54 protein-coding genes (2 of these 54 running past the window's edge) are annotated in these 57,218 nt (G+C 57.1%); 26 read left to right on the forward strand and 28 right to left on the reverse strand.

The features are described from left to right. Positions 1 to 553: the beginning of a glycerate kinase gene (locus ACL2XO_RS18105; RefSeq protein WP_413743085.1), read on the reverse strand. The gene continues 587 nt to the left of window position 1, outside the view; the window shows 553 of its 1,140 coding nt (coding positions 1-553); the start codon lies at positions 551 to 553; its stop codon lies off the left edge, out of view. Between the two features lie 28 nt (positions 554 to 581). Continuing rightward, entirely contained in the window at positions 582 to 1,877 is a 1,296-nt protein-coding gene (locus ACL2XO_RS18110) for a GntP family permease (protein ID WP_132927631.1), read from the reverse strand. 494 nt (positions 1,878 to 2,371) lie between these two features. On the opposite strand from ACL2XO_RS18110, the gene ACL2XO_RS18115 reads away from it, so the two are divergent. From ACL2XO_RS18115 to ACL2XO_RS18130, 4 genes are read left to right on the forward strand one after another with little or no spacing between them, the layout of a single operon-like run. After that, entirely contained in the window at positions 2,372 to 3,097 is a 726-nt protein-coding gene (locus tag ACL2XO_RS18115; protein WP_207918027.1) for an amidohydrolase family protein, read from the forward strand. Then, entirely contained in the window at positions 3,097 to 4,134 is a 1,038-nt protein-coding gene (locus ACL2XO_RS18120) for a sugar-binding transcriptional regulator (protein ID WP_413741210.1), read from the forward strand. The genes ACL2XO_RS18115 and ACL2XO_RS18120 overlap by 1 nt, the downstream gene beginning before the upstream one ends. 10 nt (positions 4,135 to 4,144) lie before the next feature. Further along, positions 4,145 to 5,563 carry an MFS transporter gene (locus ACL2XO_RS18125; protein WP_413741211.1) on the forward strand — a complete coding sequence of 473 codons (1,419 nt, stop codon included), beginning with the start codon at positions 4,145 to 4,147 and terminating at the stop codon, positions 5,561 to 5,563. Next, positions 5,560 to 6,342: an N-acyl homoserine lactonase family protein gene (locus tag ACL2XO_RS18130; protein WP_413741212.1), complete on the forward strand. Its 783-nt coding sequence runs from the start codon at positions 5,560 to 5,562 to the stop codon at positions 6,340 to 6,342. The genes ACL2XO_RS18125 and ACL2XO_RS18130 overlap by 4 nt, the downstream gene beginning before the upstream one ends. 184 nt (positions 6,343 to 6,526) lie before the next feature. Here ACL2XO_RS18130 and ACL2XO_RS18135 read toward each other — a convergent pair whose 3' ends face one another. Next, on the reverse strand, positions 6,527 to 6,673 hold the full coding sequence (locus tag ACL2XO_RS18135) for a hypothetical protein (RefSeq protein WP_413741213.1): 147 nt from the start codon (positions 6,671 to 6,673) through the stop codon (positions 6,527 to 6,529). 310 nt (positions 6,674 to 6,983) lie between these two features. Between ACL2XO_RS18135 and ACL2XO_RS18140 the strand changes: the two genes are divergently transcribed. After that, positions 6,984 to 7,892, forward strand: a complete 909-nt coding sequence (locus ACL2XO_RS18140; RefSeq protein WP_203523328.1) for a Kdo hydroxylase family protein — start codon at positions 6,984 to 6,986, stop codon at positions 7,890 to 7,892. A gap of 82 nt (positions 7,893 to 7,974) precedes the next feature. Here ACL2XO_RS18140 and ACL2XO_RS18145 read toward each other — a convergent pair whose 3' ends face one another. The 4 genes from ACL2XO_RS18145 to ACL2XO_RS18160 all read right to left on the reverse strand — a co-directional run bounded on the left by ACL2XO_RS18145 (position 7,975) and on the right by ACL2XO_RS18160 (position 12,533). Beyond that, positions 7,975 to 9,969 (reverse strand): FUSC family protein, encoded by a 1,995-nt coding sequence (locus tag ACL2XO_RS18145; RefSeq protein WP_413741214.1) that lies wholly within the window; start codon positions 9,967 to 9,969, stop codon positions 7,975 to 7,977. After that, positions 9,969 to 10,835 (reverse strand): efflux RND transporter periplasmic adaptor subunit, encoded by an 867-nt coding sequence (locus ACL2XO_RS18150; RefSeq protein ID WP_413741215.1) that lies wholly within the window; start codon positions 10,833 to 10,835, stop codon positions 9,969 to 9,971. Before ACL2XO_RS18150 ends, ACL2XO_RS18145 begins: the two co-directional genes overlap by 1 nt. After that, positions 10,832 to 11,047 carry a DUF1656 domain-containing protein gene (locus ACL2XO_RS18155; protein ID WP_132927624.1) on the reverse strand — a complete coding sequence of 72 codons (216 nt, stop codon included), beginning with the start codon at positions 11,045 to 11,047 and terminating at the stop codon, positions 10,832 to 10,834. Before ACL2XO_RS18155 ends, ACL2XO_RS18150 begins: the two co-directional genes overlap by 4 nt. 223 nt (positions 11,048 to 11,270) lie before the next feature. Beyond that, positions 11,271 to 12,533 (reverse strand): PucR family transcriptional regulator, encoded by a 1,263-nt coding sequence (locus ACL2XO_RS18160; RefSeq protein ID WP_413741216.1) that lies wholly within the window; start codon positions 12,531 to 12,533, stop codon positions 11,271 to 11,273. A 265-nt stretch (positions 12,534 to 12,798) separates the two neighbouring features. On the opposite strand from ACL2XO_RS18160, the gene ACL2XO_RS18165 reads away from it, so the two are divergent. Further along, the gene (locus tag ACL2XO_RS18165) at positions 12,799 to 13,398 is read left to right on the forward strand and encodes an ATP-dependent Clp protease proteolytic subunit (protein WP_413724975.1); all 600 of its coding nucleotides are present in this window, start codon (positions 12,799 to 12,801) and stop codon (positions 13,396 to 13,398) included. A 147-nt stretch (positions 13,399 to 13,545) separates the two neighbouring features. Here the strand turns inward: ACL2XO_RS18165 and ACL2XO_RS18170 are convergent, their stop codons facing one another. The 11 genes from ACL2XO_RS18170 to ACL2XO_RS18220 form a co-directional block, all read right to left on the reverse strand. Beyond that, positions 13,546 to 15,138 (reverse strand): ABC transporter substrate-binding protein, encoded by a 1,593-nt coding sequence (locus tag ACL2XO_RS18170; RefSeq protein ID WP_413743086.1) that lies wholly within the window; start codon positions 15,136 to 15,138, stop codon positions 13,546 to 13,548. A 100-nt stretch (positions 15,139 to 15,238) separates the two neighbouring features. Next, complete coding sequence (locus ACL2XO_RS18175) at positions 15,239 to 15,910, reverse strand: GntR family transcriptional regulator (protein WP_132927621.1); 672 nt, start codon at positions 15,908 to 15,910, stop codon at positions 15,239 to 15,241. 84 nt (positions 15,911 to 15,994) lie between these two features. Continuing rightward, positions 15,995 to 16,768, reverse strand: a complete 774-nt coding sequence (locus ACL2XO_RS18180) for a carboxymuconolactone decarboxylase family protein (RefSeq protein WP_413741217.1) — start codon at positions 16,766 to 16,768, stop codon at positions 15,995 to 15,997. After that, a complete protein-coding gene (locus tag ACL2XO_RS18185) occupies positions 16,765 to 17,163 on the reverse strand; it encodes a cupin domain-containing protein (RefSeq protein ID WP_203523333.1) in 399 nt (132 codons plus the stop codon). The genes ACL2XO_RS18180 and ACL2XO_RS18185 overlap by 4 nt, the downstream gene beginning before the upstream one ends. Further along, entirely contained in the window at positions 17,160 to 18,083 is a 924-nt protein-coding gene (locus ACL2XO_RS18190; RefSeq protein WP_413741218.1) for an NAD(P)-dependent oxidoreductase, read from the reverse strand. The genes ACL2XO_RS18185 and ACL2XO_RS18190 overlap by 4 nt, the downstream gene beginning before the upstream one ends. Before the next feature lie 80 nt (positions 18,084 to 18,163). Beyond that, positions 18,164 to 19,510, reverse strand: a complete 1,347-nt coding sequence (locus ACL2XO_RS18195; protein WP_132927618.1) for an MFS transporter — start codon at positions 19,508 to 19,510, stop codon at positions 18,164 to 18,166. 117 nt (positions 19,511 to 19,627) lie between these two features. Beyond that, entirely contained in the window at positions 19,628 to 20,023 is a 396-nt protein-coding gene (locus ACL2XO_RS18200; protein ID WP_132927617.1) for a carboxymuconolactone decarboxylase family protein, read from the reverse strand. Between the two features lie 84 nt (positions 20,024 to 20,107). Further along, positions 20,108 to 21,538: an aldehyde dehydrogenase family protein gene (locus ACL2XO_RS18205; protein ID WP_413741219.1), complete on the reverse strand. Its 1,431-nt coding sequence runs from the start codon at positions 21,536 to 21,538 to the stop codon at positions 20,108 to 20,110. Continuing rightward, positions 21,535 to 22,422 (reverse strand): NAD(P)-dependent oxidoreductase, encoded by an 888-nt coding sequence (locus ACL2XO_RS18210; protein ID WP_132927615.1) that lies wholly within the window; start codon positions 22,420 to 22,422, stop codon positions 21,535 to 21,537. Before ACL2XO_RS18210 ends, ACL2XO_RS18205 begins: the two co-directional genes overlap by 4 nt. A gap of 47 nt (positions 22,423 to 22,469) precedes the next feature. Further along, positions 22,470 to 22,796 carry an NIPSNAP family protein gene (locus ACL2XO_RS18215; RefSeq protein WP_132927614.1) on the reverse strand — a complete coding sequence of 109 codons (327 nt, stop codon included), beginning with the start codon at positions 22,794 to 22,796 and terminating at the stop codon, positions 22,470 to 22,472. A gap of 152 nt (positions 22,797 to 22,948) precedes the next feature. Further along, positions 22,949 to 23,758, reverse strand: a complete 810-nt coding sequence (locus ACL2XO_RS18220; protein ID WP_132927613.1) for an N-acyl homoserine lactonase family protein — start codon at positions 23,756 to 23,758, stop codon at positions 22,949 to 22,951. A gap of 529 nt (positions 23,759 to 24,287) precedes the next feature. On the opposite strand from ACL2XO_RS18220, the gene pduA reads away from it, so the two are divergent. The 18 genes from pduA (at position 24,288) to ACL2XO_RS18310 (ending at position 42,520) form a co-directional block, all read left to right on the forward strand. Further along, positions 24,288 to 24,572, forward strand: coding sequence for a propanediol utilization microcompartment protein PduA (gene pduA, locus ACL2XO_RS18225; protein ID WP_132927612.1), 285 nt, complete (start codon positions 24,288 to 24,290; stop codon positions 24,570 to 24,572). Continuing rightward, the gene (gene pduB / locus ACL2XO_RS18230) at positions 24,569 to 25,384 is read left to right on the forward strand and encodes a propanediol utilization microcompartment protein PduB (protein WP_132927611.1); all 816 of its coding nucleotides are present in this window, start codon (positions 24,569 to 24,571) and stop codon (positions 25,382 to 25,384) included. Before pduA ends, pduB begins: the two co-directional genes overlap by 4 nt. 30 nt (positions 25,385 to 25,414) lie before the next feature. After that, a complete protein-coding gene (locus ACL2XO_RS18235; protein ID WP_413741220.1) occupies positions 25,415 to 27,961 on the forward strand; it encodes a glycyl radical protein in 2,547 nt (848 codons plus the stop codon). 113 nt (positions 27,962 to 28,074) lie between these two features. Then, complete coding sequence (locus ACL2XO_RS18240; RefSeq protein WP_413741221.1) at positions 28,075 to 28,995, forward strand: glycyl-radical enzyme activating protein; 921 nt, start codon at positions 28,075 to 28,077, stop codon at positions 28,993 to 28,995. Between the two features lie 52 nt (positions 28,996 to 29,047). Next, positions 29,048 to 29,875: an MIP/aquaporin family protein gene (locus tag ACL2XO_RS18245; protein ID WP_132927608.1), complete on the forward strand. Its 828-nt coding sequence runs from the start codon at positions 29,048 to 29,050 to the stop codon at positions 29,873 to 29,875. Between the two features lie 66 nt (positions 29,876 to 29,941). Next, the gene (locus ACL2XO_RS18250) at positions 29,942 to 30,232 is read left to right on the forward strand and encodes a BMC domain-containing protein (RefSeq protein WP_132927607.1); all 291 of its coding nucleotides are present in this window, start codon (positions 29,942 to 29,944) and stop codon (positions 30,230 to 30,232) included. Between the two features lie 28 nt (positions 30,233 to 30,260). Beyond that, positions 30,261 to 30,863 carry a BMC domain-containing protein gene (locus tag ACL2XO_RS18255; RefSeq protein WP_413741222.1) on the forward strand — a complete coding sequence of 201 codons (603 nt, stop codon included), beginning with the start codon at positions 30,261 to 30,263 and terminating at the stop codon, positions 30,861 to 30,863. A gap of 5 nt (positions 30,864 to 30,868) precedes the next feature. Further along, entirely contained in the window at positions 30,869 to 31,504 is a 636-nt protein-coding gene (locus ACL2XO_RS18260) for a phosphate propanoyltransferase (protein ID WP_413743087.1), read from the forward strand. A gap of 17 nt (positions 31,505 to 31,521) precedes the next feature. Continuing rightward, complete coding sequence (gene pduM / locus ACL2XO_RS18265) at positions 31,522 to 32,001, forward strand: microcompartment protein PduM (protein WP_413741223.1); 480 nt, start codon at positions 31,522 to 31,524, stop codon at positions 31,999 to 32,001. 4 nt (positions 32,002 to 32,005) lie between these two features. Next, positions 32,006 to 32,284, forward strand: coding sequence for a EutN/CcmL family microcompartment protein (locus tag ACL2XO_RS18270; RefSeq protein ID WP_132927604.1), 279 nt, complete (start codon positions 32,006 to 32,008; stop codon positions 32,282 to 32,284). 32 nt (positions 32,285 to 32,316) lie between these two features. Continuing rightward, on the forward strand, positions 32,317 to 32,481 hold the full coding sequence (locus ACL2XO_RS18275; protein WP_413741224.1) for a hypothetical protein: 165 nt from the start codon (positions 32,317 to 32,319) through the stop codon (positions 32,479 to 32,481). 71 nt (positions 32,482 to 32,552) lie between these two features. Beyond that, positions 32,553 to 33,944 carry an aldehyde dehydrogenase family protein gene (locus tag ACL2XO_RS18280; RefSeq protein WP_413741225.1) on the forward strand — a complete coding sequence of 464 codons (1,392 nt, stop codon included), beginning with the start codon at positions 32,553 to 32,555 and terminating at the stop codon, positions 33,942 to 33,944. A gap of 17 nt (positions 33,945 to 33,961) precedes the next feature. Further along, positions 33,962 to 35,074, forward strand: coding sequence for a 1-propanol dehydrogenase PduQ (locus tag ACL2XO_RS18285; RefSeq protein WP_413741226.1), 1,113 nt, complete (start codon positions 33,962 to 33,964; stop codon positions 35,072 to 35,074). 455 nt (positions 35,075 to 35,529) lie between these two features. Beyond that, positions 35,530 to 36,450, forward strand: coding sequence for a PocR ligand-binding domain-containing protein (locus tag ACL2XO_RS18290; protein ID WP_132927600.1), 921 nt, complete (start codon positions 35,530 to 35,532; stop codon positions 36,448 to 36,450). A gap of 113 nt (positions 36,451 to 36,563) precedes the next feature. After that, positions 36,564 to 38,612, forward strand: a complete 2,049-nt coding sequence (locus tag ACL2XO_RS18295; RefSeq protein ID WP_207918025.1) for an NAD(+) synthase — start codon at positions 36,564 to 36,566, stop codon at positions 38,610 to 38,612. 192 nt (positions 38,613 to 38,804) lie between these two features. Beyond that, a complete protein-coding gene (locus ACL2XO_RS18300) occupies positions 38,805 to 39,716 on the forward strand; it encodes a metallophosphoesterase (RefSeq protein ID WP_413741227.1) in 912 nt (303 codons plus the stop codon). 182 nt (positions 39,717 to 39,898) lie between these two features. Next, positions 39,899 to 41,176: a citrate synthase gene (locus ACL2XO_RS18305; protein ID WP_413741228.1), complete on the forward strand. Its 1,278-nt coding sequence runs from the start codon at positions 39,899 to 39,901 to the stop codon at positions 41,174 to 41,176. A gap of 153 nt (positions 41,177 to 41,329) precedes the next feature. Beyond that, positions 41,330 to 42,520 (forward strand): sugar transporter, encoded by a 1,191-nt coding sequence (locus ACL2XO_RS18310; RefSeq protein WP_279433173.1) that lies wholly within the window; start codon positions 41,330 to 41,332, stop codon positions 42,518 to 42,520. 586 nt (positions 42,521 to 43,106) lie between these two features. Here the strand turns inward: ACL2XO_RS18310 and ACL2XO_RS18315 are convergent. The 8 genes from ACL2XO_RS18315 to ACL2XO_RS18350 all read right to left on the reverse strand — a co-directional run bounded on the left by ACL2XO_RS18315 (position 43,107) and on the right by ACL2XO_RS18350 (position 51,933). Further along, a complete protein-coding gene (locus tag ACL2XO_RS18315; RefSeq protein WP_413724992.1) occupies positions 43,107 to 44,798 on the reverse strand; it encodes a putative bifunctional diguanylate cyclase/phosphodiesterase in 1,692 nt (563 codons plus the stop codon). Between the two features lie 60 nt (positions 44,799 to 44,858). After that, positions 44,859 to 45,779 (reverse strand): ABC transporter ATP-binding protein, encoded by a 921-nt coding sequence (locus ACL2XO_RS18320; RefSeq protein ID WP_413743088.1) that lies wholly within the window; start codon positions 45,777 to 45,779, stop codon positions 44,859 to 44,861. Between the two features lie 17 nt (positions 45,780 to 45,796). Further along, positions 45,797 to 46,813, reverse strand: coding sequence for an ABC transporter ATP-binding protein (locus ACL2XO_RS18325; RefSeq protein WP_413724993.1), 1,017 nt, complete (start codon positions 46,811 to 46,813; stop codon positions 45,797 to 45,799). Continuing rightward, a complete protein-coding gene (gene ddpC / locus ACL2XO_RS18330; protein ID WP_413741229.1) occupies positions 46,814 to 47,701 on the reverse strand; it encodes a D,D-dipeptide ABC transporter permease in 888 nt (295 codons plus the stop codon). It abuts the gene before it with no gap. Beyond that, positions 47,698 to 48,717: an ABC transporter permease gene (locus tag ACL2XO_RS18335; RefSeq protein ID WP_413724995.1), complete on the reverse strand. Its 1,020-nt coding sequence runs from the start codon at positions 48,715 to 48,717 to the stop codon at positions 47,698 to 47,700. The genes ddpC and ACL2XO_RS18335 overlap by 4 nt, the downstream gene beginning before the upstream one ends. A 53-nt stretch (positions 48,718 to 48,770) precedes the next feature. Beyond that, the gene (locus tag ACL2XO_RS18340; RefSeq protein ID WP_413724996.1) at positions 48,771 to 50,348 is read right to left on the reverse strand and encodes an ABC transporter substrate-binding protein; all 1,578 of its coding nucleotides are present in this window, start codon (positions 50,346 to 50,348) and stop codon (positions 48,771 to 48,773) included. A 44-nt stretch (positions 50,349 to 50,392) separates the two neighbouring features. After that, positions 50,393 to 50,965 carry a D-alanyl-D-alanine dipeptidase gene (ddpX, locus tag ACL2XO_RS18345; RefSeq protein ID WP_413726975.1) on the reverse strand — a complete coding sequence of 191 codons (573 nt, stop codon included), beginning with the start codon at positions 50,963 to 50,965 and terminating at the stop codon, positions 50,393 to 50,395. Positions 50,966 to 51,051: 86 nt separating this feature from the next. Beyond that, positions 51,052 to 51,933, reverse strand: a complete 882-nt coding sequence (locus ACL2XO_RS18350) for a MurR/RpiR family transcriptional regulator (RefSeq protein ID WP_413724997.1) — start codon at positions 51,931 to 51,933, stop codon at positions 51,052 to 51,054. Positions 51,934 to 52,303: 370 nt separating this feature from the next. On the opposite strand from ACL2XO_RS18350, the gene ACL2XO_RS18355 reads away from it, so the two are divergent. Then, a complete protein-coding gene (locus tag ACL2XO_RS18355; RefSeq protein ID WP_132927580.1) occupies positions 52,304 to 53,599 on the forward strand; it encodes an NCS2 family permease in 1,296 nt (431 codons plus the stop codon). 334 nt (positions 53,600 to 53,933) lie between these two features. Here the strand turns inward: ACL2XO_RS18355 and ACL2XO_RS18360 are convergent, their stop codons facing one another. Then, complete coding sequence (locus ACL2XO_RS18360; protein WP_413741230.1) at positions 53,934 to 54,572, reverse strand: DNA-3-methyladenine glycosylase family protein; 639 nt, start codon at positions 54,570 to 54,572, stop codon at positions 53,934 to 53,936. 160 nt (positions 54,573 to 54,732) lie between these two features. Between ACL2XO_RS18360 and ACL2XO_RS18365 the strand changes: the two genes are divergently transcribed. After that, positions 54,733 to 55,683, forward strand: a complete 951-nt coding sequence (locus tag ACL2XO_RS18365; RefSeq protein ID WP_413741231.1) for an L-lactate dehydrogenase — start codon at positions 54,733 to 54,735, stop codon at positions 55,681 to 55,683. A gap of 1,219 nt (positions 55,684 to 56,902) precedes the next feature. On the opposite strand, the gene ACL2XO_RS18370 is transcribed toward ACL2XO_RS18365, so the two are convergent. Continuing rightward, positions 56,903 to 57,218, reverse strand: partial view of a DUF496 family protein gene (locus ACL2XO_RS18370; RefSeq protein ID WP_243701544.1) — the 3' portion only. Its footprint extends 65 nt past the window's final position; only the last 316 of its 381 coding nucleotides appear in the window; its start codon lies beyond the right edge, outside the window; its stop codon occupies positions 56,903 to 56,905.

A 57,218-nucleotide genomic window follows, 5' to 3' on the forward strand; every position in this document is an offset into this window, starting at 1 on the left:
CCCCCACCGCCGGATCCAGCCCCGACATATCGATACTATGCAGCCGCCCCAGGGCGCCGCCGCCGAATGGCAAGGCCATCCCCTCCTCATCAAGGAACCTTACCCCCAGCGCTTGCGCCATACCGGCGCCGCCGTCATTGGTGGCGCTGCCGCCGATGCCGATGATGATGCGGCGAATCCCGCGCTGCAGGCAGGCTTTTATCAATTCTCCCGTGCCATAGGTCGTGGCGATGAGGGGATTACGGTTTTCCGCGTTGATATACTGGATGCCGCTGGCGGAAGCCATCTCAATCACCGCGGTTTTGCCATCTCCCAGCACGCCGTAACCCGCCTTGACCCGGCTTCCCAGCGGCCCGGTGACGTCCAGGTGAAAGATTTCCCCGCCGGTGGCGTCCACCAGCGACTGTACCGTCCCTTCTCCGCCGTCCGCCATGGGGACATGGACAAACTCGGCATCGGGGAAAACGGTTTTGAAACCTTGTTCCATCGCCACGCAAACCTGTTTGGCGGTCATGCTCTCTTTAAAGGAATCCGGCGCCAGGACGAATTTCATGTGGGTCATAATGCTTACCTTCATACAATTACAGAATAAAGCCATAAAGCAGCGTGGCGATAATGGTCATGGTGCCCCCCACCAGCGCTTCATAAGGAATCAGGCCGATACGTTGCCTGATGGACATAAACATGCTGTTGGCGGTGACGTGGAAATAATTGCCCTGCGGCAGGGAATCGATTACCGTGGCGCCGGTGTGCATCATGACCGCCGAGGCCAGCGCCGGAATCCCCATATGGATAAGGGTGGAGCCGAACGTGCCGGTGGCGAGAATAACGCCGGTGGAGGTTGATGCGGTGGCGGCGGCCATCAGGATGCCCGATATCGGGGCGAGGAAGGTGCCCGAGATGCCCGCCGCGTTTATCAGGGCAATCACCTGCTCGGAAAGAGTGGACGCGCCGATTAATCCGGCTATGGCGCCGGCGCCGATAAGTATCAGCACGGTAGCGGTCATTTTTTCAATGCCGGAGGTGGTGTATTGAATGATTTTCCCGCTTTGCCCCATGGCCACCATACCGACAATGCCCGCGATAGGCAGCACATACATCGCGTCAAGTTTGAATGCGCTTAATGCGCTGATATGCAAAATGGAACCCAGGGGGTTGATCATCAGCAATATCACCGCCACGGCGGGAGCGACGATGGATTTTCCCAGCGACGGACCGCTGACCTGCGCGCGGGTATCGGTATCGGCTTCCGCATCCGAGACCATTTGTCCTTTATGCTTAATCAGCGAAGCCAGCAATACGGTGACAATCAATCCGCCGATGGCCGGAATAAAACCGGCAATCATGACATCGCTTAAGCCAAGATGAAAACCATTGGCCGCCGCGATGGTATTAGGGTTGGGGGAAATAATATTGCCCGCTTTGCCGCCGCCGGATAATGCCAATAATAAAGCGGTTTTGGATAATCCCATCCGGTTGCCCACCGAAAGGGCAATGGGCGCCACAATCAGCACCGCCACGGGAATAAATACCCCTACGGCGGTAATAACCATGGTGGCAAGCGCCAAGGCAAAAATGGCTTTGCCTTCGCCCATCCGGCGGACTATTTCCCGGGCAATGGTATTTGCGGCGCCGGATTCCATCATGACCCCCGCCAGGATCCCTGCCGCCAATACCCTGATTACCGTGCCCATAATGCTTTGGGTGCCTGATATAAGCACGTTGATGGTTTGCTGTAAATCAGCGCCGCCGATAATGGCGCCGGCAATGGCGCCAAAAAACAGGGCATAGACGGGATTGATTTTTCTTAATATTAAAAATATGGCAATAAACAGACCCAATATGGCGCCATACCAAGCCAAATGCAAATCGTGCATGGGATTAAAACTCCAGTTTTAAATGTAAGGTTATTTAATTATGAAAAGTAGAGATAATTATTTTATTGAATGTAATTTCTTTGAAATTTCATTCATTGCTATTTCCTGCGTGAATCTGAAACCTGGCGATATTATCCGGTGGCCGCCGGTTTTTTAATATGTCGGGATGGATAAAAAACAGTCCGGGAAGGAATATTTATTGCGCCGCCTGTCCAGTAAAAGGTGATGCTTATCACAAAGCGTTCCGGGACAAAACCGACCTGTGACCTGCGGTGAACGACCGTCCGGTGAGTGAACCGGCATTATTGACATTACCCCCCAACTTGTCGTTTCGATCACAAATTTTTAACGTTCACGGACAATCCCATTGACGCGCAGGAGGGGATATGGCTAGCATTGGCCGAGTTTTGAATTATTGCTCAACGTATAAATAATTGCCCAAAACAGCGATATCCCTAGCGGGACACAGCTGTAGACCCTACAGGAGTGCAGTCATGACATTCATCATTGACGCCCATAATCATATCGGCCAACGGGCCGGCGCCGCTCAAAGCGGTCCGGAACTGGTGGCGAAAATGGATACCGCCGGCGTTCGGCATGCTGTTGTTTTCCCGTTTGTGGAAGGCAACTTTACCAACCAGGGGCCGAAAGAGGCCTATGAGGCTTGCCCCGACCGGATCATCCCCTATTGCGCTGTTAACCCCTGGCAGCCAGATGCGGTTGACGAGCTGCGGCGCTGCGTCAAAGGTTGGGGTTTCAAAGGTCTGAAGCTGCACCCCACGATTAACGGTTTCCATCTTAGCGACCCCAAACTGGTGAATCCGCTGTTTGAGGAGGCGGGAGATTTAGGCATTCCCATCATCGTTCACGGCGCCAGCGACCTTTATAACAGCCCGCCAGAATTCGCCGAGATGGCCCGCCGCTTCCCCCGGGTACGTTTGCTGATGGCGCATATGGGGTTTTTCTGGTCGGTAGATCAAGCCATCGCTTATGCGAAGGCGTTGCCCAACCTGTATCTGGAAACATCCCGCGTGCCGGTGTTTGAAATTGCCACTGCCATCAGAGAGCTCGGTCCCGGTAAGGTTATCTGGGGAACAGATTCCCCTTTCGTGGACTACGAATGGGAGTTTCGCAAGATGGAGCGCTGCACCACCGATCCGGCGGTTTACGATCTGCTGATGGGCGACACTTTAGCCGAAATACTCGGGTTGGCGCGCTGATGGCCAAAATCACGCCTCCCGGCGACAAGGGGAAAGCCGAAGAGAACTCCGCGCGGAAGCTCGACCAGGCGGCGCGCGCCGCTTGGCTCTATCATGCGAAAGGCCAGCGGCAGGATGAGGTGGCTCGTACGCTGAACGTATCGCGGCAAAATGTACAGCGTCTTATCGCCCTGGCCAGTACCGAGAATCTCATTCGTTTCCAACTGGTGCATCACCTGGCATCGGCTATCGAACTGGAAGAACGTCTGCGCAGCCGGTTCGGACTGGTGTATTGCGAGGTGGTGCCGAGCGTGGCGGATGAGGAGGGCAATGCCCTATCGGTGGCCACCGCGCTGGCTTACTACATCGAGAATATGCTGCAAGGAGATACGCCGGTCACCATTGGCATGGGCGGCTACCGGATCATGCGGCAGGTGGCGGCGCTGGTGACCCCCATGCAGCGGCCCATGCACCATTTCGTCGCGCTGATGGGCAATATGACGCGCCACGGACGTGCCAGCCATTACGATGTCATCATGGGACTGGCCGAACGGGTGGGCGCGGAATGCTATCCGCTGCCCATGCCGGTGGTCACCGGCTCGGTACAGGAGAAGAACGTCCTGCAGCAGCAGATGGCGTTCAAAACCTCCGCCTCGCTGGTGGATTCGGCGGATCTGCTGGTGAGCGGCGTGGGGTATATGGCGCCGGACGCCCCCTTGTACCGCGATGGATTCATTGTGCAAGAGGAACTTCAGCAGATGCTCGACGACGGCGCAGTGGGGGAAATTCTGGGCCACTGCTTCGACGCTTCCGGCCGGTTGCTGACCGGCGGACACCACGAACGCCTGACCTCTTTTGCGCCGCTCTCTCCCCCTCGGCGCCGGACCATGATCGCTCAAACCGGCTACAGGCGAGTTCCGGCCATCAAGGCGGCGTTCGGCGGCAAACTGGCGAATTGCCTGATTACCGATGAGGCCACGGCCAGGGCCTTGCTGGATGAACGGCCCGCCGGCGAAGGCCTGCCCCCCCCTTTCCACTTTACCGCGACCAGCGACTAGGAGTTTTGCCATGTCAACACCCAACATTTCTTCCACCGCCCGGTCCGCGCCGCAGCCGGCCAAACGGGCCGGTTTCTTAGGCCGCATTGGCGGGCGCTATTCATGGACCGCCATGATCTATCTATGGCTGATATACGCCATGAACACCAACATGCGGCAATGGATCCAGATCGTACAGCCCTCGCTGGTGGAGGAATTCAAGCTGACGCCGTCGGCCATCGGCTTCTATTCAGGGTTACTCACCATCGCGCTGGGCATCTCCGGCATCATATTGTCCCCCTGGCTGGATCGGGGCGGTCACGGCTGGGCGCGTAAATACCGGCACTTGCCCATCGTATTGGTCTACACGTTTTTTTCCATTCTGACCGGTATCGGCCCCCTGACATCGGTGTTCATGGCCGTATTCATCTTTCAGGTGATAAAAAACCTTGCCAGCGGCGTGGGCGAAGCCGCCGAGGTGACAACCGTGGCGGAATGGTGGCCCCTGGAGCGCCGCGGTTTTGCCCAGGGTCTCCACCATACGGGGTTCCCTTGGGGGTCGCTACTCGGCGGCCTGGCGATTTCGGTCATCTTGGGAACCTTCGGCAGCGATCGGTGGCGTTATGTGTTTTTGCTGTTGCCCTGGATCGTGCTGGTCTTCACCTTTCTGTTCTGGCGCTTTTCCAACCGTGAGAACTACGCGGGTTTTGTCCGGGATACGCTGGATCGGGGCCTCACGCCGCCGTTGCGTGAAGATGCTGACGGCGCGGCCATCCACGCGGCCCCAGGCGCGTTTTGGCGGGCGCTGGCCAACCCGAATATCCTCGTGTCGTCCCTGGCGTCCGGCTTGGCCAACTTCAGCTTGATGGCTTTGTCATTCTGGCTGCCGCTTTATCTGGCCTTCATCTCCCATTTCAGCTTCGCCAATGTTGCCTGGCTGTCGGTGCTGTTTACCATCACCGGCGGCGTGGGACAGGTCATGTGGGGCGCCATTTCTGATTGGCTCGGCAGAAAGTACAGCCTGATCCTGATGTTCCTGTGGCTGACGATGGGTTATGCACTGTTTTACTTTGCCGGAGTAAGCATTCCGGTGCTGGTGGCGGTGCAGCTACTGGCGGGCATGGCCACGCACGGTATTTATCCCGTGCTGTACGCCATGGCGTCGGACTCCTGCGAAGAGGGCACCGTCGCCATAGCCAACGGGCTTAACCTCGGGGGCCTGATTATCGGCGGCCTTGGCCCCATTGCCGTCGGGGCGATTATCGAGGCGGGCGGCGGATATGCCAGCGCCACGGGTTTCGAATTAAGTCTGTACGTGATAGCCGGTCCCATGGCCCTGGCGGCAGTCATGATCGCGTTATTCACCAGAGAGACCAGCGGCCGATTTCGTCATCACGATCGCGCCCTGGTCAGCGCTAAATCCTGCTTTAAAGGGAGACTCGGCAAATGAGCACATCCAAGACCGCAAAAAAACTATGGGCCCTGAACGGACCGACCCTCACCCACGATCGCGGGCTGCTGGTGCCAGGCGAAACCGGCGATATCACCTTCCCGGTACCGGCATTCCTTATTGAGCATGAACGGGGAATGATACTGTTCGATACCGGACTGGTACCGGCGGCGGCGAAAGACCCGGCGGGAGTCTATGGCAAGATGGCCGGTGAAGTCGGACTGGATTTCCGCCCGGAACAGTCCGTGGACCGGCAAATCCAGGCGCTGGGTTTTGCCCTGGACGATATCACCCATGTGGTAATGTCACATGCCCATTGGGATCACACCGGCGGCATGTACCTCTTCCCCAAGGCCCGATTTTTTATCGGCGCGGGCGAACTACCGTATGCGTTCTGGCCGTTCCCGGCCGCGCCGCTGTTCAGGCGCGAGGATATTGAACCCACCCGGGGCTTTCAGTGGTATGAGGTCTCCGGTGATTACGATCTGTTCGGCGACGGCAGTATCGTGCGCCTGCATATGCCCGGCCACACCCCGGGTAACGGCAGCCTGCTGGTGAGACTGGCCAACCAGACGATTATTCTAGCGGCGGACACCACTCATCTGCGGTCGGGATATGCTCAAGATCTGCCCATGCCGTCGGATTACAGCACCCTGGATGCCGTTCACTCCATCCGGCGCCTGAAACAGCTGGAAGACAGTCTGGACGCCATGGTCTGGATTTCCCACGACCCGGATGATTGGGCACGATATCGCCATGCCCCGGAATATTATGATTAGATCCCGGGCCGCCTGTTAACCCAATGGACGTCAGCCCGGCACCGAACCTCCGGTAGAGGTCTTAGCGACGCGTAACGTCGGGATTGACGCGCGTTCTCCCCGCTTCGATAACCGTTGAAGCGGGATTTTTTTGTTCGATCGGGGCCTGGGACCGGAAAGTGCCGTGAGGGGGATTGCGAATTTTTCAGTGAAACAGGCGCAACCAGTAAACATTCGGATGCACGGCCGCCAGTAATTTTTCCCCGTCCGGCAAAGGAATAACCGCAATACCGGCGCGAGTGGGATATTCCGTCAGCAGGGAGGGCATTTCGCCATCATCAATCAGCGCCATTTAATGTGTGATTCAGGACACAGTTTCAACACAGCAAAAAATACCCTCTCCCGGCCGACGGATGGAAATACATCAATAAAACAGCTGATATATATTCTGGTGGATCCCCCCGCCGGTTCGATCTCAATTCGTTATGCCTATTATCCCGGGAGAAATACATTAACGTTCATGGATCATTACATTCTGGCGTTTGAAATATAGTTTTATTGTATTTAAGCTTCGTTTAATACTGATATTGTATTGCTCCAGAATATCGTGAGAGAGTTGATAACCAAGTATGACGGGTATATAGCAATAGCAAGGACATGATATGTCAGATAATAAAATTGTCTTTGAGCACGCCGTAACCACGTTTACCCATGAACGGTGGGACGCGGACGGACAAGATGCGCCTTTCGCCCTGGAAGCGCTGGAAGAGGGAAAAATACTTTTTTTCCCCCACCTCTCGTTTAGCCTGACCGCGGATGAAATCGCCCTCCTGGATCCGACGCTGGTGGATCCGAAACGGAAGAATATCAGCTTTCAGCCGCTGAAAAACCGGCTCACCGGGGTGGCGGCGACGGAACGAATCCCGGCGGTGCGGCATTTGCTTGAACGCTACTACCAGGACTGCTGCCGTCTGGCGGCGGCGATACTCCCCCTATACCGGCAGACCCTGCACAGCCCCGCCAATACCCTGCGGCTGCATCCGATTACCGCCTGGACAAACACCACCTCATGGCGCAAAGACGATAGCCGCCTGCATGTGGATGCCTTCCCTTCACGCCCTACCCACGGCCAGCGCATACTGCGCATCTTCACCAATATCAATCCCAACGGGGAAAACCGCTCCTGGCGGGTGGGCGAGCCTTTTCCGCAGCTGGCGCAGCGCTTCCTGCCGAATCTCGGCCGCTACTCCCCGCTGAACAGCTGGCTGCTGAACAAGATGGGCATCACCAAAACCCGCCGCAGCCACTATGATCATCTGATGCTGCAGCTGCACGACGCCATGAAGTCGGACCGGGATTACCAGCAGTACGGACCGCAGCTGGCGGTGGATTTCCCCCCCGGCAGCAGCTGGATCTGTTTTTCCGATCAGACGCCCCACGCGGCGATGAACGGGCAATTCATGCTGGAACAGACTTTTTTCTTGCCGCCGGAGGCCATGAAAAATCCTCGCCGCGCGCCGGTAAAGGTACTGGAGTCTCTGCTGCATAAGCCGCTGATTCAGCCTTTTTGACGCCGATCCCGTCCGGCGATGTCGGCGCTGCCCGGTTTATCCTGCGCGGCGCGTTCGGGCCAAAGCCCGGACAATCGCGCATTCAGCCGCCCCGCTCCCCGCCCGCGGCGTGCCCGTGCAAATTCCCATGCATATTCCCGTGTAAATTCCCGGATAAATTTCCGGATAACTTCCCGGATAAATAGCGCAGTACAGTGCCGGTTTCCCACCAATACCCCCAGTCGCTATCATCCCCCTTAGCCATGTTGGTCTCAGTCAATGCCAGGCAAAGGGCATAATTTCCCTGCATCAATGCGTCAATAAAGGCCGCCGGGAAAAACGGTTCCGCCGGGGAGCGCCGTCCCGCCCGTGACCTTATCCGGCTGATGGCGAGAATCACGCAGCAGAACCGGACAAAGCGCTGTTTCTCCGGAGAGCGCGGCATCACCCTGGTAAGAAAAAGCGCGCTGTAGACATAGTCTTCAAACGGCCCGTGCCGGGCTTCCCGTGCCATATCGCCGGTAAAACGATCGGAAATGGCGCGGGTCATCCTTACCAGTTTGACCCGGTCGGCGCTTTGGGGAATGAAATAAAAGACCACGGCGACGATAAGCACGCTAAAGACCGCCGCCACCGCCATATTGGCAAAGCGGGAAAAATCATAGTCCATGGGGTTGGCAAAATTAATCAGAAAAATAACCCCCAGCATAAACACATGAAAAAATATGAATGCAACGGGGGAAAGGGATTTCCCCGCGCCGGCGAGCAACAGCACCGGGGTCATGGCCAGCATGGCGGGCAACAGGTCGGCGGTAGAGATAAACGCGTAGAACAACAGCACATAAGCCACCGGCACCGCCAGGACGACGGCGGCCAAAACCACCAGCACCAATTTGCTCACCGCGGGATAATGCGCGCCCAAGGCGCAGGAAATACCGATGAGTACGGTAAGGATATAGCCCATATCCCAGTTGTTCCCCAACCAGAAAAATACGCCCGCCAGGACGCTGCAAAAGGTCCGGATGGCATTCAGCAGCATTTCATGGCTATCGCGAAACACCCGGGCCCCGGCAAATACTTGCCCCGTCCGGCTTTCCGCCGGTCCGGCGGCCTGTGCCCCCGCGTCATCCAGACAGGAACGCAGGGTTAAACAGAAGTGTTGACCGGCGCGGTGGGCCATCAAACCGTCCGGCGGCCAAGGGGGCGCGGTATCGGGCGGAAAAGGACGCGGGCCCAGCCATTTTTCCACTTCATTGAGATAGTCCCCCGCATCCGCGCCGCTGTCATGCAGCAGCAGCGCGGACATGGAGTGCAGGGATAACAGGCCGCTCGCCGAGCTCAGCTGCCGGCGGGTAAGACGGGACCGCCGCCGGCGCAGGGTATTATCAGTGGCCGCAGACAGGGAGTCGTTCGCCGCCAGCAGTTCGGCATTCATCAAACCGGTCACCAGTTCATACCATCGCTGGAACAGCGCCCGTTCCGGCACATACCTGTGCAAGCAGGATTGGAACAGGTCCCGCATCCTGTGGCTATTACCCTGCGCCGCCTGCAAAAACAATCGATTATCCAGCCGGGACGGCAGCGCAAAGGTCACCAGCAGCGCGGCGGCCAGACCCAACGCGATTTCCGACAGCCGGGCCTGGCTGATGAAAAACAGCGTATAGGGCGTAGGCGACACCGAGATGCCGAAACCCACAATGGCCGACGTATAGCCGCACAGGGCGCAGCCATAGGTCACCATCCCGCTATAGCGGCCGGCAATATAAGTGCAAAGGGAGAGCCATAGCGCCAGATAGAGCGACATCAGCCAGGGCGCGTTCAGGCTGATGCCGGCAAGCCAGGTCACCATCAGGATACCCACCACGGTGCCCGCCAGCCGGGCGATAAACTTGGCGATGAGCATCCCCTGGCTGGGGTAACTTACCACCGCCACCGTCATAATGGCCCAATAGGGTTTATCCAGCTGCAGAGAAAAAGCGGCCGCCCAGGCCAACAGCGTCGCCAGCCAAAAACGCAGGGCGAAAAAGTAATCCGGACGCTGGAAAAACCGGCCGATCTTCGCCATCGGTTCGGCGATGCTTTGCGCCGCCACCCCCACTAGCGGTCCCTTATTTTTACGGTGCAGGTGGTACCCGCGATCAGCGGCGGATAAGCCGCCCCGCCGTCCCGGCGGTCAATGGCAATCCGTACCGGAATCCGCTGCGCCAGACGAACCCAGGGATAATCGGGCTCAACGTTTTGTAATAGCTGCTCTCCGGTCGACGCGCTTTGATCGACGATTGCCCGTCCGATGCCGGTAATATGTCCGTACAGGGGTTGCCCGCCGTCATAAGGGTCGATTTCCACCGGTTTGCCGGCGGCAATATAGCGCAATTTTGTTTCTTCAAAATAGGCCATGACATAAAAGGAATTCGCATCCACCAGCGCCAGCAGGGATTGCCCGGCGCTGATGTAATTTCCTTCCCGTAATGCCAGATTGGTGACGTAACCGTCGGCGGGGGCATATATTTTGGTGCGGCTCAAGTCCAGACGGGCTTTTTTGATGGCAATCGTTGCCTGATCAATTTGATTATTCAATGAGGACAACGCTGTTTTGGCCGTTTCAAGATCTTCTTGGGAAATAACCTGATTGGTCAACCGCGCGCGCCGGGCGTATTGATGCAGCGCTTGGTCCCGCTGGATAATCAGCTGTGCCGATTTGGCCAGCGCGTTATCGAGGTTGATTTGATAATCGCTGGGATCGATGGCCAACAGCAGGTCGCCCCGGCTGACTTTCTGATCGTCGGTGATGGGCAGGTGGATCAGTTTGCCCGGCACCTCCGCCGCGATTTGTATGACTTCCCCCCGGATTTTGGCATCCCGGGTCCAGGGGCCGAGGGTGTAAAAATTCCACAGTCGATAGCTTACAACCACAATCATAAATAGCATGATCACACTGAGAATATATTTCCCAATCGCTTTCATAATAAGATTTCCAGCGAGATAATCACTTTATGGCTTAAATAAATACACAAAAACAAGACACCAAGATCAATAAGATTTGGATGCCAGAAATAACCGTTAAAAATGATATCCCGATAGGCTACACGCACCAGCAGCCAGATAAAAAAACCGAGTAAAATAACCCATATCAGTGCCGGGAAAAATATAATCGCTCCCAGCGTGAGATCTTTCATAAGGTCTCAACCATTATCAAAATCCCGGCATACCGGCGGTAAGCTGCGAAGGCCATATACCGGTTAATCGTGGGTGGAATAATGTTAAAGTATATATGAACCACATTCCTGTCAATGGATGTTTTCGCGAAAATAATAATCCCCGGATAAATTGTATAGAGTCACAATGAATAGCGATTTTTTTCCAAATAAGGCGCATTCATTAGGGTTATTTCCACCGGCGCTATGCGTCCGGGTTTAGGGCAATTCGGGGACCGGCGCGACGGAGCTTGAGCGCCACATAGAGTTTTGTCGTCCATCCTACGTCATCCAGCCGCGCCCCCAGCAGTTTTTCAATACGCTCGAGCCGATAGTTCAGCGTATTGGGATGAATACCCAGTACGCTTGCCGCCGCCTTCCGGCGCTGGCATTGCTCAAAGTAGGTTTCCAGGGTCAACAGCAGATCCGGATCGCCGGATAATTGTTCAATCAGCGAGACCAGATAACGTAACGTCGTATCGGTGCCGCGCACGCTCTCTTCCATAACGATATCGGAATAAAAATACACCCGGCGGCCATCGTCGCAGCGCATGCCGAAATCGAGGGCTCTGATAGCCTCATCCGCCGTGGAAGCCCATCCTCTTACGCCCTGGCCCATCAGCCCCACTCCCATCATGGCCGATGCGGGCAAGGCTTCTCTCAGCTCGGCCACGCGACCCGCCATCATGCGATCGTTGGCATTCATGGCATTGCCCGGCACCGCCGGCACCCAGATAACCAGCCGCCCGTGGTGCCAGACGCGCAACAGAAAATCCTCGGCTACGGTAAGCCGGCGCGCAATTCCTGACACCACGCTATCGAGTTCCTGGGCAAACTGCGGGGAATTGCTATCCGCCTCCGGGAGCTCCACGGCGAAAGCAATGCGGGGGGCAGACGGATCCAGCCCCAGCGCCGCCGCGGTTTTGTGGAATTCCCCGGTTTCTTCGGGAAAAGTGAAAATAATACCGTACAATTGGTGTTGTAAAGATTCCCGCCAGCGTGCCTGACGGAACTGTTCCTTGAGGTATGCCTGGGAAATCAGCTGCGCCATTTCATCAAAATACTCCAGCAAATAAGGCGAGATGTTAAACAGCAGCTCCCCGCGCAGGCTTTCGTTTCGTTCCGCGATAAGGATATACCCGCGCCATAATTCCAAGGACCCCAGTCTGAACGCCCGCAGCAGCGCCGGCAGCGGCATGCCCTGATGCACCCGCCGTTTGCCGAACTCCTGGAATACCAGCAAATCCTCCTGCGAGGGCGGCGTTCCGTTCAAAATGGACCGGAACCAGAGACGGGCGGAAAAGGTGATGGATTCATTGACATCCAGCCTCACCACCGGCGTCAAATCGGCATATTCTTTCATTTTGAGCAACGATGAGAACACCCCGTCCGTCATAACCGTCAGATTGTCCGCCAAGGATAAGGTGTTTTCCCGCAGGGAGGGGGAAAGCGTCGGCACGTTCAGCATAGCATTGTCTCCGGCCCTGCCGGCGGCAGGGAAATGATCATAACGGCCCCCGTCCCGAAAATCGGGCCCGATAACCCGGCACAGCCGTCCGGCGACCGTCGGGGAACAAAACGCAGCGTGCCGGCAAAACGTGCCGGCCGGCGATAAGTATAAATTTTTCGCGACCGTGGTGGATAGACCCGCCGCAAAGGTATGCTCCGTCCCGTCATTGGGGTAAGCTTAGGTAGCGCCAGAAAACTCACCTTATTCACAAGAGAGGAATGCTATGTGGTCTCAAGCAAAAGAGAACGATGAAGACAAAGAGAAAGATCAACCGGCGATTTCTTCCTTTGCCCTGAACAAATTACTGGATGCCCGTTCCCTGATCATTTCCGGCGAGATCAATCAGGCGTTGACCGAAAAGGTGGTGTCCCAGCTGTTGATTTTACAGGAAGTGAATGATAAGCCGATAAAAATCTTTCTCAACAGCCAGGGCGGGCATGTGGAAGCGGCCGATACCATCCATGACATCATCAAATTCATCAAGCCGGAAGTGCAGATAATCGGCACCGGCTGGGTGGCCAGCGCCGGCATTACCATTTTCCTGGCGGCGGAGAAAAAGAACCGCTTTGCCCTGCCCAATACCCGCTTTATGATCCATCAACCCCTCGGCGGCGTACAGGGACAGGCGACGGATATCGAAATCGAAGCCAAAGAGATCCTGCGCATGCTGGACCGGGTCAACAAGATGATAAGCGACGCCACCGGCCAGTCGCTGGAAAAAGTTCAGAAAGACACCGACCGCAACTTCTGGCTCACCGCGCCGGAAGCGTTGGATTACGGGATTGTGGGACAGATCATCTCCTCCCAAAAGGATCTTTCCTGACATTCTCCCCGCCGATAAAGCGCTGAGAACGCCGTTTGTATCGGCGTTCTCAGTACATCCACCGGCCAAAGCTGCTTTGCCAATAGCGTTTAGGTTCTGTGGGTTTTAACACCCCGTTGCTGGCCGCCGGCCTGGACCACCTCCCGGTCAATGTTTGACCACGTAAAGATCCTTGGTGTAATACACCCCCAGCGGGCTCGGGCTGAAGCCGCCGATATAGGGTTTCACCAGCTGTACCGACACATAATGGTAGACCGGAATCGCCGGCACATCCCGGGCCAGGATATCTTCCGCCTGCTGGTAGTACCGGCCTCTTTGCGCCGCCGTGACCGACCGGGCGGCAAGGGCAAGGGTCCGGTCATAGTCCGGATTGGCATATAACGAGGTGTTTTCACTGTCGCCGGTGCGAAAGTTGTTCAGAAAGGTGGAAGCATCATCATAGTCGGCCACCCAGGCATAACGCACCAGATCAAAGCCACCGCCGTGCATGGTGTCGAGCATGGTTTTCCATTCCTGGTTATGCAGCTTCACCTCGACGCCGAGATTTTTTCGCCACATCGAGCTGGCGGCAATGGCGATGCGCTGGTGCGATTCGGACGTGTTGTACAGCAGATCCAGCGTCAGCGGATGCCCGGCGGTAAATCCGGCCTGGGCCAATAATTTTTTCGCTTCGGTAATCCTTTTTTCCCGCGGCCATCCGGCATAGTCCGGTTTTTGCAGCGTCACGCCGCCGATTTTTTCCTGGCTTATCAGCCAGGCGGGAATTTGCCCCTGTCCCAGCACCTTACCGGCGATGATATCCTTATCCAGGCCCAGGTTAAGCGCTTGGCGCACGCGGCTGTCATTAAACGGCGCCTTGCGGGTATTGAACTCATAATAATAGGTGGCCAGTTTCGGCGAAATATGGACCTGGTTGCCCAATTCTTGTTGCAGCGATGGGAATAACGTCTGCGGCACGGTATAGGTAATGTCGATTTCACCGGCCTTATAGCGGTTAACGTCGGCGGTTTCCGAACCGATGGGCAAATAGGTCACTTTGTTGATTTGGGTATGCCCGTCATCCCAGTACCGTTTATTACGCACGCCCGTCAGGCGCTCGTTCACCACCCATTCCGACAGGGTAAAGGGGCCGTTGCTGACGAAATGGCCCGGCTGGGTCCATTTATCCGCAAACTGAGCCACCGCCTTTTGCGGAACGGGCACCAGGGAGGGATGGGCCAGCATCGCGAGAAAATAGGCCGTCGGCTGCTCAAGGGTGATGGTCAGCGTCACGTCGTCCACCGCCTGGATACCCAGCGTCTCGGTTCCTTTTTTACCTTCGATAATCTGCCGCGCGTTCAGCAGGTGCATATTGGCAAGATAGCTTTCATATGGCGAGGCGGTCTTGGGATCCACCAGGCGACGCCAGCTGTAGACCACATCACCGGCGGTGAGGGGAGAGCCGTTCGACCATGTCAGTCCCGGACGCAGATGGAAGGTCCACACGCGGTTGTCTTTGTTTTCCCAGCGGGCGGCCAGGCGGGGCCGGACATGGCCGTCATTGTCAATGCTCACCAGTCCTTCAAAAAAGTCGCTGATGATATTGAATTCCACATCGCTCTCCACTTTATGCGGATCGAGGGAAGCCGGTTCGCTGCCGTTATTGCGCACGATTTCCTGTTTGGCCGCCAGTTCGACGCCGGGCGGCACGGTGGCGGCGCCGGCGGGCAACGCCGCCCAAAAGCTCAGGCAGCTTAACATTAACAATGCCGCCCTGGCCGCCCTGGCGAAAGGGAACATTTTTCCTGGTTTTCCCGACATCTATGCTCTCCATCACGTCACGACACAATCCGATTGCGGATTAATGCTGCAAGCCGGCCAGCAGGCGCAGGGCCATTTTTTCGGCGTTGGCCACATGCAGCTGCGCCGCCGCCTGGGCGGCATCCGCATCCCGCTGCTGTATCGCGCGATACAGATTATCGATTTCGTTCAGGCTGGCGGGCAGGCGTTGCAGATGCATCAGCGACGTGGCGCGCAGCAGATTTACCCGCGAATGCAGGCTGCCGAGGATCTCTTTCACCAGTGAATTGCCGCAGTTGCTGAGCAAAACATCATACAAAGCGTTTTTTGCGTCCAAGACCCGGCCCTGATCCTGCGCCGCGCCGGCGGCGTGCAGCTGCTGCACCGCGGCGCCGAAGCGGGCGATGTCCTCTTCACTGGCCCGTACGGCGAACTCACGGGCGGCAAAGCCTTCCAGCAGCCCGCGCAGCGCGTACAGCTCCGCGGCTTCCTGCGGCGAGATAATGGCCACAATCGGTCCTTTATTCGGCACGATATGCACCAGTTTTTCCGCTTCCAGCTTACGCAACGCCTCTCGCACCGAGGTACGGCTGACCCCCAGCGTTTCACAGAGCTCCCGCTCGATAAGCCGCTCACCGGGGGCATAACGCCCGGTCATGATTGCCTGCCGCAGGACATTTTCGACCTGGTGACGCAATGATTCGGGCCGTATCATTTCCAGTTCTGCTGACATTATTGTATTCCTGTCCGACAAAATATGGCTTCTTTGTACCACATTCTCCCTGCCGGTCACAAGAGCGCGGGCGCCGCGCCCGTCCTACCCCCGCCGGCCAGGGGATGGCCGCTCCGCCAGCGCCTGCTCCAGCAAGGGCGCGGCGGCGGCGGCGCCATGCATGCCGATGGCGCTGACAATCTCCAGCACTTCGAGGATCTCCTGCGCGCCGGCGCCGTAGCCGATGGCATTGCGCATATGCAGCTTTAATCCCTGGACATACAGGTGGGTAGCGGAAGCGTCAAAGGCGCAGTAAATCAGCTCTTTCACCTTGGGACTCAGCACGCCGCTACGCCAGGGGACCGAGGAAAATTCCACGTAGGCATCAAACAATTCCGGATCCAGCTCCAGCATGCCGTCCCAAAAGGCGTGCCAGTAGCCGCGGTTTTCAATAAAACGCTGCTTCAGGGTTTCCTGGCGGGCATCAAGGGGGGATGAACCGCTGCGCAGCCCCTCCTCCTCCAGCACTTCCATCAGCAGCGGGACGCCAATATTGGCGGCGTGGATGCCCAGTGTGGCGGTGAGCTCCAGCACTTCCATCAGCTCCTCGCGGGTGGCGCCATAGCTCAATGCCAGGCGCAGGTAGCGCCCCACCCCCGGCAGATAAAGATGGGTGGCCGCCGCGCTGGCGCTGAGGGCGATAAATGCCTTGGTCTTGTTATCCAGATGATTTTTTTGCCAGGGCACCACGGCCAATTGCCGGCAGGCGTCATAAAAACCCGCATCCAGGCGGCGGATGCTTTCCCATTGCGCCCCCCACTCCCCCTGCGAGGAAACACCGGTTTCATCGATGGGTAAAAAAGTTTCATTTAAGCTCATGATTTACGCTCCGTGCGATCCAGATAGTCTTGCTGCGCCACTTCCTCTTGCCACCGGGTCTTGCCGAGGGAGATGGCGGTATGCGCCAGGTAGCTGTCGCGGGCGGCGCCGTGCCAGTGGCGTTCATCGGCGGGAATCCATACCACATCGCCCTGGCGGATTTTTTGCGCGTCCCGGCCGTCGACGCAAATCCAGCCGCAGCCCGACGTGACCTGCAATATCTGGCCCTGCTCATGGGTATGCCAGTAGGTGCGCGCCCCCGGCGAGAAAAACACGTTGGCGATGGTGATATTGTCCGTGGCGGGCATCACCGGATCCGCCCACACCACGCCGCTGAAGCTGGCGGTGCGTTGTTCCGACGCCGCGTCCGCCGCCCTGCCGTAAAAAATCTTCATTTCTGTCCTCCCTCAGGTGTTGAACCGGCATCATAAAGCCTGACGCCGCCGGAAATATCGCCGATGGCGTCCACCACGCGATTGCTGATCTTATCGCCGTAGCCCAGGGCGCCGGCCAATCCGAAGCTGGCCAGCGGACCCGCCGCGTTCAGCGACGCCACCCCCAGTTCATGGGTCAGGTCGGTGTAAAGCACCACATCTTTGATCATCAGCCGGGACGTAAGGCCGCCTTCCAGATAATCGCCGTCGACAATTTTCGGAAAGCGGTTCAGGGTGGCGAAATTAACGCCGCTGCTGCTGTTAAGCACCTCCAGCAGCGAATGCAAATCCAGACCGGCCTTTTTCGCCGCCACCATCACCTCCGCGGTGGCGGCGAGACTGACGGCGTTAAGGAAATTATTCAGCAGCTTGGCGGTATGCCCCGCGCCGCTGCCCCCCATGTTGACCACCTTGGCGGCGAAGGGACGGAACACCCATTGCACCGCCTCGATGGCGGCGGCGTCGCCTCCCACCATCAGCGTCAGCGCGCCTTTTTCCGCCGCCGCCGCGCCGCCGGAAATACCGGCGTCGATATAGGCCACGCCACGGGCCTTGAACAGGCCATGCAGCCGGCGGGTGGACGTGACGGCGCTGGTGCTCAGATCAATCACCGTTTGCCCGGCGCGGCAGTGGCCCAGCAGTCCATCCCGCCCTTCAGCCACCGCCTCCACCACCCGGCTGTCGGGCAATGACAGCAGCACCACGTCGCCATACTCCGCCACCTCGCGCAGCGATGCGGCGGCCTGGGCGCCCGCGGCGGCGGCCCGCTCCCGTTCGGTGTCATAGCCCCGCACCGCGATGCCGGCCTCCACCAGACGCCGGGTCATGCGCCCGCCCATATTGCCTAAACCGATAAATCCCGCCCGATCGATATTCATCATGTCACCCTCTTTATAGGCATCCGATAGTGCCGGTCCCCGCCGGCGGAGAAAGTCTCCCCCTTGCGCCGGGCCGATCCCCCTCAGGAAAAGTCCACGTCTTTGGTTTCCGGACCCATGGCGGCGCCGACGGTGCCGATAATTCCCCCCAGGGCCAGCAGAGCCACCGCGGTAAGGGCCAACGGCATCACCGCGCTGAGCCAATCCATATAGAAGGCGTAGAACGAGGGAATAATCACCGACAGGCTGAAGCCCACGCCGAAGCCGGTGGCGCGCACATCGGTGACGAAGCGTTCATTGATGTAGGTGACGATCACGCCCCAGGGAGAGGTTACCAATACCGCCAGCAGGCATACCAAGGCGACGATGACCGGCACCGGCATGCCCTGCCGGGTGCTCAGGATATACAGCAGCGCCGAGCCCACTACCGCTATCAGTGGACCGACAATCAAAAAAAACAGCCGGCGGCCGATTTTTTGCCCCAGCATGCCGGAACCGATGTAGGTGAAGAACAACACGAAATAGGTCAGCATCAGGGTAGCGGTCATTTCTATGCCATTGAAATGCAGTGTTTTCACCAAGAGGCCGGTGGGCAGGAAAATCGTGATGATATTCTGGGTCAGCCAGAAGCCGGTCATCATTAACAACACCTGCAGCAGATTGCGCCCGCTTTTGCCGTGCAGCAGATCGGTCAGGGCCAGTTTCTCCTTTTTCTCGCCGCTTTCGCTTTGCCAGATTTCCGATTCGGACACTTTATAGGTGTAATAAAGCACCAGCACCCCCGCCAGCAGCGCGCCTATCACGAACGGTATGCGCCAGCCCCACTGCGCGAAGGGCGAGTGCAGACCGTGCAGGGGAGAGAACATCAACACCAGCCAGGTGATGAGATTGATGCTGACATAGGCGGCGGGGAAGCCGCTGATAATCAGGCCGCCGACAAATCCGCGCTGGGATTTCTTTGAATACTCGATGGCCAGCGGCATGGCGCCGGTATAGCCGCCGCCGAGGAATATTCCGTCCACAAACCGCAAAATCACCAGCAGCACATAAGAGGTCACTCCCAGGCTTTCATAGCCGGGCAATAACGCAATCAGCAAGGTCACCACGCCGAAACCCGACACCGAATAGATGGAGGCTTTGCGGCGGCCGATGCGATCGGCCACGATGCCGAACAGCAGCGCGCCGATGGGTCGGCCCAGCAGTGTGGTAATAAAGACCAGCGATGCCAGGATGGTTTCCAGGCCGGGCGACAGCTGCGGCGGCTGGAAGTAGAACAGCACCGGCGACAGCGCCACCACCGGCAGGTAGATATCAAACATATCGATGTATTCGGAAAAGAAGGCGCCTTTGATGGCGTTCTTCCTTTTTACTTCTATGGATTGGTCGCTTTCTTTCGCCGAGGCGATGTTATAGTCGCTTAACGTTTCCATGTCCGTCTCCCGTTATTCAAGCGCACCTCTTACGGATGCGTGGGGTTGCGATCCGCCGTACATCATCCGCGGCGGGCAGGTAGGGAATACAGGGTCTACCGTGGAGCAGGCGCGCCGTCAGGCGCCGCCGGTTTCATCCTCGTAGGCTTTGATGGCCGCGCTGGCCACCCGGAACGCGGCCAGCGCCAGCGGCGCGCCGCAGTACACCGCGGTCTGGATCAGCACCGCGCGGATCTCCTCGCGGGTCACGCCGTTTTTCAAGGCGCCTTTGATATGCACCGACAATTCGTGATGCTGGCTCATGGCGGTCAGGATGCCGATATTCAGCATGCTGCGGGTTTTGAAGGTCAGCGTCGGATCGCCCCAGACTTCGCCCCAGCAATACTCCGTCACCAGCTTTTGTATCGGGCGATTGAAATCATCGGCGGCGGCCCAGGATTTTTCCACATGGGCGGCGCCCAGCACTTCCTTACGATTTGCGAAACCACGCTCAAAACGCTCTTCGAATTCCATGGTGACTCCTCAGGCTATGGCAGCGAACAGAAATCGTATGATTGTATGACAGCAGTTTCAGGCAAAAAAAAATATGCCTGCCCGTTAATCCTCACCGTAACCGACGAGGGATTTTATCTCCAAATACTCCCGCAGGCCGGCTTCGCCCCATTCACGGCCGTTGCCCGAGCGCTTGTAGCCGCCGAACGGCGCCAGGAAGTCCGCCGGCGGATAATTGATATGGACGCCGCCGGCCTTAAGCTTACGGGCCACCCGCCGCGCCCGCTGCCTGTCGCCGGACTGGACATAGGCCGCCAGGCCGTAATCGGTGCCGTTGGCGATGTCGATGGCCTGTGCCTCCGATTCATATCCCATGATGGACAGCACCGGGCCGAAGATCTCTTCGCGGGCAATGGTCATCTGCGGCGTCACATGGCTGAACACCGTCGGTTTGACATAATAACCCCGCTCGAAACCCTCGGGCCGTCCGGTACCGCCGGTCACCAGGCGGGCGCCCTCACCGATGCCGGCTTGAATCAAGGCCTGCACCCGATTGAACTGATTGCGGTTCACCAGCGGTCCGAGCTGGGTGGCGGGAGAATCCGTCGGTCCCAGGCGAAAAGCCTGCGCCGCGGCCTTGGCGATGTCCGCTGCCTCCTCCATCATGGCATGCGGCACCAGCATGCGGGTGGGAATGGAGCAGGATTGACCGGAATTGGTAAAACAGGCGGCCACGCCGCGGCTGACCGCTTCCGGCAGATTAACGTCGTCCAGCAGGATATTGGCCGATTTGCCTCCCAACTCCTGCGCGACCCGTTTAACGGTGTCGGCGGCCATCTTCGCCACCTCGATCCCCGCACGGGTGGAGCCGGTGAACGACACCATATCGACGCCGGGATGGCGGGCCAGGGCCGCGCCGACGGTGGGGCCGTCGCCATTGACCAGATTAAACACCCCGGCCGGAACCCCCGCTTCATCCAGCACCTCGGCGAACAGCAGCGCGCTGAGGGGGGAATATTCGCTGGGCTTGATGACCATGGCGCAGCCGGCGGCCAGGGCCGGGGCGATTTTCACCACAATCTGATTGATAGGCCAGTTCCAGGGGGTGATAAGGGCGCAGACCCCCACCGGTTCCAGCCGCAGCCGGGTCGTCCCCCGCTGCTCCTCAAAGGCGAAACCGTCCAGCACCTTGAGTATCGCCTCCAGATGCGCCACCCCTCGCACCGCCTGGCCGTCGCGGGCAAAGGTAATGGGGGAACCCATTTCCCGGCGCATCGTCTCGGCAAATTCGTCGTAACGGCGTCGGTAGATTTGCAAAATTCTCCGCAACAGGGCGACACGCTCCGATACCGGGCTGTCGGCATAGGCGGGCAGCGCCTCTCGCGCCGCCGCCACCGCGCGATCCACATCGGCGCCGTTGCCCATGGCCAGCCGGGCAAACGTCCGTTCGGTGGCCGGATCGATCAAATCGAGTCCGGCGGCGGACAGGGGCGTTACCCACTGTCCGCCGATATAAAACTGAGCGGCACGAGTCATGGCATACTCCTGTTAATCAGCCGGTACATTTCGGTGTGATCGGCGCCGGGGGCGGCGCGCCGGGCCGCTTCGTCCCACAGCTGCGCGCAAACGGCGCCGAACCGCATGGGATAACCCAGGTCCCGCGCCAGCGCCCGGCCGATACGCAAATCCTTGTTCATAAGCTGCAAGGCGAAACCGGAGTTGAAGGCGCCGCTTAACATATACTGCTTAACCTTGTTTTCCGAGGTGTTGCTTCGGCCGGTAGACGCATTAAGCACATCGGTCATCACGCCGGGATCGATGCCGAAACCTTCGGCGATGTGCAAGGCCTCTACCGTCGCCAGCAGCCCGGCGGCGGACACATAGTTATTGAGCGCCTTGGCGGCATGGCCGCTGCCCGCCGCGCCGATATGCAGCACGCTTTTACCCATTGCCTCCAGCAGCGGCCGGCAGCGGTTAAGCACCGCCTCCTCGCCGCCCGCCAGAATCGCCAGTTCACCCGCCACGGCTTTCTTCACGCCGCCGGAAACCGGCGCATCCAGATAATCCAGGCCCATTTCTTTTAGTTGGGCGCCGAGCCGGCGCGATCGCGCCGGTTCAGAAGAACTCATATCGATGACCACCGCCCCTTTGGGCAGCATCGATGCCAAGCCGGGGGATTTATCCCCCAGCAGAACGTTTTCCACGATGTCCGAATTGGGCAGCATGGTAATCAGCGCATCCAGACCCGCCGCGCGGGCGGCATCCAGCGGACCGGCGCCCAGCCGGTCCATTAACGTCTCCTGGCGCCGGCGGTCGGCGTCGCCAAGACAGAGTGCGAAGCCGGCGTCGGCCAGACACTGCGTCATGGGGGTTCCCATCATACCCAGCCCGCAAAAACCGATGTTATGCAAATCACTCATCTGCAGTTATCCTTTTGAAGTCAGGGTTGCCGACCGCCCGCCCGCATTCAGCTGCGGGGGGAGAAATCCGTCGGCGTTAAAAAGCTGTTTTCAATACGGGCCACAATCGGCGTTTGTGCTTCGCTGGCGGCCCGCTTGGCCTGCCAATCCGCATCCGCCTGGAAAGCGGCCCAGCGCGTTTCCCGATCCGCCAGGCTTGCCCATTTCAGCATGTAGGTCAGCGACTGGTTGCTCTCGCCTACCAGGGTTGTCCAAAAACCGACGGGCTCAATGCCGTATTTTTCAAAAAAAGCCAGGGTGGTATCTCTGAAGCGGTCCTGCAGGGCCGGTAAACGTCCCGGTAAACAGTGATAGACCCGCAATTCAACAATCATGATTTCTCTCCGCTAGAATGTGTTGCCTTGTCCCCGAGGCCATCACGGGGACGACGATGGTTCAGCCGGGGTCATACCCCGGATGCACTTTCGACCCCATTATGGCGCAATCATGACCCGGTCCGGCAGCTTTATCAGGCTTTCGCCCGCCGTTATTCAACTTCCAGGGGAGAGAGATCCACCCGGACAATCCATCCCGCCGTATCCCCGTCCATCGCCGGGTAGCGTTCCAATACCAGCGGATCGTGACCCGGTATCACATGTTCCGCCGATGCCGCCAATCGGTTTACCGTGGCATACCCTTCCAGCATATCGCCAATGTGATACACCACCGGATAGGGACGCTGCTGTTCGATATTGGCGAAAAAATGCGCCGCGTCCGACGCCAGCACCACCCAGCCGCGTTCCGTATGCACCCGTACGATTTGCAATCCGTCCGAGTGGCCGCCGACCCGGTGCAGGGTCAGACCCGGCGCCAATTCGGCGTCGCCGTGATGAAACCGCACCCGTCCGGCGAAAAGCTTGTCCACCATGGCCTTCACATCCTCCACCGCGAAGGGATGGCGCAGTTCGCCGTGGCACATGCAGCGGCCGGTGCAAAAGGCCATTTCCCGCTCCTGTACATGGAACAAGGCGCCGGGAAACAGCAGATGATTGCCCGCGTGGTCATAATGCATATGGGTAATGATGACATCGGTTACCGTTTCGGTGTCTATCCCTACCCGGCGAACCCCTTCCCCCACCGGGTGGGTAATGGTGCGCCCCCGCCGATCGGCCATGGCGCCGTCAAAACCGGTATCAACGATATAGGTGTGGTCGCCGCCGATAATGGCCCAGACAAAATAGTCGATGGGCATCGGCCCGTCGTGCAGATCGCCGCCGATGAAATTTTCCCGGGCCAGACGATGGTGATGAGCATATTTAATAGCAAAAATACGGTAATTCTCAAGGGGCAAAGACATGGGCCATCTCCACTTTACTTATTGAATTCTCGTGATAAATACGTTCATTCACCGTTGCCGGCGTACCGGATCCATTCGCCAACGCGGTTGCGAACCGGCGATGGGTAAACGTTATTGTCAGGTTAAAACTGGGTTACCAAAACGTTTTACATGAGATAAAACTATATTATCGTCATACAATCAGTCAAGAAGACAATGAGTGATGCAGTTCACAGATAATACAATCGGAAAAAATGGCGAGGCGGCAAAACCATTATTAAAAAATCGGTCCAGCTATCATAAAAAAACAAACGAAACAAGAGTCATGATGTAAAAACAAATACCCGCTTCGCAATTTTTCAACAGCGCAATAAATAAAAAAATCGATTTAACTCAAACACCTACTTTATTTCCATAGCAATAAAACACCGTTAATCGCAAGGCCGTATTTGCCAGAAAATTTAACAGGGCAATTATTTTATTTTTTTCTCCCTTACCCTACCCCAGTGAAATTAATCCCCTACCCATGATTTGCGCCAAGGAGAACAACATGCAACAAGAAGCGTTAGGTATGGTAGAGACCAAAGGGTTGACCGCGGCCATTGAAGCGGCGGATGCCATGGTCAAATCTGCCAACGTGGTACTGATTGGCTACGAGAAAATCGGCTCCGGCCTGGTGACGGTATTCGTGCGCGGCGATGTGGGTGCGGTAAAGGCAGCCACTGATGCCGGCTGCGCCTCGGCCCGCCAGATTGGCGATGTCATCGCCACCCATGTCATTCCGCGTCCGCACTCCGACGTTGAAAATCTGCTGCCGAAAGGCCTTAAAGCATGAACACCGACAACTTGGTGGAAAACATCATCGCCGAGGTACTCGGAAAAGTGGGTGAATTAAAAACCCCCGCCACGGCATCTCTGGAAAACAGCCCTCAAGCGGACCCTATCATGTCAGAAAAAATATGTACGTTAACGGAATTTGTCGGCACCGCCATTGGCGATTCCATCGGTCTGGTTATCGCCAACGTCGATAGCGCACTGCTGGAAGCGATGCATCTGGAAAAAAAATACCGCTCCATCGGCATCCTTGGCGCCCGTACCGGCGCCGGCCCGCAGATTATGGCGGCGGATGAAGCGGTAAAAGCCACCAATACCGAAGTGGTGGCCATTGAACTCGCCCGCGATACCAAAGGCGGCGCCGGTCACGGCTCATTGGTGCTGTTCGGCGGCCAGGATGTATCGGACGTTAAACGGGCGGTGGAAGTGGCCCTTAACGAACTGGATCGCACCTTCGGCGATATTTATGCCAACGATGCCGGACATGTGGAACTGCAATATACCGCCCGCGCCAGCTATGCGTTGGAAAAAGCCTTCGGCGCACCGTTGGGCAGAGCCTGCGGCGTCATCGTCGGCGCCCCCGCCGCCATCGGGGTCCTGATGGCGGATACCGCTATCAAGGCGGCCAATGTCGATGTGGTGGCCTACAGCTCGCCGGCCAAGGGCACCAGTTTCACCAACGAAGTCATTCTGATCGTGTCCGGCGATTCCGGTGCGGTTCGCCAGGCTGTGCGCTCGGCACGGGAAGTCGGCCTGGTCTTGTTGGAAACCATGGGCGGCAAAGCGCCTTCAGCCACGACACCTTACATCTAACCTGCGTTGCTTGATGCGGAGAAAAACATAATGAGTCTTATATCACAGGGTTTTGGCGAACCGACCGCTAGAGTCAACGCGTTGCGGGAACAAATTCTTGACAGCACGCCCTGCATTGAAACCGATCGCGCCCGGCTCGTCACGGCGTCCTATCAAGAAACGGAAGCATTGCCTACCGTGATCCGCCGCGCCAAGGCGCTGGAAAAAATCCTGGCGGAGCTGCCGGTCACCATCCGCGACGGCGAGCTTATCGTCGGCAGCCTGACGGTGACGCCGCATTCCGCGCAGATTTATCCGGAATTTTCCAATATCTGGATCAAAGATGAATTTGAACGCCTGAATTTACGCAAAGGCGACCGGTTCACCATTTCCGAGCAGGCCAAGCAGGAATTAAACGAGGTTTTCCCTTACTGGCAGGGCAAAACCACCAACGAACTGGCCACTTCCTACATGCTGCCGGACACCCGTGAATGCATAGCGGAAAACGTTTTTACCGTCGGCAACTACTATTTCAACGGCGTCGGCCATGTTGCGGTTGATTACGCCAAGGTCCTGAACAAGGGCTATAAAGGCATTATCCAGGACGTGCTGGCCGCCATGGCCGCCGCGGATAAAACCTCCCCCGATTATCTTAAACAAGAGTCGTTTTACAAAGCGGTGATCATCTCCTGTAACGCCGCGGTGAATTTTGCGCACCGTTACGCGGCTAAAGCCCGCGCCCTGGCAAACAGCGCCACGCCGGAACGGAAACAGGAATTGCTGAAGATCGCCCAGGTTTGCGAAACCGTGCCGGAAAACGGCGCCGGCAATTTTTATGAAGCCTGCCAGTCATTCTGGTTCGCCCATGCCATCATCCAGCTTGAATCCAACGGCCATTCCATTTCGCCGGCCCGTTTTGATCAGTATATGTTCCCGTTCCTGGAAAAGGATAAGACCCTGAGCGATGAACAGGCGCAGGAACTGCTGGATTGCCTGTGGGTGAAATTCAACGACGTCAATAAGGTGCGTGACGAGGGGTCCACCAAGGGTTTCGGCGGCTATCCGATGTTCCAGAACCTGATTGTCGGCGGCCAGACCCGCGGCGGGCAGGATGCCACCAACCGTTTATCGTTTATGGCCATGGCGGCCACCGCCCACGTGCGGCTGCATGAACCCTCGCTGTCGGTGCGCATGTGGTCGAAAACCCCTGATGATTTATTACTTAAATCCTGTGAAATCAGCCGCATGGGCATGGGTATCCCGGCCTATTACAACGACGAAGTCATTATCGCTTCTTTGATCAATCGCGGCCTGACCCTGGAAGATGCGCGGGAATACGGCATCATCGGCTGCGTGGAACCGCAAAAGCCGGGCAAAACCGAAGGCTGGCACGATGCCGCGTTTTACAATATGAGCAAGGTATTGGAAATCGCCCTCAATAACGGCCGCAGCGGCAACAAACAGCTCGGACCAAAAACCGGTGAACTGGATTCGTTCCACAGCATCGACGATATCATCGAGGCTTACCGCAAGCAGAACGAATTTTTTGTCTACCATCTGGCGATGGCGGACAACAGTGTGGATCTGGCCCACGCCGAACGCGCGCCGCTGCCGTTTCTTTCCAGCATGGTGGATGATTGCATCAGCCGGGGTAAAACCGTGCAGGAAGGCGGAGCGCACTATAACTTCACCGGTCCGCAAGGAGTGGGCGTCGCCAACGTCGGCGATTCGCTGATGGCCATCAAACGCCTGGTGTTCGACGAAGGCAAACTCTCCCTGGCCCATTTGAAAGAAGCGCTGGATGCCAATTTCGGCGTTCCGGCGGGATCGGTGGATGCGGCGCCGGCGGCCGCAGGGGGCGTGAAAAAAGACGCCGCCTACGATCTGGTGCTGGAAGCGGTGAAAAAAGTCCTGGGTGAAAACGGCGCGCTGGCCCTGTCGTCCCTTAACATCACTCCCCGTGAATCGGCCGCTGCCTCGAACGGCAACGGCGGCCTGACCGCGGTACGCCAGATGCTCATCAACAACGCGCCCAAATTCGGTAACGATATTGATGAAGTGGATATGCTGGCGCGCGTCGGCGCTGAAATTTATTGCCGCGAGGTTGAAAAATACACCAACCCCCGCGGCGGTATCTTCCATGCCGGGCTCTATCCGGTATCGGCCAACGTGGCGCTAGGGGAAACCGTCGGTGCGACGGCGGACGGACGCCTGGCCGGCCAACCGCTGCCGGACGGGGTCTCCCCCAGCCGCGGCATGGACACCAAGGGCCCCACCGCGGCGGCCAACTCGGTGGCGAAACTGGATCATTTCCTGGCTTCCAACGGCACGCTGTTCAATCAGAAATTCCATCCGGCGGCGCTGAAGGGCGATGAGGGTCTGCATCACCTGGCGGCGCTACTGCGCGGCTATTTCGATCAAAAAGGCATGCACGTCCAGTTCAACGTGGTTGACCGCGCCACGCTATTGGCCGCGCAGCAGGAGCCGGAAAAATACCGCGATCTGGTGGTGCGGGTCGCCGGCTACAGCGCGCAGTTCGTGTCGCTGGATAAAGGCGTTCAGGATGACATTATCCTGCGTACCGAACACGTCTTTTAATAGGGACCTTTTTAGCCGCGACGGAAATACGCCGCGGCCAAAAAAATCACCCGGCCCCAGCCCGGAAAATAGATGTCGAAGGACAGATGGCGGAATTAATTAAAGGTGATGACATGGCGGCAATTGATTCTGAACAAACTGGCACCGTGTTTAATATTCAGAAGTTCTCTTTACATGACGGACCGGGCATTCGGACCATCGTTTTTTTAAAAGGATGTTATCTGGCATGTAAATGGTGCAGTAATCCTGAATCGCAAAAAACCGAGCCGGAGATGTTCTATCATGAACGCAACTGTATTCATTGCGGGCGCTGTGTGGCCGCATGCCCTATCGGGGCGATAGATCCCAAACGTCCGGGCCTTATCGATCGCGAGGCATGCACCCATTGCGGCGCCTGCGCGCAAGCGTGTCCGGCGGGCGCTATGGTGCAGTCAGGTACAAAGATGACGGTGGCGCAAGTCATGGACGAACTGCGCAAGGACGAGACGCATTACCGCCGTTCCGGCGGCGGCATTACCCTGTCCGGCGGCGAAGCGCTGGCGCAGCCGGACTTTACCGAAGCGTTGCTGAAGGCGTGCAAGGCCAGGGGCTGGCACACGGCGATGGAATCCACCGGCATCGCCTCCCTGAAGGTGCTGGAACGGGTTATCCCCCTGCTGGATTTGCTGCTGCTGGATATCAAGACCTTTTACAGCGCCAGGCATGAAGAATTTACCGGCCATCCGAATGAAGTGATTTTACGCAACGCCCTGGCGATTTCCGAGCTGGCGAAAAATATTGCCGTCCGGGTACCGGTAATTCCGACATTTAATGATGACGAAAAGAGTATCAGAGCCATTGCCACATTCGTCACGCATATGAAAAATGTCTCGCGATTGCATTTATTGCCTTATCACAATTACGGACAGAACAAATATTCCCTGCTCGGCAGGCAATACGGCTTGATTGGTATAAAGCCGCCTGAAGACAGCCGTCTTCAGAAATACAAAACTATTGTTGAATCATTGGGAATAGCCTGTGTTATCGGCGGTTAGCAATAAAAATAACGATGGACATTATTTCGAACAACTTATTTAGGATCCTACTATGAACGTATCCTTACCCTCATTAAAGCAACAATGTCTTGCCGAGTTTTTCGGAACCGGATTATTTTTGTTCATCGGTATCAGCTGCCTGGCGGCCATCCGGTTGGCCGGGGCCAGTTTCGGCCTGTGGGAAATCTGTATCGTATGGGGCCTGGGGGTCTCGCTGGGTGTTTATCTTACCGCCGGGATTTCCGGCGGCCATATCAACCCGGCGGTCACCATCGCCCTGTGGCTGTTCGGCAACTTTGAAGGCAAAAAGGTCCTGCCTTATATCCTGTCGCAAACCGCGGGCGCGTTTGGCGGCGCCCTGGTTGTCTATCTGCTGTATTACAATTTGTTCATTGACTTCGAAACCCTTCACCACATCCAGCGCGGCAGCATGGAGAGCCTGGCCCAGGCCGGTATTTTCAGCACCTATCCTCATCCGGCCATCAATATGGTACAGGCGTTCGCCAGCGAAATGATCGGCACATTGACGCTGATGTGTCTGATTATGGCGTTGACCGACGACGGTAACGGCGTGCCGCGCGGCCCGCTGGCGCCGTTGCTGATTGGCATAACGGTTGCCCTGGTTGGGGTCGCCCAAGGTATGTTGACCGGTTTCGCCCTGAATCCGGCGCGGGATTTCGGCCCCAGGCTGTTTAGCATTCTGGCGGGCTGGGGCGTCAACGCGCTGACCGGCGGTCGCGAGGTCCCCTATTTTATTATTCCCATTGTCGCCCCGATTGTCGGCGCCTGTCTGGGCGCGGTGCTGTATCGCAGCCTGGTCAATAAGCCGCTGCCCGGCAAAACAAAAGATAAGAAAAATCTCCCTGAACGCGCGTCATAACCGCGATGCCGCGGACGGGGAATGGATACTTAATCAAAAGCAAAGCATTTCTGGAGATACCAATAAATGAATAATGCACTTGGCATGATTGAAACCTATGGCCTGATCGGCGCCATCGTCGGCGCGGATGCCATGGTCAAATCGGCGAACGTCCAGTTGGTGGGCTACGAGAAAATCGGCTCCGGTCTGGTTACCGTTATGGTGCGCGGCGATGTCGGCGCGGTAAAAGCGGCGGTGGAAGCCGGGTCGGTGGCGGCGACCAGCGTGGGCGAAGTGAAATCCACCCATGTAATACCTCGCCCCCACAACGATGTGGAAGTCCTGTTACCCGTTTACCAGACCTTGGTGACTGAGTAAATCACTCAACCTGGATAAGGGGGACCACGTGCAACATTCTCTCGGCTTAATCGAAGTCACGGGTTTGTCGTTGGCGATAACCGTCGCCGACGCGATGGCTAAAACCGCATCGGTGGGATTGCTCGGGGTGGAGCGGACCATCGGATCCGGTTGGATGCTGGTGAAAATCCATGGCGATGTCGCGTCGGTGCGCACGGCGCTGTCCGCCGGCGAGGAAATGGCGCGGAGTTGTTCGGGTTTTGTCGCCTGCACCACCATCGCCCGTCCGGCCACAGGCACGAGCGAAATCATTTCGGCGTCGCTGCGTCAAGACAACGGCATCAAGGAGGACGTTGCCGGCGACAGCGCTGACGCCGAAACCCCGGATGCCGATGGCGATGCGGCTTCGGCTCCGGCCGGGGCGATAGCTATCGGGGAAAATCCGCGGGCCGCCGCCGTTGAAACGGTTTTGGTTTCCTCTGCCGAACGGCCGGAATTCACCGACACGCTGACCAGAACGGTCAGTACGGTGCAGGCATCCGCCGGCGTATTGCCGGCCACCTGCAAAATCTGCGGCGATCCGTTATGCGGCAGACAAAAAGGGGAACCCCGCAGTAAATGCATTCATTATCAAAAAACGGTATTGAGGTAGAGCAAATGGATAACGATCAGATTACGTTGCTGACCGGCCAGGTTATTGCACAAATGCGGCAACGGGCCATCCCTTTGGGGATATCCAACCGGCACGTCCATTTATCGGCAATGGATTATCAACGTTTATTTCCCGGACAGCCGCTGACGGTTAAAAAAGCGCTGGGACAGCCGGGCCAGTTTGCCGCGGAACAGACCGTCACGCTGAAAGGTCCCAAGGGCCAGCTCAAGAATGTTCGCCTGTTGGGACCGCTGCGCGGCCAATCGCAAATCGAAGTATCACGCACCGATGCCCGCCTGCTGGGGATCACGGCGCCGCTGCGTTTGTCAGGCGATGTGGCCGGCTCCGCCGGCATCACCCTGGTCAGCGATTACGCTGAAATATCCCTGGCGGAAGGCGTGATCATCGCCCAACGGCATATTCATATGTCGCGCCTTGATGCGGCGATATTTGGCGTAAAGCAGGGAGAAATTGTCAATGTCGAGATTAAAGGTACCGACCGCCCATTGATTTTTGGCGATGTATGCATTCGGGTCGGCGACGATATGCGTCTGGAACTGCATATTGATACCGACGAAGCGAATGCGGCGGATATCGGTGAAGGCAAGCCGACGGCGAGGCTCCTCCTCACGCAGTTTTAATGGATGGAGGAGGACCTATGCTTGAATTGATTGTCGCCCGGGTTATCGCATTGCTGCACGAACGGGAAAATAAAACCTATACGGCAAATATGTCCGAGTTGTCCGCCGGATTAACAAAAACAGTTTATTTGCATCATGCGCAATTGTCTTTGTTATTACCGGATCTGGCCTTTATTCAAAGCCTGGCGGCATATGATTCCGGCAATCCGGCTGTGGCGACCCTTTTGGAAGCATGGGCCTATGGCGTGCGTTTACGGCTGATGGTGCACCGGCAGTTATTAACCGCTCTGCCGCTTCGGGAATTATGCCGTTTGCCGGTATCCGTGGTGGATCATCTGGAGATACCGGTGCATATGGCGGCCGGCGGCAGCATCAGTTATGCCAATGTGGTTTTATTCCATGACTGCTGGCTGTTAATAGAAAGAGACACTTTTATAACTCCCCTGGCGCGGGATGTTATGGAAAATCAGAATATTAAACTGATACGGCGGGAATAACGCGATGCAATTGGCAAAGGTAATAGGCTCGGTGGTGTCAACGCAAAAATCCGCATCACTGCTCGGCAAAAAGCTGATGGTGATTACCTGGGTGAACCTGGATGGTTCCGGACCGGCCCAGAACGAGAAACTGGAAGAGATTGCCGTGGATTCGGTAGGGGCCGGCGTGGGTGAATTAGTCCTGGTTACCCGCGGCTCCTCGGCCAGAAAAATTTTTCCGGAGCCGAACCAGGCCATCGATTTGGCGATTGTCGGCATTATCGACACCATCGACAGATTTTAGTATCGGGCGATAGCCCGACGAGGGATTGAATCATGCCGGACAATGATATCGCGGCCCTTATCAAAGAGCATCGCGTATTGCTGGAATATGCCATCAAAGAGGTTATTGCTCAATTCCAGGCGCAGGAAACCCAGGGATGCCGGCAGCGCGCATCCTGTTTATCTCCCGGGAACATTAACCGGAGGAATCGATATTAACGACGGTTCCGTTAAACAAAGTTTGTCTATTGCAATAGAGGCTGCAGGCAGCCTCAATCAGGGAGTTAAACATGAACAGCACTGAACTGGAGAACATGATTCGCGCCATTCTCGCCGATAACCTGAATGGCGCCGTGGGATCCAAAGCCACGCCAAATGCCATATTCCACCAGGTTGAAGATGCTATCATCGCCGGTTATGGCGCCTACCGGCAATATATGGCCGAAGCCCTGGCGCTACGGACCAAAATCATTACGGCCTTGAGAGAAGAACTGGCGCCGTTGATTAGCGAAATGTCCGAACGCGCAGCCGATGAAACCGGCATGGGTAACGCACCGGATAAAATAGCCAAAAACACCGCGGCGCTGGCCAACACCCCGGGCATTGAAGATTTAACCACCCGCGCCCTCACCGGCGACGGCGGCATGGTATTGTTCGAACTGTCGCCGTTCGGCCTTATCGGCGCCATCGCCCCCAGCACCAACCCCACCGAAACCATTATCAACAATACCATCAGCATGCTGGCCGCCGGCAACGCGGTCTATTTCAGTCCCCATCCCGGCGCGAAGAATGTCTCCCTGTGGCTGATAGAAAAAATCGAAGGGATTATCTACCGCGCCAGCGGTATCCACAACCTGGTGACCACGGTGGCCAATCCCACCTTTGACGCCACCCGGGAAATGATGGCGCATCCGCGCATTGCGCTGCTGGCCGTCACCGGCGGCCCAGCCATCGTGGACATGGCGATGAAAACCGGCAAAAAAGTCATCGGCGCCGGTCCCGGCAACCCGCCGGTGCTGGTGGACGAAACCGCCTGCCCGATTAAAGCGGCCAAGGATATCGTCGACGGGGCGGCCTTTGACCACAACGTACTGTGTATCGCGGAAAAAAGCGTGATAGTGGTCGACAGCATTGCCGACCGCCTGGTGGACAATATGCAAAAAAACGGTGCGTTGCTGGTGAGTTCCGCCGCCGACGTGGCCAAGTTGCGGCAGGTGGTGATAACTGAAAAAGGTGAAGCCAATAAAAAACTGGTGGGCAAAAGCCCGGCGGTGATTTTACAGGCGGCCGGACTGAGCGCGCCTTTCGCGCCGCGGCTGATTATCGTTGAAGTCGGAAAAGATGACCCGCTGGTGCTGGTGGAACAGTTGATGCCGGTATTGCCCATTGTGCGGGTCAAAGATTTCGATGAGGGTCTGGCATTGGCGCTGGTGGTGGAAAACGACCTGCATCACACCGCCATCATGCATTCGCAAAATGTCAGCCGGCTGAATCGCGCGGCCAAAACCATGCAGACATCGATCTTCGTTAAAAACGGCCCCTCTTATGCCGGTTTGGGTATCGGCGCCGAGGGATTCACCACTTTCACCATTGCCACACCCACCGGCGAGGGGACAACCTCCCCGCGGACTTTTGCCCGCAAACGTCGCTGTGTGCTGACCAATGGGTTTTCCATTCGTTAGGGATCAAGAGGCGAATCATGGCTATTTTTACGGTAAAGACCCGGATTTACAGCGGTGCCGATAGCTTGTCCTGGTTGCAGACCCTCCATGATAAAAAGGTTTGGATAGTCTGCGACGGCTTTTTGGCCGGCAGTGAAAATCTGAAAATGATTACCGATAACATCGGTGCGGATAACGAAACCGCGCTGTTTACCGATATCATTCCGGATCCACCGATCGCGACGGTGGTGGCCGGTATTACCGAGATGGGCAAAGTCCAGCCGCAGGTGGTGATCGGCTTCGGCGGCGGCTCGGCGCTGGATTCCGCCAAAGGGATTATTTTTTTCGGCCGCAAACTGGGCATAGCGATAGAAACCTTTATCGCGATTCCCACCACCAGCGGCACCGGTTCCGAAGTGACCAGCGCCTGTGTGATAAGCGATCCGCTCACCAAGGTTAAATACCCGCTGTTCGATGACAGTATCTATCCCGATATCGCCATACTGGAACCGCGGCTGGTGATGAGCGTACCGCCGGCGGTCACGGCGAATACCGGTCTGGACGTGCTGACCCATGCGCTGGAAGCCTATGTCGCCGTCGGCGCCACCGACTTTACCGATGCCCTGGCCGAAAAAGCGGTGCAAATGGTGCTGCTTTATCTGGGAAAAGCCTATCAAAACGGCCATCAGCAGGAAGCCCGGGATAAAATGCACAATGCCTCCGCCCTGGCGGGCATGGCGTTCAGCCAGGCGGGACTTGGGTTAAACCACGCCATCGCCCATCAATTGGGCGGGCAATTACATATTCCACACGGTTTGGCCAATGCCCTGCTGCTATGTCATGTGATCCGCTTCAACAGCCGGGATAAAACCGCCCGGGCCAAGTATGCCCGGTTAAGCAAGCTCTGCGGGCTGGCCAATTTCCAGTCAACGGATGATTACTGCGTGGCTAACCTTATAAACCATCTGCGCAATCTCATGCTGCAGTTCAACATCGCCGGGACCTTGAGTTCGCTGAATATCGAACGTCCCCGCGTTCTTGAGGTGATAGACGCCATGTCGACGGCGGCATTGCATGACGTGACGCTGGCAAGCAACCCGTTGCCGGCCAGTGTCGCCGATATCAGGGGGATTATTCACGGTATCATTTGAACCACCTCGCCATTGATTGGGCAATCGGTCAATGGCGCCTATAAGAAACGCAAAAGATGACTATGTTATGCATCACTATAAGACATATCGCTCGCCTGATAAGATATCGTGACATTATCTTATGTGGGGGCCTTGGCGCGGCCGAAAGTTTTTCCTCGGATATTACCCTAGATCAATTTTATGCGTGAGGAGAAAATAAAAAAAAGACAATTCATTAAGGCATATCAATTTACCGGAATATCACATTACATCAACACTTTTACTATTAATGAAATTATTGTTCAAATTAGCAAGAGTCGGTAAAGTGTGATTTCACTCTAATTTACAGAGCGATACAGGAGAGTATAATGTTAGAGGAATGACGCCCATTGTAGACAAAAAATAGGTTGTCTTATAGGTTAGGATGACTCATAAGATATTTTGATTTATTACCATTAGCAATAACGGGTTAAAATATGCGACCATCCAAAGATATTATCGATAAGATCTCGTATGATTTTGCCTATGCCACCGGTTTGGGTTCAGTTGTGGTCGATCTTAACGGCAAGGAAATCTCACCATGGTATAATTTTACCTCCTTTTGCCAGCATGTGAGAAAAAACGCCGCCTTTTATCCTTATTGTCAGCAATGCGATCGCAGTGGCGGTCTTGAAAGTTCAAAACTCAAACAAGTCAATTGCTATCGCTGTCATGCCGGATTAGTGGATTTTTCCATCCCCATTGTCATCAACGACAGTTTGGTGGGTTTTCTGGCCTGCGGTCAGGCGCGGGTGACGGACGATTCACCCATCCCCAATATCCTGCGCGATAATAATGATATGCGCAAAGAATCGCGACTGTTTGATCTTTATCATGAGGTTCCGGTGATGAATCTGATGAAGATCAGGGCCGCTGCGCAATTATTGAACGTTATCGTTGAAAATTATCTGTGCAAGCAATACGACGTACGTATTATCAAAAGTATTGATCCGGACGATGATACCGAGACCTATATCGGCACCTCTGACCTTCATCGGGCAAAAATTGAAAAAATCGTCAATTATATAAATCAGAATTTCTCCGACAATCTTAATCTTGAACAAATGGCGAACATGGCCAATCTTAGCCAGTTTTATTTTTCCCGTTTGTTTAAACGTATGCTTGGCGTGGGATTCAATTCTTATTTAAATAATAAAAGGATGAATGAGGCGCGTTATTTGCTTGAAAAAACGGAGTGGAGCATCGATAAAATCGCCAGGAATGTCGGCTTTTGCGACAGTCCCTACTTTGCCCGCTCCTTCAAGAAAAGCTTTGGCCTGTCGCCAAAGGTGTTCCGGCAAACCAGCGCCGGCCAGATTATGATCCAGAACAGTTACACCCCCTCGCCTTCTCTCTGAAAAGATAAAGGTGTGCTCTCAGGTTATGGGTAAACCGCTACAGAACAGGCAGTGCCATCTGCTATAGTTTCGGGAATCGGTCATGAATTCAGCCCAACTTGAGAAGACGTATTATGTCAATGAGCTTTCGCTCCCTTTATCAGCATGGTTTCGCCCGCGTAGCAGCCTGTACCGTTCCCTGCGCGCTGGCGGAACCCTCAAAAAATGTCCGCACCATTGTCGAGACGGCCGTCCGTCTCGACGCCGAGGGCGTCGCGCTGGGCATCTTTCCCGAATTATGCTTGTCCGGCTACTCCATAGAGGATTTGTTGCTGCAGGATACCCTGCTTGACGCGGTGGAACGCGGCATCGGCGAACTGCTGGATGCCACCGCCGCGCTCCAGACGGTGCTGGTGGTGGGCGCGCCGCTGCGTTATGCCGGGCGCATCTATAATACCGCCCTGGTGCTGCACCGGGGCCGGCTGCTGGGGGTAGTGCCGAAATCCTACCTGCCCACCTACCGGGAGTTTTACGAAAGTCGCCAGTGCGCCGCCGGCGACCAGACCAAAGGGACTATCCGCCTGGCGCGGCAGGATGTGCCTTTTGGCCCCGACCTGCTGTTCGCGGCGGAGGATTTGCCGGGTTTTGTGCTGCATGTGGAAATTTGCGAAGACTTCTGGGTGCCGATTCCCCCCAGCGCCGAAGCCGCGCTGGCCGGCGCCACCGTCCTGGCCAACCTGTCCGGCAGCCCCATCACCATCGGCCGCGCGGATACGCGCAAGCTGCTGTGCCGTTCCCAGTCCATGCGCTGCCTGGCCGCCTATCTGTATGCCGCGGCGGGTTTGGGTGAATCCACCACCGAAGTGGCCTGGGACGGCCAGTGCGTCATTTACGAAAACGGCGAACTGATGGCACAAACGGAACGTTTCGCCTTGGAAAGCCAATGGGCCATGGCCGATATCGATCTCGACCTGCTGCGCCAGGAACGCCTGCGCATGGGGACCTTTGACGATAACCGGCGGACTCATGAGGCACGGACCGGCGCGTTCAGGCGCATCGCCTTTACCCTAGCGCCCCGTGACGAAGATCTGGGTTTGACGCGTTCGGTGGAACGTTTTCCCTTTGTCCCGGCCGATAAGGAACGGCTGGCCCAGGATTGCTACGAAGCCTATAACATCCAGGTGGCGGCGCTGGTGCAGCGAGCGCTGGCCACCGGTATCAAGCGCCTGGTTATCGGCGTCTCCGGCGGGCTGGATTCCACCCAGGCGCTGATTGTCATCGCCAAGGCGGCGGACCGCATGAACCTGCCGCGGGAAAATATCATTGCCTGCACCCTGCCGGGGTTCGGCACCAGCGATGAAACCTGGCAAAACGCCCTGAGCCTGATTACCTCCCTGGGGGCCACCCACCGAGAAATAGATATCCGGCCCGCCGCCTTGCGCATGCTGGAGGATATCGGCCACCCCTACGCGCGGGGAGAAAAGGTCTATGACGTCACCTTTGAAAACGTCCAGGCGGGGCTGCGCACCGATTACCTGTTCCGCCTGGCCAACCATGAAAACGGCATGGTGGTGGGCACCGGCGATTTATCCGAGATGGCCCTGGGCTGGTGCACCTATGGCGTGGGCGATCAGATGTCCCACTATCATGTGAATGCCGGCGTGCCGAAAACCCTGATCCAGCATTTGATCCGCTGGGTAATCTCCTCCCGCCAGTTTGAGGAGCCGGTATCGAACACCCTCGAGGCCATTCTGGGAACGGAAATATCCCCGGAGCTGGTGCCCGCCGACGATGCCGGCGCGATACAGAGCACCGAGTCCCTTATCGGCCCCTACAACCTGCAGGACTTCAACCTGTTCTATACCCTGCGCTACGGCTTCCGGCCGTCAAAGATAGCCTTCCTGGCGCTCCACGCCTGGGAAGACGCGGCGGCGGGCGCCTGGCCTCCGGGTTATCCGCAGGAGAAACGCCACGGTTATCCGCTGCCGGAAATACGCCGCTGGCTGCGGGTCTTCCTGTATCGCTTCTTCACCACCAGCCAGTTCAAACGTTCCGCTTCGCCAAACGGCCCCAAGGTCACCGCGGGCGGCAGTTTATCGCCGCGCGGCGACTGGCGCGCTCCGTCCGACGGCAACGCCCGCATCTGGATCGAGGAGCTGGAAACCAACGTGCCGGAAAGCTAAGCGCCGCGGCCGGACGCTGATGATTAATACCCCGCCGGGAAATACCGGCGGACTGGATTTTTGCCATAAAACCGTCATGCTTTTGTTATAAAACCGTCACCCCCCCACTCTATCTTTTGATGTCCTGACTGGAAGAAACGACCTATCCGGCGGACGGCTGGCGAACAGCGTCGGCCATGGGCGGAGGACACAATGAATTCACTACTGACCGCCGAGCAGTGGCAGGCGCTGGGAGAGGTCGGCACGTTTTACCACCGGCCCGCCTTTGCCGAAACCGCCTCCTCCGGCAGGGTGCGCTTTGGCTTGATTGCCGATCCGCAATATGCCGACGCCGATCCCGATATGCGCCATGGGCGTTATTACCGCCACAGCTTGCGCAAGCTCGCCGCCGCCATCGCCGACCTCAACGATACGCCGCTGGATTTTGTCGTCACCCTCGGCGACCTGGTGGATAGGGCATGGTCCAGCTATGGGGATCTCCTGCCCCTGTATGGCCGCTTGCGGCATCCCCATGTGACGGTGATGGGCAACCATGACGCGGATACCGTTTCCCGTTATTTAGCCGGCCGGCAACCGCCGCTGGGGCTGCCGAAACACTATTTCCATTTCCTGGTGAACGGTTATCGCTTTGTGGTAATCGACGGCAACGACATCAGCCTGTATTGCAATCAGGCCAACGGCGACGACCTGCCGGAGGCGCAGCGGATGCTGGCCCAGCTCACCGCCGACGGCAAACCCCAGGCGCAAAGCTGGAACGGCGCGCTGGGCAAGGCGCAATTATACTGGCTGGAAAAAACCCTGCAGGCAGCCCAAGCCCGTCAGGAAACGGTGATTGTGCTCGGGCACTATCCCCTTGCTCCGGTCAACAGCCATAATCTCTGGAACGATGAAATAGTAGCGGCGCTGCTGTGTCGCTACGGCGTGCGGGCCTATTTCGGCGGACATCAGCACGGCGGCGGTTACCAGCGCATTGAGGGCACCGATTTCATCACGCTCAAAGGCATGGTTGACGGCGAGGAGCAGACGCCTTACGCCATCGTCGAACTCCGGGGTTCGGCACTCACCCTTCATGGCTGCGGTCCCGAGATCAGCCGGGAACTCTGAAGCGACCGCATCCGCGCCATGACCGTCCGTCACGGGCGGTCCATTTGATTAGAGCTCCCCACAGGCTTTCCTCTGGTTAAATCCTCTCCAGACGAGTAATGTTAAAACATTATGGGATAATTATTACAGAACCTACCTACGGGTTCTGTCTTGTTCAAATTCGGGCTGGAGAAAAAATAGACATGACCGAGCAAAAAGCGACCCTTACACTTAACGAACACAAAGCAGTGGTACTTGATTTCAACGCCGGCACGGGGGGACCGGCGGCGCTGGATATCCAACCGTTCGGCGTCGAAGAATTATTTACCTACGATCCCGGTTTTACCCATACCGCCGGCTGCGAATCCGCCATTACCTTTATCGACCCCCGCAACAGCGTGCTGCTGCACCGGGGGTTTCCGGTGGATCAGCTGGCAAGCCAGTGCTCCTTCCTGGAAGTCTGCTATATCCTGCTGCACGGCGAGGCGCCGTCCCCCGCGGAGTTCGCTACGTTCACCGATACCATTACCCGACACACCATGATCCATCAGCAAATGAGCCGCATGCTCAGCGGCTTTCGCCGCGACTCCCATCCCATGGCGCTGATGTGCGCGGTGGTGGGCGCGCTGGCGGCGTTTTATCACGATCAGCTGGACGTGGGCAACCCGGAACACCGTGAACTGGCGGCGGTCAGGCTGCTGTCCAAAATGCCTACCGTGGCGGCAATGTGCTATAAATATTCCATTGAACAGCCCGCGGTCTACCCGAATAATTCACTGTCCTATACCGGTAATTTCCTGCATATGCTGTTCGCCATCCCGGCGGAAAAGTCAGAAGTGAACCCGGTGCTGGAGCGCGCCATGAACCGCATCCTGATCCTGCATGCGGATCACGGACAGTGCCCCTCCACCACCGCGGTCAGAACCGCCGGCTCTTCAGGGGCGAACCCTTTCGCCTGCATAGCCGCCGGCCTGGCGTCATTGTGGGGCCCCCTGCACGGCGGGGCCAATGAAGCCTGCATGCGCATGCTCGAAGAGATCAGCACGGTGGATCGCATTCCGGCCTTCATCAGCCGCGCCAAGGATCGCCACGACTCCTTCCGTCTGATGGGGTTCGGCAATTCGGTTTATCATCATTTCGACCCGCGCGCCGCTATTTTACGTAAAACCTGCCACGAGGTCCTGGCGGAGCTGGGCATGGAAGACAACCTGCTGCAGGTGGCCATTGAGCTTGAGCATATCGCCATGACCGATGCCTATTTCCTTGAGAACAAACTGTACCCCAGCGCGGATTTCTACACAGCACTTATCCTGAAAGCCATGGGATTGCCCCCCTCCATGTTTACGGTGATCTCCGCGGTGGGCCGCACCATCGGCTGGATTGCCCACTGGAGCGAAATGCACGGCCAGCGGCCGCAGATCTACCGGCCGCGCCAGGTGTATACCGGCAAAGCCCGCCGGGATTATACCTCGCAACTCTAGCCATCGGACGCCGGGGCCGTTGCCCGGCGTACTGACTTAACCAGACAAATTACCGGTAACACGGGGCAAGAAACGCGCTATCATTAACAGCCGTAGGCAGTTTTTAGTCCATAACGTTAACATCATAAGATTCTGGCTGTATTTTTTATGCAAATATCGCGTTCTCCCCGCTCCACCGCCTGGTTAAGAGTGGTCAGTCTGACCCTGGCCGCGTTTATCTTCAACACTACCGAATTTGTCCCCATCGGCTTGTTGTCCGATATCGCCGCCAGCTTTTCCATGACCGCCGCCCAAGCCGGCCTGATACTCACAATCTATGCCTGGGGGGTGGCGCTGATGTCCCTGCCCTTTATGCTGCTCACCAGCCGCATTGAACGGCGCACCTTATTGATGCTGACCTTTCTGGTGTTTATCGCCAGCCATGTGGTTTCCGCCTTCGCCTGGAGTTTCGGCGTATTGATGATTGCCCGTCTCGGCGTGGCGATGGCCCATGCCATATTCTGGTCCATCACCGCCTCGCTGGCCATGCGCGTGGCGCCGAGCGGTAAAAAAGCCCAGGCCCTGGGTTTACTGAGCACCGGGACCGCCATGGCGATGGTATTGGGCTTGCCCCTGGGACGCATGATAGGCGAAGCATTAGGCTGGCGAACCACCTTTATGATCATCGGCGTACTGGCCTGCCTGATTATGGTGGTCCTGTTCAAGCTGCTGCCGACGCTGCCCAGCCACCATTCCGGTTCGCTTAAAAGCGTGCCTGAGCTGTTCAGGCGGCCGGCGCTGGTATGCATGTATCTGCTCGCCGCTACCGTGGTCACCGCCCATTACACCGCCTACAGCTATATAGAGCCGTTCCTGCAGAAAATCGCCGGTATGAGCGAGAACTTTACCACCATGGTGCTGCTGTTATTCGGCTTGGCGGGTATTATCGGCAGCCTGATGTTCTCCCGGTTCAGCACCCGCTATCCCTCGGGAATATTGATAACCGCCATCGGTGTCCTGTTCGTCTGCCTGCTGGTATTGCGCCCGCTCTCCTTTAGCGAATTAAGCATTGCGCTGCTGAGCCTGGTATGGGGCGTCGCCATGACGGCCATCGGACTCTGTATGCAGGTGAAGGTATTGACGATGGCCGCGGACGCCACCGACGTGGCCATGTCGCTCTTTTCGGGCATATTCAATATCGGTATCGGCGCGGGGGCGCTGCTGGGCAATCAGGTGAGTATACACATCGGCATGGAGAATATCGGCCTAGTGGGCGCGGCATTCTGCGCCCTGGCGCTGGGACTGTGCGCGTTTATTTTTCACCGCTACTCGGCCATCGTAAACCAGGCGGCGGAAACCGAATAAGCGCCCCGATCACCGATCGCGCAGCGAACATGTCAAAGGGAGACCGTGCTGATGGGGTCGAAGCGGGCGTGGTTTTACCGCCCGCCGGAGCGCCCCACAGCGCGGTAAGCCCGCAATCATCGATCGTGCAGCGAGCCTGTTAAAGGGAGACCGTGCTGATGGGGTCGAAGCGGGCGTGGTTTTACCGCCCGCCGGAGCGCCCCACAGCGAGGTAGGCCCGCGATCGCCGATCGTGCAACGAGCCTGTTAAAGGGAGACCGTGCTGATGGGGTCGAAGCGGGCGTGGTTTTACCGCCCGCCGGAGCGCCCCACAGCACGGTAGGCCCGCAATCATCGAACGTGCAGCGAGCGTGTCAAAGGGAGACCGTGCTGATGGGGTCGAAGCGGGCGTGGTTTTACCGCCCGCCGGAGCGCCCCACAGCGCGGTAGGCCCGCGATCATCGATCGTGCAACGAGCCTGTTAAAGGGAGACCGTGCTGATGGGGTCGAAGCGGGCGTGGTTTTACCGCCCGCCAGAGCGCCCCACAGCGCGGTAGGCCCGCGATCATCGAACGTGCAGCGAACGTTTGCCAGCGGCGGCATACGATCACCCTTCCTTCGCGTTTGTAGAGTGATAATCCGTCCCGTCGCCGTCCAGCAAATGCCCCAGATTTTCCTGCGTCAGAGGCTTGGAAAATAAGAAACCCTGCAGCTGCGTACAGCCCGCATCCACCAGGAACTGCTGCTGCTCCACCGTCTCCACCCCTTCCGCGATCACCTGCAAATTCAGTTTCACCCCCAGATTGGATACCGCGGTAACAATCGCCGCCGTATCCTTCAACTGCGTAACAAATTGCACAAACGAACGGTCAATCTTCACGCTGTCCACCACGATGTCCTTTAACAGGCTGAGGCTGGAATAGCCGGTACCGAAATCGTCCAGGGAAATTCTCACCCCGGCCAAACGCAAGGCAATCAGCTGGTCCTTACTGTTGGCATCGGAATTCATGATGGCGGTTTCGGTCAGCTCCAGCTCCAGCCGTTGCGGCGGAAAATCCTCTTCCACCAGCAACTCCAGCACCATCCGGGCAAAGGCGCCGTCCCGAAGCTGAATAGGCGAAACGTTAACCGATACCGAAAGCGCGTCCCAGCGCCGCATCTCGCGACAGGCCTGGCGCAGGATAAATTTACCCAAGGGAATGATCAGGCCGGTCTCTTCCGCCAGCGGCACAAACTGCACCGGCGAAACCTCACCCAACACCGGATCTTCCCACCGCGCCAGCGCCTCCACCCCGATAATCGTCTTGTCCGACGCCCGCACCAGCGGCTGATAGGCGCAGCTGATGCCGACATTACGGGACAGGGCGGACGCCAGCGCTTTTTCCATGCGCCGCTTACTGGTGAGGCTGGCATCCAGCGATTCGGAATAAAAACAATGCACGTTTTTACCCTTGCGTTTCGCTTCATACAGGGCCGCATCCGCTTTGCGCATCAGCTCGCCGGCGGTGGTATCCGACTCCGCTATCTGGATAACCCCCACCGATACCGTGACAAAAGGCGAGGCGCCGGTAATGGTGAAAGGCGATTGCGTCTGCTTAACAATCTTGCGGCATAACAATTCCGCGTCCTGGCGCGGAAGATCGCCCCTGATCAGCAATGCAAATTCATCACCGCCCATCCGGGCCACCAGACTCTCTTCCGGCACCACGTGCTGCAAACGCCGGGCAAATTCGCACAGCACGAAATCCCCGGCCTGGTGGCCGTAGGTGTCATTGATGTTTTTAAACCCGTCGAGATCCATCAGCATCAGCATGCCGCCGGTCTGCCCCGACGTTCCGCCGGGCGCCACCGCATGGTTAAGATCTTCATACAGGGCGGTGCGGTTATGCAGGCCGGTGAGAATATCGTGATAGGCCAGATAGCGGGTTTGGGCTTCGGACTCGCGCAGTACCGAAACGTCATTCAATGAAATCAGTATATAGGGCCGAGCATTCAATAAAATTCGCGATGACCGCACCATAAAGGTCGTGATTTGGTTATCCCGTCCCGATACGCGTTCTTCATATTCTACCGGTTCACCGGTTTCCATCACCTGCCGATCCCGTTCCTGGATATGCGATACCAGCAAAGCATCCAGCCCATCCAAGGCGGTCTGGCCGATGAGCTCCTCAGCGGTTTTGCCAAACAGTTCGCAGGCCCTGCGGTTCAAAAACACCAGACGATAATTTTCATCCTTAAGAAAGGTAGCGTCAGGCAAGGCATTAAGCACTGCTTGGCAAACCGCGAGGTTATTGAACATACAATGGCATCCTGAAGTATCGCTCTTGAAATAGTAGCAGAATTTTCCTTGAACGCCTCCTCAAACCCGGTGGCAGCGAACCTCAACGCCGGAGGCTTTGGCCTCCAACCGCTGCGGCATTTGGCAGCCGTCGCCGGCATAAGGGCAGCGATCGAAGAAAAAACAGCCCGGGGGGAGTTTGCGGTTGTCGGGCAACTCCCCAACCCCGCCGTCGGCCTCCTGAAGGGGACGATCCGCGTGAGGCACGGAATCCAACAGTAATCGGGTATAGGGATGTCGCGGATGGTTCAAAACCTCCTGGCTGTCGCCCAGCTCCACAATTTGCCCCAGATACATGACGGCGACCCGGTCGCTCATATACCTGACCACCGAAACATTATGCGAAATCAGTACATAGGTCAGTTGGCGACTGGCTTGCAACTCCACCAGCAGGTTAAGGATTTGCGCCTGCACCGACACATCCAGCGCCGAGGTGGGTTCATCCAGCACCACGATATCCGGTTCGGAAGAAAGCGCGCGGGCAATGGACAGCCGCTGGCGCTGTCCGCCGGAAAACTCATGGGGCAGCCGGTCCAGATAGCCCCCGCGGATACCCACCTGGTCCGCCAGGGCCTCCGCCAGCGCCCGCCGCTCGCGAACCGGATTATGATATTGCACATACACCGGTTCGGTAATGGTGCGCCACACCGGTAAACGCGGATCCAAAGAGGACTGGGGATCCTGGAAAACCATCTGCATTCCCGAACCAAACCATGACCCGGAGGAGCGGGCGCGAAAAATAGCGCCGGAGGAAGGCGCCAGCAATCCCATCATCAGTTGCGCCAGCGTGCTCTTGCCGCAGCCGGATTCGCCGACGATACCCAGCGTCTCGCCGCGCCGTACCGCCAGGTCCAGGCCGTTGAGGGCGTGGACGTAGCTTTTGGCCTTGCCGCGCCAGTCGGCGCCGACGGGAAAACGCACCCGCACATCACGCAGTTCCATTAACGTCTCGTTGTTCTTCACGGCATCTCTCCCAATCGCCGGTCTTGCGGATGCCAACAGGCGGCCTGCCGGCCGTCGGGGGTATGAAAGCTATCCGGGGCGGGCCGCTGCTGACACTGCTTGTCGCCATAACGGCAGCGATCGCGAAACGCACAGCCCGACGGCAACCGCGTCAAATCGGGTACCGTGCCCGGAATGGCCGGCAGCGGCGAGCGGGGGGCGACGCCTTCCGGCGTGGCGTTTATCAGGCCGCGGCTATAAGGATGCGCCGGCTGACGGATGACCTGCGCCGTCGGTCCGCTTTCGGCAACCGTGCCGGCATACATCACATACACCCGATCGCACAGCTGCGACACCACCGCCATATCATGTGTAATGAACAACACCGCCGTACCGCTGGCCCTTGCCTTACGCTGCAACAATAACAACACCTGCCGCTGGACGGTGACATCCAGCGCGGTGGTGGGCTCATCGGCGATAATCAGCCGGGGTTCACAGGAAAACGCCATGGCAATCAGCACCCGTTGCCGCATGCCGCCGGAAAGCTCGAAGGGATAGCGCTCCATGACGCCGGCGGCATCAGCAATATGCATCTCGCTGAGCAGCGCGATGGCCTTGCCTTTGGCCGCCGCCTTGGTCACCCGCTGGTGCAAACGGATCACTTCGCACATCTGACCGCCGATGCGCCGGGTAGGATTAAGAGCGGTCATCGGCTCCTGGAAAATCATTGACATCGTTGACCCGCGCAGGGTACGCATTTCGGGCTCGCCGGCCTGAAGTATATCCCGTCCCAACACCCTAATCCCGCCGCCGGCCACTTGAAAACTCCCCTTCGGCAGCAGACCCATCGCCATCATGGCGGTGACGGATTTACCCGAACCGGACTCCCCCACCAGACCGACGATTTCCCCGCGTCCCACTTGAAGCGTCACCCGGTTCAGCGCCTTGACCACACCGCCGTAAACCGGGAAATTCACTTCCAAATCGGTAATAGCCAGCACCGGATCGCCGGCGTTCGGCTCTGATTCGTTCATCTAACGCCCCCGCCCTTTGGGATCCAGCAAATCGCGCAGGCCGTCGCCGAACAGGTTGAATCCGGTGGCGGTAATCATGATGGCGCAGCCGGGAAACGCCGAATACCACCACTGGTCCAGCACATAGTTGCGGCCATTGGCCACCATGGCTCCCCACTCCGCGGTGGGCTGCTGCGCCCCCAGGCCGATAAAGCCCAGGGTGGCCGCCATCAGAATGGCGGTGCCGATATCCAGCGACGCCTGCACTACCAGCGGCGACAAAACATTGCGCAACACATGCCAACTGATGAGATGCCAGCGCGAAGCGCCGAAGGTCCGCGCCGCCTGCATATAAGGCAGATGCCGCAGCATCAGGGTCTGGCCCCTGGCCAGCCGCACATAAAAGGGTATCCGCACCACCGCAATCGCCAGCATGGCATTGGTCAGGCTCGGTCCCAGCGCCGCCGCCAGCGCCATGGTCAGCACCAGCGATGGGACCGACAGCATGACATCCATGCAGCGCATAATCAGCGCATCCGCCAGCCCGCCCACCATGCCGGAAAAACAGCCCAGCAGCGACCCCAGGGTACCGGCGATGAACACCACCGCCAATCCCGCCGCCACCGACTGCCGGCTGCCCGCCATCACGCGGCTGAACAAATCCCGGCCCACTTCGTCGGTGCCGAACCAGTGGGCGGCGGAAGGCGCCTGCAGGCGCAGGGCAAGTTGTATGGCATTAGGATCCTGCGGGGTCAGAACGGGGGCGAACAGCGTTACCGCCAGCATCACCGCCATGATAAAGCCGCCAAACAGGGTCAGCGGACTGCGGCGCACTATCCAGCCGACCCGGAGCAAGCGGGCAAACCGCGGTACCGCCGTCACCGGCGGCTGGATGATTTGCAAGCTCATGGCGCCGCCCTGCCCATGCGCGGGTCAATCCACAGATACAGTAAATCCACCACCAGGTTCACCAACACATAGGCAAAAGACACCACCACCGCAAATCCCATCACCGCCGGGAAATCCAGCGCCTGGATGGAATCCACCACGTAGGCGCCCATGCCGGGCCAGGCAAAAACCGTTTCGGTCAGCACCGCGCCATACAGCAGATCACCCAGCGCCAGACCCAGAATGGTCACCGACGGGATCAGCGCATTGGGTAACGCATGGCCGAGCACCACCCGCATGGCGGAAAGCCCGTTGGCCCGCGCGGTGCGGATATAGTCTTCCCCAAGCTGTTCAAGCATCGCCGAACGGATCTGGCGCGCCACAATCCCCAAATGGACGAACGCCAGGGTGAATGACGGCAAAATCAGGTGTTGCAGGCTGTTGGCCAATACCTCGCGATTACCGGTCAACAGCGCGTCGAGCACGTAAAAACCGGTGATATGCCGCGGCGGATCCAGCCAATCGTCCAGCCGTCCGCCTCCCGGCAGCCAGTTAAGCCGGCCATAAAACAGTATAATAACCCCAAGCCCCAGCCAGAACGCCGGAGTGGAAATGCCGCTGATGGCCAGCAGGCGTACCAGATGATCCAGCCAGCGGTTGGCGTACACCGCCGACAGCACCCCCAGCGGCACGCCGATAACGATAGCCAGGATCATGGCGGTTAAGGCCAGTTCCAGCGTGGCCGGGAAATAGGCCCGCAAATCCTCCCCCACCGGCCGGCCGGTCCGGATGGAGATGCCGAAATCACCATGCAGCAAATCACTGATATAATGGATGAATTGCCGATAAAGCGGCTGATCCAGACCCAGTTGATGGCGGATATGCCGCACTATTTCGTCGCTGCCGCGATCCCCGGCCAACAGCCGCGCCGGGTCGCCCGGAATCAAATGGGAAATGATAAAGGTAATGACGCAAACACCGATCATTACCACTACCAGCCCCCAGCAGCGCTGACGGATTATGCTCCAGAACGTCATATTTCCCCCTGTAGCGGGATGGTCGGGTATCCACAGGAAACCGGACGGCGGCCCTATTTTTTACGCATCTGCGCGACGTTGAATACCTGCTCCAGCATCGGGTTATACACAAATCCCGTCACATCGCTATTCATCGCCACCTGATAGTTTTTTTGAAACAGATAAACATAGGCCGCCTCGTCTATAACGATTTTCTCCGCGGCCCGGTAATCCGCGGTGCGCTGCGCCTGATCGGCCACCGATACCGCTTTTTTCAGCAGGTCATCCACCTGGGGATTACTGTAAAACGAACGGTTGCCCGGCAAGCCTTTTTTATCGGATTCAAACCAGTAGTTCATGAACATATAGGGATCGGCGAAATCCGGGCTCCAGTTGCCGATGGCAATATCGTAGTTACCCTGCCCCACCCTATCGCGCATGGTGGCGTTGGCCAGTTTTTCCAGTTTCACCTGGATACCGATTTGCGCCAGGCCGGCCTGCACCGACAGGGCAATGGCTTCCCAGTTGGGATCATTCACCGAATAAAGGAAATCCAGCGACTGCGGTTTATCCTTCACCCGGGCCAGCGCCGCTTTGGCTTTATCGATATCATGGCCGTACTGCATGGCGGCGGGATCATAGCCCCACAATCCTTCCGGAATCGGGCCGCGCATCTGTTTGCCGCCGCCCGCCAATATGCCCGAAACCATGCCCTGGTAATCCACCGCCCAGGAGATGGCCCGGCGCAGATCCACCTGATTAAGCGGCGGTTTGCCGTTGTTGAGATAGAGATAGGTCACCCGCAGCGACGGATACTCATTCACCGCCACTTTTTTTTCCTGTTTTAACGCCGTGAGCTGATCGATGGGCAAGGATTCGGCGATATCCACATCGCCGCGGGTCAATTGCAGGCGACGGGCGGAGCTCTCGCCGATAATTTTCACCGTGACCCGTTTAAAAGCCGGCGTGGGACCGTTGAAATAGCCGTTGGGCACCAGCACCAGTTGCTGGCCCTTTTGCCAGCGCTCCAGCTTATAAGGCCCGGAACCGGCGGTATTTCCCGCCAGCCACGCTTTACCGCCGTCCTCGGGGTGCAGCTTGGCGATAGCCGGATTCACAATGCCCGCCCCGTCGTTGGCCAGGGTATAGAGGAATGGCGCAAAGGGCGTTTTCAGCGTGAATCGCACCGTCTGCGGGTCCACCGCCTCAACCACCATATCTTTGGGAAAGGCTTCCGACGGGCCCTGGCCGATTTGCATCAGCCGTTCAAACGACCACTTCACCGCCGCGGCGTCTACCGCGCTGCCGTCGTCGAATTTCTGCCCGGGCTTCAAGGTAAAGGTCCATATCAACTGGTCGGCGCTCACCGTCCAGCGGGACGCCAAATCCCCCTCGATGTCGGTGGAGCCTTTACCGCCGGCGGTCTTGTACTGAATCAGTCGCTGATAGGCAGGATAGGTTACCGTCCAATCGTTATTATCGATGGTCACCGCCGGATCAAGATTTTGCGGATCCGCCGCCTTGGCGATAACCAGCATATCTTTCGGCACCGCGGCCTGAACCGCCGGCGACAGCGAGACGGTTAACGCGACGGCGGCGGCGGCGCAGGTTCGGCTCAATAGTGAACATGACTTGGCTACGGGGTTATGCATACAAGGGCTCCAGCAAGTTACTTAGGACGGTATCGGCGACGGAGTTACTTCGCGTTGCCGGGAGGATAACAGCCAAAACGATCGGTAAGCAGCGGATAACCGGCGGCGTTCGGCAGCTCAAAATGCCACCATTCACTACTGATGCCGCGAAAGCCCCCCGCCGCCATGATCGCGTTCAATAACAGGCGATGGCGCTGTGCCGTCACCGGCAGACCGGGAAAAAACGGATGGGAACGGGGGATCATCTCATCAAATCCGCTGCCCATATCCAGCACCCCGCCATCCCTGTCGCGCAAGGCGACGTCCACCGCGACGCCGCGGCTGTGATGGGAACCCTGCTTAACGTCCATCACATAGCGGGGGTCAGGGCAGGCTTCCCATAAATACTGTTGCGCCAGACGCGGTCGATAGGCGTCATACAGAATCAGTGTCAGGCCGGCCATGGCGGCCACTTCTACGCTGCGGGCCAAGGCACGGGCCGCTTCGGGATGCAGCAGACAGCGCGGTTGCCGGTAAATCGCCCGGCCGGTGATATTGTCGGCGCCGGCGTATTTCAGATCTATTTCCAATGCCGGCAGGCTATGGGAAATATCAATAAGTTCGATTTCTTCACTCATCATTTATTCTCGTGTCTTTGCCATGCCGGGCTTGGACTGTCCATGCCCCAGCGGCCCCGGCGCATTTTTGCCGGTCCCCCGCTTCGTTAAGGCTCAAACTGGCCCAATTCTCGCTGCAACCACCGGTTGGCCGCCAAACGCCGCTCCATATCGTCTCCCAAATGTTCCACCACCACCGACAGCATTAAATTAAACAGGCAGCTGAACGGCGACAGCGCATCCCAAAAATGGCCGGTATCGGTTTTCAACTGCAATAAATCCGCCGGATAATCCCGCGCCCAGGGGCAAAAAAGATCGGTTATCAAAGCCAGCCTCAGCCCGCGCTCGCTGGCAACCCGACAATATTTCCGCGCCATCACCGAATAGGCGCGGGTATCGGTCACCACCAGATAAGGATGGGTGAATCCGGAATTCAGCGATTCCACATAGGTGCCGGACAACCCGTCGGCAAACCATACATTTGGACGGAGATATTCCAAATGGCTGAAAAATGCATTGGCGATACCCCGCGTCGATTGTATGCCGACCACAAATACCGCATCGGCCTCGGCCAATTGCCGGCAGACGGTATCGAAGGTCTCGGTTTGCGCCAGTTGATAAGCATGTTGAATTGCATCCAGTTCCAATCCCAGGGACTGCTGCAGCTTTTGCCGCCGCGGCTGTTCGCTGCGCTGCCGGTAGGCGTCCAGACGGTCGGTAACGCCCCAGGTCTGGTAAAGAGCCCCGCTCTCCTGCCGCAACTCCCGTTTGAAATCGTCCAGATTGCGATAGCCGATGCGCCGCAGATAACGGCCGACGGTAATACCGCTGGTATCGGCGCTACGGGCAATACTGTCAGCGGTTTCAAAAGGGATCTGTGTCAGATTGGCCAGCAGCCAGCTGGCAATCCGTTTACCCGAGGGCGTTTGATGGATAAAGGAAGCCTCAATGCGGGCGACGATATCTGAGTGGGCTTGGGATACAGTCATGTTAGTTAATTAACACATTAAGGTTAAATGTTATGAGGATAACATGCAGAATTTATGCCAGGCCGCGACTACGGCAGTGATTTAGACATGATATGAGAATAAACGTCATCACCGGCAATATCTTGAGACCATTGCCAGCGCAAAACCGCCGCGCCGGCGCACCGATTTGGTGCCGTTGCACCAACACCTTCGGTAAATGGCACCCTCTAGGTGCCCTTATCGGGATAAAGGCATTCACTTTTTACGCGCTCAGTTCGTTGTTTCCTTATATAATGCGCCTGCTTCAGTGTTTGCCGCCGCCGGATAAAAGGCGGAATGATGGCATAGCTATTGCTTAGGCTGTGCAGACAACTTCAATGAGATAACTCCCATGTTAGAAAGAATTTTCAAATTAAAGGTTCATCGTACTAACGTTCGAACCGAAATTTTGGCAGGGCTGACCACATTTTTGGCGATGGCATATATTCTGTTTGTAAACCCCTCTATCCTGAGCGCTACCGGTATGGATAAAGGCTCGGTGTTCGTGGCGACCTGCCTGGCCGCCGCTATCGGTTCGGCATTGATGGGCTTTATAGCCAACTATCCCATCGCCCTGGCTCCCGGCATGGGGCTCAACGCCTTCTTCACCTATACCGTGGTATTGCATATGGGCCATACCTGGCAGGTGGCTCTGGGGGCGGTATTCCTGTCGGCATTGATCTTTTTTGCCTTGTCCATTTTCAAAATCCGCGAATGGATTATCAGAAGTATTCCGTTACCGCTGAGATCGGGCATTGCCGCCGGCATCGGCCTGTTCCTGGCCATTATCGCTCTGGAAAGCTCAGGGATCGTCGTCGCCAATCCCGCCACCCTGGTGGGCCTGGGTGATTTGACCAAAGGCGGCCCGCTGCTGGCCATGCTTGGTTTTATCATTATCGTGGTGCTTGAAGCGCGCCGGGTGCCTGGCGCGGTGCTGATAGGCATCCTGGCCATTACGTTTATTTCCATCGCCGTGGGCCTAAGCCCTTGGGGCGGCGTACTCTCCATGCCGCCCTCCATTGCGCCGACCTTCCTGCACCTGGATATTCGCGGGGCGTTTGATGTGTCCATGATAAGTGTCGTGTTCGCCTTCCTGTTCGTGGATGTGTTCGATAACTCCGGCACCTTGATTGGCGTCACCAAGCGCGCCGGACTGGCGGACGAAGACGGCAACATTCCCAAAATGGGCAAAGCATTGGTGGCGGATAGCGCCGCGGCCCTGTTCGGTTCGCTGCTGGGCACCTCCACCACCACCAGTTACATCGAATCCGCCGCGGGAGTCAGCGCCGGTGGCCGTACCGGCCTCACCGCCATCGTGGTGGGTATACTCTTCCTGCTGAGCCTGTTTTTCGCCCCGCTGGCCGGCAGCGTCCCGGCCTTCGCCACTGCCCCGGCGTTACTGTTTATCGCCGTGCTGATGACCTCCGGCCTGGCGGAAATCGACTGGCGTGACATTACCGTGGCCGCGCCGGTCACCGTAACCGCCCTGACCATGCCGCTGACCTACTCCATCGCCAACGGCATCGCCTTTGGTTTCATCACCTGGACGGTAGTGAAACTCCTGAGCGGCCGTTACCGCGATCTGAACGCCGCGCTGGTGATTCTGTCGCTGCTGTTTGTGATCAAGCTGGGCTGGCTCAGCGCCTAAGCGGCAGGCCGGGCTCGCCTCAGCAAATCTTATGTTGATGCGAGCGCGTGTTAAAGGGAGACCGTGCTGATGGGGTCGAATCGGGCATGGTTTTCCTGCCCGACCGAGCGCCCCACAGCGCGGTAGGCCCGCGATCGCCGATCGCGCAGCGAGCGTGTTAAAGGGAGACCGTGCTGATGGGGTCGAATCGGGCGTGGTTTTACCGCCCGACCGAGCGCCCCACAGCGCGGTAGGCCCGCGATCGCCGATCGCGCAGCGAGCGTGTTAAAGGGAGACCGTGCTGATGGGGTCGAATCGGGCATGGTTTTTCCGCCAGCACCGGACGTGACAGAGCCTATTTGCCGGATTTTACGATGGGCTGCAGGCTGTATTCCGGGGCCGAATAGGCCCACAGATAAAGAGACGCGGTAGAGCCATAAGGAGAATAACGCCGGCGATAGCGCTCAAAACGCTCTCGCGGCAGTTCCCTATGCCGGTAAAGATTCATCATCCCCCGCCGAATGGCCAAATCCCCCCAGCTCAAAATATCCGGCCGCCCCATTGAAGACATCATCAACATCTCCGCCGTCCAAATGCCGATGCCCGGCAGACGCGATAACGCCGCAATCACCTCCCCGTCCGTATATCCGCCGATGGCCGCCAAATCCAGCTCACCGCTCATGACCGCCGTAGCCGCCCCCTTAATATATAATGCCTTTCTCATCGACATACCGCAGGATTGAATCTGCTGCGCCGTCAATTGCTCCATGGCCGCCGGGGTTATGGCGCCCGCCAGCGCCCTCAGGCGTCCGTTCACCGTGACAGCGGCCTTAGTGGATATTTGCTGATCGACAATATTGCGAACCAGGGCGGCAAACAGATCCGGCATCATCGGCCGGATGATGATGCCGAAACGCTCAATGGCCTGCGCCATGCGCTTATCTCTTTTCGCCAGCCAATTCAATTCTTTCGCACCATATTCAAATATTGCCATGAATCTCACTCTCTGTTTCGATCCCCAAAACACACTCTACCGCCTCAAGAATAGCATTTTGTTCGTTAGGCAATAATTTATAAAAATGCTATAAATGAAGGCTTACCATGCCCTTATCCGTACTACGGACTTCATTTTCCTATTCATAGAGGCAGGCAGTATGAAACCACGTAAAGTGATGATCATCGGCGCGGGCAATGTAGGATCCTCCGCCGCCTATGCGCTGCTGAACCAGCAGATTTGCCAAGAGCTTATCCTGGTGGACCTGAACCAATCCCTGGTGGAAGGCCATCGCCAGGATCTCGCCGATGCGGCGGCTTATATGCCCGGCCGGATCATCATCAGCGCCCGGCCGGTGACGGACTGCGCCGATGTGGATATCGCGGTGATTACCGTTTCCGGCGGCGGCCTCAAACCCGGCCAGACCAGGCTGGACGAGCTGGACGGCACCGCCCGCATCGTAGGTAATATCGTACCGGAGATGATGCAAAACGGCTTTAAGGGCATATTCCTGGTGGCCACCAACCCCTGCGACATTATCACCTATCAGGTATGGAAGCTCTCCGGCCTGCCCCGCCACCAGGTGCTGGGCACCGGCGTATGGCTGGATACCACCCGCTTGCGGCGCATCCTGGCTGAGCAGTTGGATATCGCGGCCCAAAGCGTCGATGCTTTTATTCTCGGCGAACACGGCGAAACGCAATTCCCGGTCTGGTCGCACTCGTCGGTGTACGGCATGACGCTTAATGAATACAGCCGCTGGAAAACCGGGCAGGAACTGGACTTTGCGGCGTTGGGCGAGCGCACACGCCGGCTTGGCTTTGAAATCTATTCACAAAAGGGCTGTACCGAATACGGCGTGGCCGGCACCATTACCGAAATTTGCCGTAACCTGTTCACCAGCAGCCATCGGGCGCTGACCGTCTCCTGCGTCCTGGATGGGGAGTATGGCAAGGAGGGATTAGCCATCGGCGTTCCGGCGGTATTAACCCAGCGGGGCATCGAACAGATTATCGAGCTGGATTTCAACGAACTGGAGCAGCGGCAGTTTGATGATTCGGCGGCCGCTATAAAAACCAATATCCAGCGACTGGCGGTGCTTCACCATTAACGGTCTAACGTTAACGCAATAGGATTTTCCGGTCTGCCGGCCGGGAAAAACCCTTTAGGTGATTGCAAATAAAGAATGCGAACGCTCAATAGACAATGCGATGTCCCATTAAAAAAACAGCATAAACGACATTACGTCAAATTATATATTATGCGAAACCATAAAGACGTTAATATTTATTTACGGCGTTATTATTCAAGTCAATCCGCCCCGGATCAGGCCGTTTGACTGAAATAACCTGTTTTATTTTAATTTAAGCAAGCGCCTTACCATGCGTTTTAATCTTTTCTTGAAATCATCATACTTGACGAAGCGGTAAGTACCGTGATTGCCTTTGGTTTGCCATTGGCAAAGGACATCACTATTGTTGGCGCTGACATAATTCGGCAATAATACCCCCCGCCGCAGGTTGCATGGGCAGTGCGCCGGGTGAGCCTTTCGCACGCAGACCGGGATCGAACAGAACAGACTGGCCCGCTGGGGGACCGGCGACAATATCGGATAATAATGCATCGGTAACGGAGATTGAATCATTGGCATCGGCAGTCTGGGTGGGTCCAATGATTGGATTAAAATCATTATCATTGATAATAATAGAACTGATCGCAATATTACATTAAGCTGATTTTTTCTGCTGGTCATGAAATAACTTACCTGCGTTTCACTGATGCCATTGTCGGTTTCCCATCTGGCGGAACAACGCTTTGCCGGCGGGAAAATTTTCTGCCATCCTCTGTCGATAATTAGATAACATTCTATAAATTTTATTAAATATAATGCTAGTAATATTCTTAAACCCGGTTAAATCATTCCCATCAACGATGGCATGGTGTTAATATACAAATAACCCTACAAGTCTACAATATTATTCAGATAAGAGTGGGTGTGCAATAATGGAATGGCGAAATTCATTATCATTTATAACCAAAGTGCATCCATAACATCATTTTTTCCCCTCCATTTGATTCTTTATTCATCAGTAAGGGAATATTATTTCCTCATGAACTAATGAATCTATTTAAATAGAATATTCACGAACGGCAGGCAAATGCAAACCGTTAAATTCCGCCAGGGCAGAAAAGAGAAAAAATCCGGGAAAACAGGCAGGACCGGATGGCCGGATAGTTTCCGGCCCTCGGTGTGTCTTGCACTAAGGCTTGCGCGGGCGCCGCCGCCGGCATACTCACCGGCGAAATCGGCATGGCCCCGTTGAATTGACTCAGGCTGTGGGCGTTCCGGTGGGGGTGCCTGTCGTGGCGCCGCTTGGCGTATTGGCGGATACCAGCGCTTTCACTTCGCCGATGGATTTCAGTTTTTTCGACAGTTCGCGACGTTCTTTCGACAGCTCGGCGTTTTTGATGATGTAATCATCCACGCGGTCTTCATAATCGCTGCGCATGCTGGCAATGATCGCCAAGACTTCGTCGATGGACATGCCCGGCTTGATATAGTCACTGAGGTTGTCCAGCAACAAGACCCGTTTTTGGTTGTCACGGATTTTTTTCTCGTTATCGGCGATTTCGCGCTGCAATTTG

Origin of the sequence: Sodalis sp. RH15, from assembly GCF_047324255.1 — a bacterium.
In the GTDB taxonomy this organism is placed as follows: Bacteria; Pseudomonadota; Gammaproteobacteria; order Enterobacterales; family Enterobacteriaceae; genus Acerihabitans; species Acerihabitans ligni.

Excerpts from the sequence above, each read along its gene's own strand:
- ACL2XO_RS18215 (WP_132927614.1), bottom strand. The coding sequence starts at position 22,796 with ATGATTGTTGAATTGCGGGTCTATCACTGTTTACCGGGACGTTTACCG.
- ACL2XO_RS18360 (WP_413741230.1), bottom strand. The coding sequence starts at position 54,572 with ATGGCAATATTTGAATATGGTGCGAAAGAATTGAATTGGCTGGCGAAA.
- ACL2XO_RS18180 (WP_413741217.1), bottom strand. The coding sequence starts at position 16,768 with ATGAGCTTAAATGAAACTTTTTTACCCATCGATGAAACCGGTGTTTCC.
- ACL2XO_RS18120 (WP_413741210.1), top strand. The coding sequence starts at position 3,097 with ATGGCCAAAATCACGCCTCCCGGCGACAAGGGGAAAGCCGAAGAGAAC.
- ddpC (WP_413741229.1), bottom strand. The coding sequence starts at position 47,701 with ATGAGCTTGCAAATCATCCAGCCGCCGGTGACGGCGGTACCGCGGTTT.
- pduM (WP_413741223.1), top strand. The coding sequence starts at position 31,522 with ATGCTTGAATTGATTGTCGCCCGGGTTATCGCATTGCTGCACGAACGG.
- ACL2XO_RS18305 (WP_413741228.1), top strand. The coding sequence starts at position 39,899 with ATGACCGAGCAAAAAGCGACCCTTACACTTAACGAACACAAAGCAGTG.
- ACL2XO_RS18355 (WP_132927580.1), top strand. The coding sequence starts at position 52,304 with ATGTTAGAAAGAATTTTCAAATTAAAGGTTCATCGTACTAACGTTCGA.
- ACL2XO_RS18195 (WP_132927618.1), bottom strand. The coding sequence starts at position 19,510 with ATGGAAACGTTAAGCGACTATAACATCGCCTCGGCGAAAGAAAGCGAC.
- ACL2XO_RS18165 (WP_413724975.1), top strand. The coding sequence starts at position 12,799 with ATGTGGTCTCAAGCAAAAGAGAACGATGAAGACAAAGAGAAAGATCAA.
- ACL2XO_RS18300 (WP_413741227.1), top strand. The coding sequence starts at position 38,805 with ATGAATTCACTACTGACCGCCGAGCAGTGGCAGGCGCTGGGAGAGGTC.
- ACL2XO_RS18125 (WP_413741211.1), top strand. The coding sequence starts at position 4,145 with ATGTCAACACCCAACATTTCTTCCACCGCCCGGTCCGCGCCGCAGCCG.
- ACL2XO_RS18285 (WP_413741226.1), top strand. The coding sequence starts at position 33,962 with ATGGCTATTTTTACGGTAAAGACCCGGATTTACAGCGGTGCCGATAGC.
- ACL2XO_RS18335 (WP_413724995.1), bottom strand. The coding sequence starts at position 48,717 with ATGACGTTCTGGAGCATAATCCGTCAGCGCTGCTGGGGGCTGGTAGTG.
- ACL2XO_RS18290 (WP_132927600.1), top strand. The coding sequence starts at position 35,530 with ATGCGACCATCCAAAGATATTATCGATAAGATCTCGTATGATTTTGCC.
- ACL2XO_RS18320 (WP_413743088.1), bottom strand. The coding sequence starts at position 45,779 with ATGGAACTGCGTGATGTGCGGGTGCGTTTTCCCGTCGGCGCCGACTGG.
- ACL2XO_RS18205 (WP_413741219.1), bottom strand. The coding sequence starts at position 21,538 with ATGACTCGTGCCGCTCAGTTTTATATCGGCGGACAGTGGGTAACGCCC.
- ACL2XO_RS18140 (WP_203523328.1), top strand. The coding sequence starts at position 6,984 with ATGTCAGATAATAAAATTGTCTTTGAGCACGCCGTAACCACGTTTACC.
- ACL2XO_RS18295 (WP_207918025.1), top strand. The coding sequence starts at position 36,564 with ATGTCAATGAGCTTTCGCTCCCTTTATCAGCATGGTTTCGCCCGCGTA.
- ACL2XO_RS18275 (WP_413741224.1), top strand. The coding sequence starts at position 32,317 with ATGCCGGACAATGATATCGCGGCCCTTATCAAAGAGCATCGCGTATTG.
- ACL2XO_RS18350 (WP_413724997.1), bottom strand. The coding sequence starts at position 51,933 with ATGACTGTATCCCAAGCCCACTCAGATATCGTCGCCCGCATTGAGGCT.
- pduA (WP_132927612.1), top strand. The coding sequence starts at position 24,288 with ATGCAACAAGAAGCGTTAGGTATGGTAGAGACCAAAGGGTTGACCGCG.
- ACL2XO_RS18280 (WP_413741225.1), top strand. The coding sequence starts at position 32,553 with ATGAACAGCACTGAACTGGAGAACATGATTCGCGCCATTCTCGCCGAT.
- ACL2XO_RS18220 (WP_132927613.1), bottom strand. The coding sequence starts at position 23,758 with ATGTCTTTGCCCCTTGAGAATTACCGTATTTTTGCTATTAAATATGCT.
- ACL2XO_RS18245 (WP_132927608.1), top strand. The coding sequence starts at position 29,048 with ATGAACGTATCCTTACCCTCATTAAAGCAACAATGTCTTGCCGAGTTT.
- ACL2XO_RS18325 (WP_413724993.1), bottom strand. The coding sequence starts at position 46,813 with ATGAACGAATCAGAGCCGAACGCCGGCGATCCGGTGCTGGCTATTACC.
- ACL2XO_RS18210 (WP_132927615.1), bottom strand. The coding sequence starts at position 22,422 with ATGAGTGATTTGCATAACATCGGTTTTTGCGGGCTGGGTATGATGGGA.
- ACL2XO_RS18155 (WP_132927624.1), bottom strand. The coding sequence starts at position 11,047 with ATGAAAGATCTCACGCTGGGAGCGATTATATTTTTCCCGGCACTGATA.
- ACL2XO_RS18270 (WP_132927604.1), top strand. The coding sequence starts at position 32,006 with ATGCAATTGGCAAAGGTAATAGGCTCGGTGGTGTCAACGCAAAAATCC.
- ACL2XO_RS18235 (WP_413741220.1), top strand. The coding sequence starts at position 25,415 with ATGAGTCTTATATCACAGGGTTTTGGCGAACCGACCGCTAGAGTCAAC.
- ACL2XO_RS18185 (WP_203523333.1), bottom strand. The coding sequence starts at position 17,163 with ATGAAGATTTTTTACGGCAGGGCGGCGGACGCGGCGTCGGAACAACGC.
- ACL2XO_RS18240 (WP_413741221.1), top strand. The coding sequence starts at position 28,075 with ATGGCGGCAATTGATTCTGAACAAACTGGCACCGTGTTTAATATTCAG.
- ACL2XO_RS18340 (WP_413724996.1), bottom strand. The coding sequence starts at position 50,348 with ATGCATAACCCCGTAGCCAAGTCATGTTCACTATTGAGCCGAACCTGC.
- ACL2XO_RS18130 (WP_413741212.1), top strand. The coding sequence starts at position 5,560 with ATGAGCACATCCAAGACCGCAAAAAAACTATGGGCCCTGAACGGACCG.
- pduB (WP_132927611.1), top strand. The coding sequence starts at position 24,569 with ATGAACACCGACAACTTGGTGGAAAACATCATCGCCGAGGTACTCGGA.
- ACL2XO_RS18250 (WP_132927607.1), top strand. The coding sequence starts at position 29,942 with ATGAATAATGCACTTGGCATGATTGAAACCTATGGCCTGATCGGCGCC.
- ACL2XO_RS18135 (WP_413741213.1), bottom strand. The coding sequence starts at position 6,673 with ATGGCGCTGATTGATGATGGCGAAATGCCCTCCCTGCTGACGGAATAT.
- ACL2XO_RS18150 (WP_413741215.1), bottom strand. The coding sequence starts at position 10,835 with ATGAAAGCGATTGGGAAATATATTCTCAGTGTGATCATGCTATTTATG.
- ACL2XO_RS18190 (WP_413741218.1), bottom strand. The coding sequence starts at position 18,083 with ATGATGAATATCGATCGGGCGGGATTTATCGGTTTAGGCAATATGGGC.
- ACL2XO_RS18115 (WP_207918027.1), top strand. The coding sequence starts at position 2,372 with ATGACATTCATCATTGACGCCCATAATCATATCGGCCAACGGGCCGGC.
- ACL2XO_RS18260 (WP_413743087.1), top strand. The coding sequence starts at position 30,869 with ATGGATAACGATCAGATTACGTTGCTGACCGGCCAGGTTATTGCACAA.
- ACL2XO_RS18170 (WP_413743086.1), bottom strand. The coding sequence starts at position 15,138 with ATGTTAAGCTGCCTGAGCTTTTGGGCGGCGTTGCCCGCCGGCGCCGCC.
- ACL2XO_RS18315 (WP_413724992.1), bottom strand. The coding sequence starts at position 44,798 with ATGTTCAATAACCTCGCGGTTTGCCAAGCAGTGCTTAATGCCTTGCCT.
- ACL2XO_RS18175 (WP_132927621.1), bottom strand. The coding sequence starts at position 15,910 with ATGTCAGCAGAACTGGAAATGATACGGCCCGAATCATTGCGTCACCAG.
- ACL2XO_RS18110 (WP_132927631.1), bottom strand. The coding sequence starts at position 1,877 with ATGCACGATTTGCATTTGGCTTGGTATGGCGCCATATTGGGTCTGTTT.
- ACL2XO_RS18200 (WP_132927617.1), bottom strand. The coding sequence starts at position 20,023 with ATGGAATTCGAAGAGCGTTTTGAGCGTGGTTTCGCAAATCGTAAGGAA.
- ACL2XO_RS18160 (WP_413741216.1), bottom strand. The coding sequence starts at position 12,533 with ATGCTGAACGTGCCGACGCTTTCCCCCTCCCTGCGGGAAAACACCTTA.
- ACL2XO_RS18365 (WP_413741231.1), top strand. The coding sequence starts at position 54,733 with ATGAAACCACGTAAAGTGATGATCATCGGCGCGGGCAATGTAGGATCC.
- ddpX (WP_413726975.1), bottom strand. The coding sequence starts at position 50,965 with ATGAGTGAAGAAATCGAACTTATTGATATTTCCCATAGCCTGCCGGCA.